This is a genomic window from Sporolactobacillus putidus, from assembly GCF_014647035.1.
Lineage (GTDB): Bacteria > Bacillota > Bacilli > Bacillales > Sporolactobacillaceae > Sporolactobacillus > Sporolactobacillus putidus.
Map to the genome: position 1 here is coordinate 57672 of NZ_BMOK01000007.1, position 57671 is coordinate 115342.

Below are 57671 nucleotides of genomic sequence, written 5' to 3' on the forward strand. Positions count from 1 at the left end.
CCTCCTCTTCCTGCTCGTAGCCGGATGCGGAATCTATCTGACAGTCAAAGTCATCTACCATCGTTACAGTTATATTAAACTGGGAAAAACGGCCGTTTTGCGTAAAAATTTAAAAGAAAGAACAATGGCCCTTCTCTCGCAAGTATTCGGCCAAAAGAAATTACTAAAAGACCGAAAAAGCGGAATCATGCACGTTGTCATGTTTTATGGATTTATTATTTTGCAGTTCGGGGCGCTGGACATTATTCTCAGGGGACTGACCGGCCGCCACTTGCCAATTCCCGGGTTTCGCTATTTTCAATTTTTACAGGAGCTGACGGTTTTCCTGGTACTGATTGCCGCAGCTTATGCCTTTTATCGGCGCTACGGAGAGAAACTGAAACGTCTGAAAAGAGGATGGAAACCAAGCCTTGTGATTTTTTTTATCTTTTTTCTGATGCTTGCGGTACTGTTTACTTTAGGATTTGACCATGTGCGGATGGGTGAAGAAGCGTCTCCGTACGCTCCAATATCTTCGCTGATTGTCCTGGCATTTTCCGGTATACCGGAAAATTCGGCAGCAGTGCTTTACTATGCCGCCTGGTGGGCTCACCTCTTGATCCTGCTTTCTTTCGCTCTATATATTCCGCAGTCCAAGCATTTTCACCTGATCACTGCGCCGATTAATATTTTCCTCCATCGTACGGATCCTGCAGGCAAACTGCGTTCGATCGATTTGGACGATGAAGAAGCAGAATCATTCGGAGTTGGAAGAATCGAGGACTTTGAGCGGACTCAGTTGCTCGATCTTTACGCCTGCGTCGAATGCGGACGGTGTACGAATATGTGTCCAGCTGCAGCGACCGGAAAGGTGCTGTCCCCAATGCACCTGATTACGAAGATGCGGGATCATCTGACGGAAAAAGGGTCGGCAGTGACTTCAAAATCGCCGTGGATTCCCAATTTAGATGCCGGCATAGGCGCGCATGTCCTGCGGAGTAAACCGGATCCGAACGGGACCTGGCCGATGGCAAAAATGTCTGAAGAAGCGGCTGCACAAGCAACACCGGGGACAGGGGGGGTATCGGAACCGGTGTCTGATACGGACCCGGCCGGTTTTCTGCATCGGCCGGTTACTGATATTGAACCGACGATCACGTGGCATAAATTTTCCTGGGGAAAAACAACCGACAAGGATATCAAGGATGTGAATCTGATTGGGGACGTGATCACAGAAGATGAAATCTGGTCCTGCACGACCTGCCGCAATTGTGAGGATCAGTGCCCGGTCGGTAATGAACATGTTGATAAGATCATTGACCTTCGCCGTTATCTGGTGCTGACGGAAGGGAAAGTGCCTCAGGAAGGGCAGCGGGCGATGCAGAATATAGAACGGCAAGGCAATCCGTGGGGAATGAGCCGCAACGACCGGTCGAAATGGATGGAAGGGCTGCGCGTCCCTACAGTCCGGGAGAATCCGGATTTTGACTATCTTTTTTTTATCGGCAGCATGGGCTCTTACGACAACCGCAGTATTAAAGTCACCCGTTCGTTTGTCCGTCTGCTGAATGAAGCCGGTGTGAATTTTGCTGTGCTCGGCAACGAAGAGAAAGGTTCTGGCGACACGCCGCGCCGTTTAGGCAACGAGTTTTTATTTCAGCAGCTCTGCAAGGAAAATATTGCGGTTTTTGAAAAGTATCATGTCAGAAAGATTGTCACGGCCTGCCCACACACATTCAATGCATTTAAAAATGAATACCCGGAATTCGGGCTGAAAGCGGAAGTGCTGCATCATACGCAATTGCTCGAACAGTTGGTGATGGAAGGCAGACTCAAGCCCAGACATTTCGTGAAAGAGCGGATCACCTACCATGACTCCTGTTATCTAGGCCGCTATAACGGTGTCTTTGATTCACCGCGAAATATCCTAAGGGCAATTCCGGGCGCGGAACTGGTCGAAATGAAACGTTCACGGGAGAACGCCATGTGCTGCGGAGCCGGCGGGGGGAGAATGTGGATGGAGGAAGGCGCCGGCAAGCGTGTGAATCTAGCGCGTACGGAACAAGCCCTTGAGGTTCGCCCAACCGTTATCAGCAGCGCCTGTCCCTATTGCCTGACCATGTTGTCCGATGGAACGAAGATGAAGGGCGTTGAGGAATCGGTCAAAACGAAAGACATCGCTGAGCTTTTAGCAGAATCGGTCTTTGGTCCGGTCTAATGGTTGCAGCAGTTCAGGGGGTCAGGCATTGTTTCAATTTGAACGTTTTTTAGAATCTGTTGCCCTGTTTCAAAAAAAGAGCCAAGGGTTATTTAGACCCTTTATTCATTGAATTGCAGAAGATCCAAGGCCGTAACCCATGAGATTGAAAAATAATGGCTGTATATAGCCGAAGAGGAGAGCGCTGCAATAGTGGCTCTCCTCTTCGGCTTTTCAGGAATTATAATAAATTAATTGCTTGCATCTGGAGTGAAGTACTGCTGAACAACGGATTGAAGCTGGCCGGAATCAAGGACAACCTGATCATTATTCGCCTGAAGCACATCATCGTACATGACAACATTGGTTCCTTTGACCTGACGGTAATGAATCTGCTGATTCGGATGAAAATCGCTCTTAATGCCAAGCCCCATGCTGATCATATCTTCCTGACTCATATTGGTTGCGACAAGAAAATTGGAAAGTGAATTCGACAGAGCTGGATATTTGGTCACATTAGCCGGCTGGACGATTTTTTTGGCAATGCCGATCAGCGCTTCTTCCTGCAATTGCTGACGGCCGTAATCGGTTCCGGGCAGTGAATAACGTTCATGAACGATTTCGGTAACCATCTTTCCATTGAGTGAATGGGTACCGGCTTTGAAGGTCAGGCCGTTATCTTCGGCATACCAAGGATGTGTCAATGTCACGTCAAAAGGAAGATTCATGTCAATGCCGCCGATCGCGTCGACCATGTACTGAAGCCCCCAATAGTTCGTTTCCGCGTAAAAATTGATCGGAACACCTGTCAGGTTTGAGATGGTTTTCACCGTATCAACAATACCCGCTTGAGTTCCATGTTTTATCTGAGAAATATACTGAACGGTTGTCAGCTTCGTATAGCCGTATCCTTGCATATAAACACGTGTGTCTCGAGGAATGCTAAGGAGATTATACGTATGCTTGTTCAGATCGGCATTAATGAGGACCATTGAATCCGTGTGCCCAGCGGGATCCCCTTTTCTTGCATCGGTCCCGATCAGAAGCACATTGAATACGCCGGACTTCGCTTTATAATTGCTTGTCGGGCTGCCACCGATAGCCTGCAGATTTTTGAAATGATTTTGCGGATTCAGTCTTTGATAGGCATAAGCTCCGAAGCCTGTCGCACTAAGAAGTAATATGGCGAGAATCAGAAGAGCATAGCGCAGACGTTTGTGACTCTTTTTAGGCTTTTGCTTGCGGTATTTCATATCTAATTCTTTTTGTAACATTTCCTGCTCCTTTTCCGGTTATCCATAGTGTTTTAGATTTTTTATTCTATGAAGAATTAAGCTGATTCAGTGTATAAAATTCAAACGATTTCACTTATAAGGAGATAGAACTATTCCGATTAAGAGATTTATAGGGTTTTGTGAATGGAACGCGGAATATCCAGAATCTGAATATGTCTCCTGAAAAATATTCCTTTCTAAATATTCGCCTGAAACTCAAGGATAAGAGAGGTCGCTTTCGATTTATTTTGACAGAAAGCAACCATTATCGCTGCCGGATAGTCGATAGACAATAGCGTAGAAGAACGGCGAGCGAAAATTGGTTCGCCGGAAACAGTTCAAAAAAGGAGCAGTATCGCTTCCATTACAGCCTGATCTTACAAATTTGTTAAATCGGGAATCAATCCTCTTTTTTTACACATTTACCATCTACTGTTCGTCCAAACTTAATTGCGTTTTTTGCATTTTATAGTATTAAGAGGGAGGTGAACGAAATGAGTGCGCAAAATGTGGTGGCAATCGGTGCAAATTGTGTCGTTCGGATCAGGAACATGTTCTTCCTTGTCGTTGAAATTGAGGTGGATGCGATCAATCTGTCGGAATTTGTGTTTATCCAAATCTCCGGGCGGGAGGCAAGTATCCTGCTGGCGGCAGGTGTCAAGCGCTGTCAGATCTCAAATCGTATTCCAACCGGCAATGCAGTCTTGACTTGTGTGCTGATTGTCGCCGGAGAAGCGTTTGCGGTTTTTGATGTTGAAGACACGACGGATGAAGCGGTGCTTGTACGAATTAGCCTCAGAGAAGCCGAGCGCCTGATCAGACGCGGCGTGAGACGATGCACCGTGATCAGCCGGTAATTTGATCTCTGGGAGGATAAGGATAAGAGACGGGATGTAAAGAGGCTGTCTATGGAACGGCCTCTTTTTGTTTAACAAGAGTTTGCGAGACTGGCTGCAGACGTTGAGTGGGAAGACTGATCGTTCAGGGGACACTCGGTGAAATTAGAAAACAGAGCGGGTTGAGCAATGCATCGCTGCTGGACTGTTTTGATGTCCTGACAGAGGCGTGAACGATGACGGGCAAAAAAATATTCATGATAAGATTCATTCGGGAATGGCATTTTCATTGGAACGTCATTCTGTCTTTGACTGGACGATAACCCTGTATGTTCTTGTCCCTGCCCTGATTATAGCGCCCTTTCTGTATGCGGACTTTTGGCGCAATATACTTATTTACTGGGACGGACAGCTTCCATTTTCTCTATTATTACTGGTGATTCTTTTTCTGTCGGCAGGGGGCAACATCAGAACGTATCTCTTCGATGCCGATTTGCTTTTTCTTATTCAGCGAAGAGATATCCTGGGCCAGTTAAAGAAGGGCGGATTCCTGTTTTCCATATTTCTTGCCTTTTCGGGCGTTGCCTTGATTTTTATTGTCATGTTGCCGGTGCTGGTAAACATCTATCATTTTTCTCTAATAGAAATTCTGTGTCTGTACTTGGCAGTCTGCGCGTTCAAACTATTCATTCTCACCATAAAGAAAACGATCGATCGCACCATATACAGGTGGATACTCTATCTAGTGCTCTTTATAGGATCGGTTCGTCTAATTGCGAGCCTGAGTTCCGTCCTGTACGGAATCTGCGGAGCTGTCTGTATTTTAGCGATTGTTTGCTTTCATATGGCGCAGCTGAAGAAAACAAACAGATGGTTCCGGGAACTGGAAATTGACGAAAGGGAAAGAAATAAATATATCAAATTTATATTACATTTCTCAGCTGAAGTGGAAAAACAGCCAGTCAGCAGACGGAAGAAACCGCTGCTCTTATTCAGGCATTCCGGACGGCTTTTTAAAAAGAGGGATAAGGAGCACGGTTTGCTGGAATTATTGCTCAAAACATTCCTAAGAAATAAAAGCTATGTCTTTTCCTATTATCAGATCATTGTGGTTACCTGTTTAGCCATCACAGTCCTGCCTCTCTGGTTGAAATGGATTGTCGCAATCATCTTTAATTTTTTTGTGAACGCGTGGCTGAAAATCCTGTTCAAGAAAATGCTGGCGAATGATTTTTTTACCGTTGTTCCTCTTAATGATCAAATAAAAGATTCAGTATGGGTTCGTTTCAGTAAATGGGTCTCGCTGCCTCCTGTGCTGGTTATTTTGGGGCTGACCGCAATCCTTACGTTTTTAAGACGATAAGTTGAGCTGGACAGGAAGCCTGAAGTATCAGGGAATACTTTTTCAGTTCATTCACACCGCCCGTGTTTTCCACATATAAAGGTTTAGCGGCGCGCTTTTGACTATTCGGGATAATGGGAGGGGAGTAAGCGGTGAAGCCCGGATTTGTTCCAGACAATACAAACATTAAGAAAACAAGCGGTACACCGAATCTGTTTTATGATCCAAGAGACAATCTTTTTTTTAAACGGGACGCGGGAAATGCGGCCTACGAAGTCAGCTCAACACAATTACCTGCTTTGGCAGGCGGGGCCTTCGTAGATCTCTACCTGACAGAAGGACACATCCGGGAACCTCATTGGCACCCGAATGCCTGGGAATTGGATGTTGTTGTTTCAGGCGAAGCGGTCATCTCAGTTATTGATCCGGATCATGACCGGATGCACAGCTACACAGCAAAACCCGGCCAGGTCGTTTTTATTCCCATGGCATGGTGGCACTGGATCAGACCGCGATCAGGAAAACTTCATCTCCATCTCTTTTTTAACAACGATCAGTTTGAAACGGCTGAAGGGTCCGATACACTCCGCCTGACACCGCCGGAAGTTTTCCAGCTTTCTTACGGCATTGATGCACGTAAAGCAGCAGAAATTTTATCTTGCATCAAAGAGTCGGTTGTCATCGGGCCTCCTGAAGGGAACAGATTGGAAACCGGAGAACGGCAGAGCCCAAAAGCCACCCGGCTAAAACAGGATAACCAATCTGGAAAGAATAAAAATATAGTGATCATCATAAATGACAAACCGATCCATTTCTGACGCGGATCGGTTTGTCATTAAATTGATTCTGGTTTTCTTTTTTTAAACACATAATATTTCATCAGATAAAAGCTTGCCAATGAAGAAAGCACCATGGACATCAACTTTGAGGTGTTCTGTGCGATCCAGGCATTGTTAAAAAGTCCTTCCGTAACGAAAACGCCGCCGATGAATACCACGTTGCTTACAAGAAAACAGATGACGACCTGGACAATGTAATGCAATTTTTGTTTAGCTGTCCGATCTGAATTTCTTTTGAAGGTAATTCGCGAATTCAGAATATAGCTGTTAATCATCGTCAGAATATAGGCGATAGAATTATATAAAAGCAGCAGAGCGTGCAATTTTGTGGGAAAAAAGACAAGCAAGAGATTCATCGAGCCAAGATCAACGACGGCATTGGTCATTCCGATGATCGAAAACTGAGTAAACTGGAACAAGGGAAGGGCCTCCTCTCCGGTGCGTTGGTCCGGACCGTAAGCTGTTCAAATAGAAAAGCGTACTGCCAATGCAGCAAATATTCAAATCATATGATTTTTCTTTTGTTCACAGAAAGCGGGACTCCTTTAGCTACTTCTTTGTAAAACCCAAGCAGCTGTTCAGATGCTTTATTCCAGCCCAAATGAATGCTTTCCTGCCTCGCCGTTATTCTCATTGTATCGAGATACCGGGGAGTGGTGACAATCGAGAGCACTTTTTGAAGAAAATCATCCGGACGGTCCGGATCATAGAGCGTACCGCTCCTTCCGTTTTCGATCTGTTCACGCGAGGGGCCGCTGTCCGCGGCAACGACCGGAAGACCGGACGCCATGGCTTCAAGAATGACCAGGCCAAGCGTTTCCGTAGTCGACGGGAACACAAATAGATCGGACGAAGCATACGCCTCGGCCAATGCTTCATCATACAGGAAACCGGTAAATGTCACGTTGGAATGGCTGAAATAAGTTTCCAGCTCTTTTCGATGCGGTCCGTCGCCGACGAGTGCCAGCCATAAATCGGGAGAGGCCTCCAAAACCTCTCTGATCTTTTCGATCTCCTTTTCAGCAGCCAGCCTTCCTACATAAAGAAGCAGCGTTTTATCCGGATGGCCATCGGTCAATCGATGGCGCATGTTCGTACTTCTCATTTCCGGACGGAATCTCTGAAGATCCACGCCCCGTTTCCACAGATGAACATTCCGGAACTTTCTCTTTTCCAGTTCTTCTTTCACAGTCTGAGACGTGCAGAGGTTCATTTCCGCCTGATTGTGCATGGAACGGAAATATCGCCAGATTAAAGGCTTAAACAGGGACAGGTGATAATAATTCATGTACTGAGCCACATTTGTGTGATAAGAGGCGATTAAAGGAAGTCTCAGCCGCTTCGCGTAGAAAACACCGGCCAGTCCGAGAAGCGCCGGATTCACGATGTGAACGATATCAGGCTGAAAAGATTCCAGGTATTTTTTAACGAGCGGATGCGGCAAGGCAAATTTTTTTGTTCGATAAAAGAACAGCCGGTGAGCAGGAATCCCTTTGACAGGTATTCCTTCATACTCGTTCACACCCAGGTCCGGGGCGATGATCAGAATCTGATGTCCCTGGGACTTAAGCCATCCGACACTTTCACATAACCGCGTCACAATTCCATCCGTAGAAGGGAGAAAGGTTTCCGTAACGATCGCTATTTTCATCCTGAAATCACCTCGCCGGTTATCGCCATGTAATGGTCGGCATGACATTCTCAGCGATCACGCGTTCTTTATACTGAACAACCGCATGCAAAATATTTCGAATAACGTCATCGGTCAGCAGATGAGGCTTCAGTCCCAGCTGCTGCAGTTTCGTATTCTTTGCGTGAAAGAAATGCTCTTCCAGCTCGACACGCGGGTCTTTAAGGTGATCGATTTTTACAGGCATGCCTTCTTCGTCGGCGACATTCTGTACTTTCCGGGCCAGATCCAGAACGGAGAATTCTTCAGTGAACTGATTAAAGACGCGGAATTCGCCGAGATCCGCAGGATTTTCCGCCGCGATTTCGATACAGCGGACGGTATCCATGATGTTGAGAAATCCCCTGGTCTGCCCGCCTTTTCCGTAAACGGTCAGCGGATGCCCGATTGCGGTTTGAATGATGAACCGGTTAAGAGCGGTTCCGAATACACCGTCATAGTCGAGCCGGTTAATCAGGGAAGGATCCATCAGTGTTTCGTCGGTGTACAGGCCATACACAATACCCTGGTTCAAATCGGTCGCCCTGATGCCAAAGGTTTTGCAGGCAAACATGATATTATGGCTGTCATGGACTTTGGACAGATGGTACATCGAACCCGGCTGTTTTGGGAAAGGCAGGACGTCTTCACGCCCTTCGTGTTCGATACGGATGAAGCCTTCTTCAATCGGGATATTCGGATTTCCATACTCGCCCATGGTTCCAAGCTTAATCAAATGGCATTCGGGAACAATCTCCTTGATACCGTAAAGAACATTCAGCGTGCCGACAACATTATTTACCTGCGTAAAAACAGCGTGTTCTCGATCGATCATCGAGTAAGGCGCCGAGCGCTGTTCAGCAAAATGAACAAAGGCATCCGGTCCGACTTGTCTGAGTACCTGACTCAGGAAATCGTAGTGATTCAAATCGCCTTCATATATGTCGATGGTTTTTCCGGTGAGCTCTTTCCATTTTGCGACTCTCTCTTTCAAAGTCAGAATCGGAGTCAGGGAATTGGAATGCAGCTCTTTGTCCCATTTTCTTCTCGAAAAATTATCAATAATTGACACTTCATGGCCCTTTTTCGAAAGATACAGAGCGGTCGGCCATCCGCAGAATCCATCTCCACCTGCAACAATAATCTTCATGTCATGGCACTCCTATTGGGTTAGTTTTAACGCTCGTGCTGCGGTTGCTGTCTGATACTTTATTCATAAAGCTAATGCGGACAAAAAACTTTCCGTGTCCATTCATTCCCGCTGATTTTCTGAAAGACAACAACAGGGAAAAGCAAAAAAGTTGAGAAAAGATCACTTGCCTTGTAAAAATCAGCAAATGGCCTCTTTTGACAAACACTACCATTATATCAGTCAAACATGAAAAATTACTGAAAAAAAGATTAAAACTAGCTTAAGATTTTTTTTCGTAACGCATAGATTGATTGAATCATGAAAGCAGCCAAAGACCGCTTAATATGCAGAACCGAAAAAAACCGGTTTTCATGCGTTCAAAGAAACGTGCAGTTCGAGCATCCGCTGTAAATTTAGGGACTATGGTTCGTAAGGAAAAAAGCATTTGCCGGGAAACTCGTTAAAATTTAGAAAGGGAAGGACAAAATGATTTGATGTCCGGCTGATTAACGATAAAATAAAAACAAGAAACTTAAAATTAAACGGTTTATTTGGGCCATCAAGTCCGGCCCTCTCTACATTTTCAGCCCTTTCCGAGGGGCGGAAGCGGGAGGCGAACGCTTGTGTCCGGTCGCAAAAACAGGCGAAGACAGGCAGCATTCGGATTCATGTCAGTTGCGTTGTTTTTCTTTGCGAAGGTTAAATACCTTTTAATAATTTTGAAATTCACAAAGCTGTCCACACTGATTACACTCTTCCTGTCGCTTGGCGTCTATGCAATTGCCTACGGCTGGGCATTTGCTATCGCCTTAATGTATTCTCTCGTTTTGCATGAATCCGGGCATATGCTCGCTGCCAAACAGCGAAAAATCGAAACATCGGCTATTTTTTTTATTCCTTTTATCGGCGCGGCAGCAGGGCTTAAAGGAGAGCCCAAGCATTCAAAGGATGAGAGCTTTGTCGCTTATGGCGGCCCCTTTCTGGGAGCCGTTGCCACAGTCTTCGCGCTCGGTCTGTACCTTGTGACGCGCGCCGATGTGTGGCTTCTGGCGGTCTACTTAGGATCCATTATCAATCTTTTTAATCTCATTCCGATCTCTCCGCTCGACGGCGGAAGGATTGTAACTGTGATTTCGCCGAAAATATGGTTTGCCGGTCTGCTGCTATTAGGCGCTTTTATGTTTATAGCGCCTAACCCAATCTTGCTTGTTATCCTGCTCATCGGGGTTACCCAAGTCATTATTCAAATTCGTGAACCTTATGCTGGCCGGCTGACTGAAGCCTATCTGAGAATGTTATACAGGAGAAAAGAGGATTTCGGCAAACTTCAGGAGAACGAGGATATTTATCAGCGTAATTTAACGATTTACAAAGATGAACGGCATCGGTCAAATCTCATGGAAAGAATCAGACGGCTGAAAGAGCGGAAAAGATCAGGAAAAATTTTTCAGAAAGCACGGCTTTATTTATTGAAAAAGCAGGCGGAAATTTATCATGAAACGTCATTAGAAGGTCCGGACGACAGCTTAAAGTGGCTTGAAGAAACAATCAAAAGTGAAGAAAAGAAATATAAGCGCGCCAAAAATTATTTTAAGACATCAATCAGAGAAAAAATAGTAGTCGGCATGGCCTATGTATGCCTGACAGTTTTTCTCGGCGCCCTGTATTTTGTGAGCCAGGGAATGCTTCCGCCCCCGTCAAATCTATAGGGTAGATTGAGTTTCGAATCACTGATATTTGCCGTTATGATGACTATGAATGTGCTGGTCGGAAAGAAAAGAGACATTGATTGTTCAAGAAGCAAGAACTTAAAGGCGGTGTTCCCCGGTGACTAAATGGAGAACGAGAGAACAACTGATAGAGCTGTTGTGCGATCTCGTGAAAATTCCGAGTATTTCGGAGTCGGAAGCTGAAAAAATGTTTCCGGATGTCGTTATCAACCAATTATCCGATTTGTCCTATTTTAAAAAAAATCCTGATCATCTGAAAAAAACACCGACGGGAGACGGCCGTTTTTATGCAACGGCTCTTGTGAAACACCGATCATCCGTCAAAGAAACTGTTATTCTCTTCAGCCACTTCGATGTTGTCGGTGTCCAGGATTATGGGAGATGGAAGGAGGCCGCCTTCCAACCGGAAGAACTGACACAGATGTTTTATCAAAACGGTATCAACTGTACTGAGCAGGTCCGCCGGGATATAGAAACGGGCAACTGGCTTTTTGGAAGGGGAACGATGGACATGAAGTGCGGACTCGCTTTGCACCTGTCCATGATCGAATGGGCCTGCGAAGGAGAGTTTGACGGGAATATACTGCTTGTTTCCGTACCGGATGAAGAAGCGAATTCCATCGGCATGAGAGCCGCTGTTCCGGGTCTGGTTGAAATTGCGGAAGAGTTTAATCTCAGCTATATTTTCGCACTCAACGCCGAACCGATGTTTACAGCGTATCCGGGAGATCGTAACAAGTATATTTATACCGGATCGATCGGGAAAATCATGCCCGGTTTTCTATGCTGCGGAAAAGCCACCCATGTCGGTGAACCATTTGCCGGACTAAACGGAAACTTTATGGCTTCCGTTCTAACTTCAGAGCTGGAGCTGGACACGGAACTATGCGATTCGGATGAAGGGAACGCTGCTCCTCCCCCGAGCAATTTAATGCAACGTGATCTGAAAGAGGGCTACTCCGTGCAAATTCCGCATCGTGCGGTGACTTTATTTAACTTTTTTCTGCTGGAAAGGACGGTCAAAGAGGCTGTCTCTTTGCTTCGCCAAAAAGCAGGACAGGCGGCCTTAAAGATTGAAAGAACTTTTAATGAGCGGGCCGAACGTTTCTCCGAACGCACATCTTCATCTCCGGCGAGTGTAAAGGTCAATGTGATGACTTATGAGGAACTGAGCGGTTACGCCTGCGAACGGCTTGGAAAGAAGCGGGTCCGTTCGGAACTGGAACAGGTGCTCAGCCGACGCGGTGAACTGGATGACCGCGGGATCACGATCAAATTGGCGGACCGGTTATCGAGCATGTGTAAGGAACTGGAGCCTCTCATCGTTATCTTCTTTGCCCCGCCCTTTTATCCGGCTGTCAGCTCGCACCAACTTCCTTTGGTACAGGAAGTTATTTCGAAAGTTGGAACATACGCTGGCGATTCTCATCATATTCAGATGATCTGGCGGCATTATTTCAACGGCATTTCCGATTTAAGCTACATCGGACTGGCCAATGAAAAGGCGACGATGGACACACTGATCACAAACATGCCATTATGGAACAAAGGTTATTCCATTCCCTTTAAAGAAATTGAAAAACTATCCGTACCTGTAATCAATCTCGGGCCGGTGGGAAGGGATGCCCATCAATGGACCGAACGTCTGGATACGGATTATGCATTTGGTCCGCTTCCGGACATGCTGCGTTTCTGTATCCATCAAATATTCTCATTAAGCAAGCAAACGGCCAAGTCTGCTAAATAGAGTAAGACGGAAAATTCGTGACTCAATTTCAATCCAAACAAAACAGGCGTGATCCACAACGGGTTTGTGCCTGTTTTATTATTTGCAGGGAGAAGCATGTGAATGTACCTGGATCGGTGCACTGATGGTACTGGCCGCCGCGTTCTTTGGCCGTTCTGGCAGGCGGCGCTTTGTTTGCTCTTGGACTGCTTACGCCACTCTCAGCGGTATTGATTACAGGCACAATGATTGTAGCCATTGCGACCGTTCATGCAAAAAACGGCTATTGGGTGACTGGAAATGGCTACGAATATAACCTGCTTATTACTGCTGTTGTCATCGGCGTCGCTCTGATTGGTGCAGGCAGTTACGGCCTTGATTCCATTATCTTCAGATAAATAATTAAAAACGGCGTATTGTTGAAAAGATGCAATAAAAATCAAAAAACACGTGCCGAACACCTTTCTGGCTCCTGTTTTAAGCAGGGTAACCGGAAAAGGTGTTCATATTTTTACAGAACAAAGTCATCTCAATAGAGGAAAAAGATGTTATTTGTGTACCTATGGAATTTAAAGGAAAAAAGGAAAACAGTCATTGCTGATCCTTGTGAAAGGGGGATCGGCATTTCTATTTTTTGTAAAATAAGAGCATCTAATAAACTGTTCCTTTTGTGTCGCGGTTTCTTGCTTTTTCCTGATTTGTTTTCTGAAATATCAAAACCAATAAATTTATGATAAGTTAAGTGTTAAAAAGATGTAATCGGTATAACCGGCTAAATGTGTTACTATTAATTTGTCGATGAAGTTCGGATCGACTACATAGAAGACTCGGATTGTAAACGATAACTTTGGAATGGGAAACAAAAAATCTGGAGGAGTGTTTTATGAAAAAATCAGTTTTACCTGTCGCGATCATCGGGGGTCTGGTTCTGACGGGAACGATAGGCGCTCAACACGCGCTGGCGGCAACTCCCGTCAGTGTTGCCATGCAGGGCATTGGACAGCAGTATGTGTGGGGAGGAAATGATTGCTCGGGCTTTACGATGAATGTGTTCAAACAGTTTGGAATCGATCTGCCGCATAACGCCGCAGCGCAGGCTAATTATGGAACCTATGTCAGCCAGAATAACCTTCAGCCAGGCGATCTTGTATTCTTCAGTACATATGCACCCGGCATTACTCACGTGGGGATATATGTAGGTAACAATATGATGATCAGTTCCGAAAACGAGCAGGTCGGCGTTCGCGAAACACAGATTTTCGGAGGCGGCGCTTCAAGCTATTGGGCTCCGAGATATGTGACTGCACGCCGCCTGATCAGCAATTCGTCCGATTCTGCGAGTGCTTCACCGGCACCTGTTGTAAAAGCCGTCAGCGCATCGCAGCCATCCGGTCAGCAACAAACTTCCGGCCCTCAAAAGCCGGCGGCTGCCCCGGTGACCCCGGCCACCCCGGCCGCTTCACAAACAGCAGGTTCTGCGATTAATGGAGCAACGTATACTATTCAAAAAGGTGATACGCTCTCATCGATCAGTTTGGCGGCGCATGTATCCGTATCCGAACTTAAAGCGCTGAACGGACTTTCTTCCGATCTGATTATCGCCGGACAAACGCTTAAACTGAGTGGACAAGCTCCCTCACCGGCAAAGCCTTCTGCGGATCAGACCTCGGCAAAACCGGTGAATCAGGTGCCTGCTTCAGCTCCTGCAGCCTCCGTTTCGAACCCGGCACAGAAGAACTTCTATATGGTCAGAACGGGCGACACGCTTTGGGCAATCTCCAGGCATGACGGGATCAGCATCAGCAAAATTCAGTTGATTAATCATCTGAAATCTACCACAATCTATCCTGGCCAAAAGTTGTACCTTCAGGAAACCACCCAAAAATATACAATCAAGAAAAATGACACACTTTGGGGGATCGCCACTTCCCACGGAACCACTGTCAGCCAGCTGATTAAAGCCAACAATCTGACTTCTACACTGATTTTTCCGAATCAGCAGCTTGTCATACCACAATAAAACCGTTTGTCTTGCAATCCAGAAGAGAGAGTGCCTGTTCATAAAGTCAGGCACTCTCTTTCTGCTTTTTCGACGATCCATGTTCAATTGCGAAATTTTTTTAAAAATAATGGTTGACACAGTTAACTTTTATCCGCTATGATAACCGATAGTTAATACAGTTATCTATTTTTCGGGAGGGAGCAGAACTTTGGAACTGGAATCGATCAAAGCTCTGATAAAAGACTACGAAGAACTGTCAATTTACACATCAAGCAAGATCCACGAAGTCGTTGAAGAAATCGTCAAAAAGCATTCGATCACTTTCGAACAGCTTTGCATCCTGAGAATGCTGGAACAAAGTCCGGGCCTCAGCCCCGTCCAGATTGCGGAAAGACTGGAGATCAATAAAAGCGGCGTCAGTATACGTGTCAACCGTCTGATGACCCGGGAGCTTATTGAAAAAAAGAAGATCGATAACCGGAGCTTCGGACTGTATAACACCGAAAGGGGCAGGGAGATTTTTCTGGAAGGGGAGCAGAAAATACAGCAACTTGTCGGTCGATGGATTCAGGAAGTGGGCGAAAAGGACAGCAAAGAATTCATTCGCATCTATAAGAAAATAAACGAAATCATAACAAAATCGGAGATTGAAAAATGAAGAAAATGATCACACTGCGCTGGGTGCTTTTAATCGTTTGGTTGGCCACACTAATCGTTCTGCTTATTACTGCACCGAATATGAACCAGCTCGTCCGGGATAAAGGGAGTTACGCACTGCCGAGTGATTACTCTTCGAGTATTGCTGCAACTTTGCAGAAAAAGCTGCAGGCAGCGAATGGCGGAACGACCTATATGGCAGTCTTTCATTCAGATACCGGATTGACAGCAGAAAATATGAAGGCGATTAAAAATACATTGCAGCGAATTAAAAATGAAAAAGCAAAGCTCCACATCATAAGTGTGACCGACAGTTTTGACAACGCGGGGCTGAAAAGCACATTGCTGTCGAAAAATAAGAAATCGCTGATGGCCGCTTTCCAAATTGAAAAAAATAAGAGTCTGACAACTCGGGAAGTCAGGTCGGCGATTGACGGCGAAGTGAAAACCAATGGAGTAACGACCTATTTGACCGGTGAAGCTCTGATCAATGACGACATGAGCACAGCAGCGGAAGAGGGGCTGAAAAAAACGGAGGGTATTACCGTTGCTTTTATACTGATTGTGCTCCTCCTCGTTTTCAGATCTGTCGTTGCCCCATTTGTTCCATTAGTCGCAGTCGGCATCAGCTATGTTGTCGCACAATCTGTCGTTTCCTTTCTCGTAAAATATTTTAATTTCCCAATTTCTAATTTCACACAAATTTTTATGGTTGCCATTATGTTCGGCATTGGAACGGATTACTGCATTTTGCTTTTAAGCCGTTTCAAAGAAGAACTGGCAAATGGAAGAGATAAAGTTCAGGCAACGTTGAACACCTATAAGACGGCGGGGCTTACCGTGCTTCACAGCGGCATCCCCGTACTGATCGCTTTTCTCGCCCTGGCTTTTGTTCAGTTCTCTTTATACCGAAGTGCCGTTGCGGTTGGGGTCGGTGTTGTCTTTCTAATGATGGCTTTATTTACGATTCTTCCGTTATTTACGGTCGGTCTTGGAAACAAGCTGTTCTGGCCGTTAAATCGAAACATGAAGCAGTCGAAAAGCAGAATCTGGGCGTGGGCGGGGAATCTCTCTTTTACCAAACCCGTTCTGGCGCTCCTCATCGTTGGCTTGTTCACCGTTCCGCCGATCATTTTTTATCACGGACAGCTTTCTTTCAACTCGCCCCAGGAAATACCGGACAAATATCCTTCGAAAACAGGTTTCAATATGATCTCCCGCGACTTCGGGGCGGGGAATATATCCCCGGCAACGATCTATTTTAAGAATGACGAGAACATGTGCAGCCCGGAATACGTTGCTCTGTTTGAGCGTATTTCCAATGAATTAAGCAAGAACGGGAATGTGGACAAGGTACTGAGTGTCTCCCGTCCGCTTGGCAGCAGGCTGAACGATATCTATGTGAAAAATCAGTCGCAGACGGTACATAAGGGATTGGCGAGTGCCTCGGGGGGAATCGGTCAAATCCAGGATAATTTGAAAAACACGAGTGATCAGATCAGCGCCTCGCAACCTTCGTTAAACGCTGCGAGATCCAATATCGATAAGCTGCAGGCGGGAACGCTTCAGACGAAAAACGGAATCGGTACTTTGCAGAATGCACTTGCGCAGATTTCCGGCGGTATCAAATCCGGTGCTTCAGGCACTTCGCAAATAAGAACGAACATTCAGATCGCAGAGACACAATTGGCTCAGCTGCAATCCGGTCAGACTCAACTCCAGAACGGCTACGGGCAGGTTGCAGCCAATCTGCAGAAAATCGCCGATCAGCTCCACGCTTTATCTGCTGCTTCCGGCCAGCCCGCGCCGATCGATACAGCGAAACTGACGGCGGCTTTCGCACATATCCAGAATGATTTATTAGCTTATATCAAAGCGAATCCGAATGTCACGAACGATCCGAAATTTGTGCAGTTAACTTCAGACCTTAAGCAGCTACCCGGAGTCACGCAGAATCTGATGCAATCGATTCAAGCGGAAATCGACAGACAAACAAAAACCGCTCAGGCTCAACTTAATGCGCTCAACGCGGGCATCCAGCAGCTGGCGGACGCGATGAATCAACTTAACAGCCAATCCTTACAGGTGGCGGATGGCCTCAGCCAGTTCCAGAGCGGCCTGTCGCAGATCGGCACCGGCCTCAGCCAGCTTGAGACCGGGCTGAATCAGGCGGCCGCCGGCCAGGATCAGGTGATCGCGCAGACACCTCAGTTATCCGGCGCATTGGCTCAGATCGCTTCAGGACAAAGTCAGATTCAATCGGGATTCGGACAGGTACAAAGTCAGATGGCCAGTCTGTCTTCCGGTCTTTCAAAGGGAGCGGCCGGTGCCCGGCAAATCAGAAACGGCATTGACTCGGCCAACAGTTTTATCAATAACTGGACCGAGGTTTCTTATGATGATTCCGGAATCTATGTACCGCAAGATATTTTCTCAAACCCTGATTTTAAAAAATCACTCGATCAATATATAAGCAAAGATGGAAAAGTCGCCAGCATCAGTATTATTTCAAAAGACGACCCGTATTCTAACCAAGGTATCAGCCATTTTCAGTCACTGGTTAAGCAGCTTCCTGACCTGCTGAAGGGTACTAAATTGGAAAATGCGCAGATTGGGATCGGCGGGGTCGCAAGTTCCAACAGCGATATTCAGAAAATGGCCAACTCGGATTATCAGCGCGCAGTATCTTTTGTCCTTATAGGCGTGTTCATCGCACTTGTTGTAGTATTAAGATCTCTGACCATGCCGGTCTATCTTATGGCTTCGTTACTGCTGACCTATTTTGCGGCGCTCGATTTAAGCGGGTTGATCTTTACGAAAATTTTCAGTTATTCGGGGCTGACCTGGACGACTCCGTTCTTTGGCTTTATCGTCCTGATAGCACTCGGTATTGATTACTCGATCTTTGTGATGACTCGATTTAACGAGTATGCCAGACTGGCGATTAAAGAGCGCATGCTGCTGACACTCTGGCATATGGGCGGTGTCATTTTTTCAGCTGTGATTATACTAGGCGGCACTTTTGCAGCCATGCTGCCGTCCGGTATGCTCTCACTTGTGGAGATTGCCGTGACCGTCATCATCGGGCTGCTGCTGTACGCGGTGATCGTCATTCCGCTGTTTGTCCCTGTTATGGTTAAACTTTTTGGGAGAGGCAATTGGTGGCCTTTTATATCTAGAAAAACGGATCGGATGTGGGCTTCAGCCAAACCTGAGGAACACCGGATTTCAGCAAAGTGAATCACAGATTCAGTGAAAGTCTGTGATTGGGCACAAGATCAGGAACCGTTTGGAAGAAGTTCGGGACGTGGAATTTCTTGTGGAAGGAGAAGAAGAGTCGTCCGGCCGAAATTTAGATAGAAAGTGACAAAAATCTTTGTATGCTGATTGACTCCATAAATGACATGAACGATAATGAAATGTAAATAAAGCTTTTTGGCACAAATGATCCGTTAAACCATTTGCACCGGTTTCGGGGACGGTTAAGACTTTTTGAATCCGCCAAAATGGATCAAAAAAAAGGAATAAAAATGAATCGATTTCTCAAACTAAGAAAAATAAGGATCATGAGTGACTTGAAAATGTTTTAGTATTTTTGTTCCATCTTCAAGCATATACACTAAAAAGCCGACTAAAACAAGTTGCTGTAGGCTGTACTGTTCACCAAAATCAGTCTAGGACAATAGAAAATATTTTATACACTTGTTTGATAAAAAAATAGGACAAATTGCTGAGATTTGACCGGCCAGGTCTTATTTACGGAGATCAGATTAGAGGAGGTCGACATCCCTTGCCAGCTATCAATACTTACATGGCGATACTAACAAACAGAGGGGTAAAAAAATTCATCCAGCTCATGCATCAGGGGCAGGGGAATACCATTTCCGGAGAATTGGCAAGAATGATTGACCCCCGCATTTTGAAGAAATTGTCAAAAACAATGAATGTTATTGCGGTTACCGGGACGAACGGAAAAACAACAACCTGCAATTTGATTTCCAATATTTTCAAGTCGGGGCATATCCCGTCTGTTCATAATTCATTGGGCAATAATCTGATGTCGGGCATCACGACAGCATTTATTGATGACGCCGGTCTTAATGGAAAGATGAAAGACAAATGGGCGATTGTTGAAGTGGATGAAGCGACAATGATCCCCTTCCTTAAGGAAATCACACCTAAAATCATTGTGATCAACAATTTCTTCCGGGATCAGCTGGATCGGTATGGAGAGATTGACTTATTGATTGAAAAGATTTATAAGGCGATCGAAAATGTCGACGCAAAGCTTGTTTTAAATGCCGATGATCCATTTGTTAACCGTTTCTCCGATCTCAAGAATGAGAAAATATACTTCGGTATCGGCCCTGACGCGATTCATTTTGAAAAAAACAGCATGGCGGACTCAAAATATTGCCCGCATTGCGGCAGACCGCTCCAATATTCACATACCTTTTATGGGCAGCTCGGCTACTACTCATGCGAATGCGGTTTTAAAAGACACGACCCGAAGTTCGAGCTGGAGAACGTACGAAAAGCAGATCACGGTTATGAAATGACGATTAATCAGTCGGACTATACGCTTAGCCTCTCAGGTGTGCACAACATTTATAATGCACTGGCAGCTTTTTCCGTCGCGCAGGAAATTCGGATTCCTGTCGAGGCCATCAGAGAGGGACTAGAGACGTATAGTGTAAAGAATGGCAGAATGACGACGTATATGATCAATCATGCCCGCCAGGTGCTGAACCTCGTGAAGAATCCGGCAGGTTATAATATAACAATTTCTGAAGTCAACGATGATCCTCAGAAAAAACAAATTGTGCTCTTTCTGAACGATTTCGAGGCAGACGGTGAAGATATTTCCTGGATCTGGGATGTGGATTTTGAAAAATTCAGAAACGAGAATGTATGGCAGATCATTTGCAGCGGTACGAGAGCTTATGATTTGGCCATCAGGATGAAATACGCAGAGATCGAGGAGGGAAAAGTCAGGATTATTCCCGACCTGAAAAAAGCAATCGATCAGGCCTTGGATTCAAAATCTCTAACTTATTACTTGCCGAATTACACACCGCTTGAGCATGTCAGAAGCTATCTGGAACAAAAGATGCAGTCCGATCATTCTTTTCCCGTTACGGAAAAGAGGATGGTCCGAAATTAGACTTGATTCAGGAGGAGCTTGCCAGGGACCGGAGTGCCGGTATCACTAATAAAAGGGGTTCTTAATGTGAAATCGTTGACTCTTTTTCATTTTTTTCCGGATAAATTAAACCTTTACGGCGACCGGGGAAATATTTTAACATTGAAGAAAAGATGTGAATGGCGTGAAATTTCATTAAACGTCGTTCCTATTAATAAAATTGATCAGGCGAGTGACGTTCCGCTCTCTCAGGCCGACATTCTTTTTATAGGCGGCGGGAGTGACAGAGAACAGGCTCTCTGTACGGAAGAATTAAAGAAAATCAAGGATAGCTTTAAATCCGCTGTAGAAGACGGGACACCCTGTCTGGCGGTATGCGGCGGATATCAGTTTCTCGGCAACTATTATCAGATGCTAAGCGGTGAGAAACTTGAGGGATTAAGCATCGTGGATTTTTACACGATTTCTAAAGAAAACCGATTAGTCGGAGACGTACTGATGGAGTCGGAAACATTCGGTAAACTCGTTGGATTTGAAAATCACGCGGGTCAGACCTTTCATCCTTACGAAACGCTTGGTACGGTTATTAAGGGCTACGGAAACAACAAGAAGGATAAGAAGGAAGGACTTGTTTATAAACACTTGATCGGCACCTATCTCCATGGCCCGGTTCTTCCGAAAAATCCCTCTATTGCTGATTTTCTCATTGGCAACGCGCTCGATCGCAAGTATGGCCAGGCAAAACTTGCGGATCTCGATGACTCGTGGGAACATGAAGCCGCCGAGAAAGTGTGGAGCAGATACGCCTGATTCCGCCTTTTCAATGTTCGCCGTGTTAATCATAAGAATCATCAGGTGGTGCCGGTATTTATCAAAATCGGTACCTTTTTTCTTGTCTTCGTTGCAGTGGGAGAGGCCTTGCTAAATGATTGACGCGAGACTATTGGCGTGTATTTTAAGACTCTGATTCGTGATGAAACGAATTGAAAAATCAGTGCCCCTGCTTGATTTCGATCATATTCATCCACCCGTTTTTGAGCGCAAGTTCCGTCGGTTTGCCGGTTTCATCAATCATATTAAATGCAACTAGTTCATGAAACAACTCTTCGTAGCTGAGACCATAATATGATCTGAGCTGTTCCGATCCGATCGGCAGCTTTTCTTTGTATTCCTGTTCTCCCATTTTAATTCTCTCCTTTATTGGGTTTGAGGACCTTTCGGGCTGAGACAAGATAGCGTCCGACAGGCTACTGCTGCGGACTCTCCGTTTCAAGCATTCATGGCAGATGACGATTAAGAGTGAAGATTTATTTCGCCTAACTTTACTTCAATAACTTTACGGCTGATCCCTTCTCTTTTGAGCGGTTGGTCGCGGAAACCGCTCGACAGGAAAATCTTATTTTTCAAAGTACTCGCTTCCCAGGGGACGAGGTTAAGCGTTTTGAATAAATCATCCTGCGGAAATCGGTTCTTTTTTTAAGTACTTTTTGTTGAATGGGAGAAAAAGAAGGGGAAATATTTTCGGGAGAACGATGGAAGGGTCAAGAAATGCGGAGATTCATGGTTTGGAACGATCGCATCGAGGCAGTTCACTGGAAAAATAAAAAAACACCTGGACAATTAATCCAAGTGTTTCGGAAAACCGGGTCAGGCCCGTACATCAATGAATTTTCCTGCCGTTCCGTTGCCATCATTATCCCGGCTGCCCGCTTTGTCAGTGTCGTTGTCGTGATCACGATCTGCAGAAACGGCCTGATTCTGTGCGGCAGCCTGCTGCGAATGCTGAGCCGGAGATTGCTGATAAACAGCAAAAGAAGAAGGACTTGAAACACCGCTTATTGGCATATTTTCACCTCCCTGTCAGATGGTATATCGTAAATTTTCAAGTTAAATTTCACAAAAACGGGCCAAATGTAACATCTATCAAAATAATTACACAATCGCGTGACAATGTACTTAAAAGTGATTTTTTTTTAAAAATACCAATCATAAAAGAGAAGAGTCGATGTCTGTTTTTTGACGGACTTCTTCGCAGATTGCTTCTTTCATTTTAAGCTGGTCAAGGGCCGAATTAACCTCAAGAGCTTTCTTGATGGCAGAGACACCCGGGTTCTTCTTATCCATATTGCATAAGGCTATACCCTTTCTTGCATAGGCAATGGAAATCAGATCATATCTTTTCTGAGTGTGGTCGAGGACATTAGATCCGCGTGCCGCGCCCAATTCCTTCTTTCTACAGAAAACGACTTTGAAAATGTTCATTCATATGCAATCAAAATCTGGGAACGGCTTTCTAATCTGGATAGCTGGTATTCAATCGAACTCAAACTGATCAATAATATTTTCTTTTTGTTTCCTCTTGATACAGGGACTGCAATCGTAGAAAGGGCTTTGCGGGAGATCAATAAATTTTCCTACATCAACGGCAATTATAGGCTGAAACCTGCCTATCTATTAAATATGACGCTCCTGCTCATCAATAATAGACAGTTTCCTGGTGCCTGCCGCTATGCGGATCAAGCGATACAGGAATGCGCCGGAGCTCTTTTTCGGCTGCGTTTTGCGGCTGTGAGGGCCTGTCCCGCTCATATCGATTGGATTTACATATTTTTTGGAGTAAGTGACAGGACAAGTTGAGAGCCGTGCTTCGAGCGCCCGAGTGTCAGCCGTTGTTGCGTCTCTCATTTTTTTGACGTTTGTTTGTGAAATATTTCTTATTCTGAAGCGACTAAGAAATAAAAAAATGTATAATGAAAGCCAGCAGTCGAGAGAAGATCATTCTTCTCTTTTATTGCCTTTCTCCGTTTTCGCAAAAGAAACAGCCGTGGAAATGGAACGTCTAATGCTGCAAGCTGAATGATTGCCGTTTGGAAGAGCCTTGTCGGTATGACTTGAGGGAAAATTTATTCTGGGTAGTAGATCAGATCAAAGAAAGACGCCTCCTGATCTGATTCGTTGCGATAGGTATGAGCGCTGCCGGCGGTGAAAAGAAGGGCGTCGCCGGCATGGAGTACAGAGGTTTGTTCATTGATCGTCAGGGCGACCGATCCTGTTGAGATCAGCATATATTCTTCTCCGGTGTGCCCTTCGGATGTGTGGGCGGCGTGCGGCTTCAGTTTAACGAGATAAATTTCATATTTTTTTTCAGGGTGGTAAGGAAAAAGTGAATACACACTGTATTTTTTCCTATCGTCCAAAGCGGGGGAGAGGTTCCGGCTGTCAATTTTTTTAATTTCCGCAGCCTCTTCTTTCATTAGAGAAGAAAAGGAAACTTGAAGGCCCGAAGCAATTTTCCATAGTGTGCTGACCGTAGGGCTGGATTTTCCCTTTTCGATTTGTGAGAGCATCGATTTGCTGACTCCGGTGAGCGAGGCAGCTCCGTCCAGGCTCAATCCCTTTTGATTTCGGACGGCTTGTAAATTTCGTGCGATGCAGTGCTGCAGATGATCCATGATCGAACCTCCAAAGTGATTTGTTGTTGACAATTATAACACATGATAATAGTATATAGCATACATATGTTCTTTATAACAAACATCATCTGAATGGTGGGATCGTGATGAGTGAGATGGTCAATGTACCGGCGGATGCCGCCCGGGAAGCACCGACCTTTTCTCAAGGTGTCAGGGACTGTCTGCCGACTCTTCTTGGCTATGTCGGGATTGCTTTTGCGGCTGGAATTGTCGGATCGGCGACGCATTTAAGTGTTCTTGAAAATGCGCTTCTAGCGGCGTGGATCTACGCCGGCGCGTCACAGTTTATCATTTGTGCCATGCTGGCGGCCGGAAGCCCGTATTCGGCGATCATTTTTACGACATTTATTGTGAACAGCAGGCATTTTCTCCTTTGCTCCACACTTGCCCCATCCTTCGTGAAGTATGGTCTCTTGAAGAACATCGGTATGGGTGTTCTTGTGACGGATGAAACCTTTGCGGTAGCAATTGGAAAAATTATAAAAAAACAAGGGATCAGCGCACGCTGGATGTACGGCCTCAATCTTTCGGCGTATGTTGTCTGGATCGTTTCATGCACGGCGGGTGCCCTGCTCGGAAAATGGGTGCCGTCTCCGGATTCGTTGGGCCTGGATTTTGCTTTGACAGCTATGTTCTGCGCCTTGCTTGTTCTGCACCTGGACGGGATAAAACGGAGCAGACTCGTGCATCAACTTTTTCTTGTTTTTTGCACCGTTTTCTTGATGGCAGTGTTATCTTTTTTCATGTCTTCATATCTTGCCGTGCTGACATCAACACTTATAGGCGCAACGATTGGGGTGCTGACGGAAAAATGACGGTTCAGATAAGTAATCTGCTGCTTTTCCTTGGATGCGCTCTGGTTACAGCGTTGCCGCGCGTTCTACCGTTTATTGTTATTCGCAGTATCCGCTTGCCGGCACCGGTTATTAAATGGCTGGCCTATATTCCCGTATGTATTATGACCGCACTCATTGTCAGCAGCCTTTTTATCCGATCTGGCGGCCGTGTACTGATCGATTGGCAAGCGGCAGTCGCAGTTTTACCTGCATTAATTGTTTCAATTCTGACTAAAAATCTGCTCTATGCGGTCATTGCCGGTGTTGCGGCGATGGCGCTACTTCGGTTCTTAAGCTGAAGAACTTTGTGCCTCATGGAGCCAAAAGAGAATAGTTATCGAAGCATGGAGAATATTAAAAATAGAAATGGAAATTTTTTTCTTTACAAATTTAAATTTTGGAAGTAAGCTATGTTACGGTTTGATTATAGTTTCAATCTTAAATCGCTTAATTCGTCACGAAGCGGGGGAACCAGTTGCGGCCGAAGCCGCATGGGGTGAATCCTGTCACAAGGTAGGGCAACTCTTTTGCCCGAATCCGTCAGCTAACCTCGCCAGCGTTCAAGGAGAAGGTTGCGGTAACTGTGCATTCTGAATGAAAACCGCAGAGCCTGCGCTCTGCGGTTTTTGCCTCTCTTCGAAAAAAAGGGTTGGACTAAAAGAAAGGTGAGGTTTCATGGGTGAGGTAGAGTGGTTAAATATTGCTGTAGTTATTGTTGTGGCTTTTTTGGGCTGGCTTGGCATCTCGCACTTTAATTCCGTCAAGCGCGTTCTGATCGGGCGGCCGATGAAAAGCGAGGCGTTAAGATCAAATCGCACGCTGCTTTTATGGTGGATCGCTCTGCCGATCTTGTCGGCGGACCTTTATTCCTCTGTTGCTTACGGTCCTGAAGCGGGCATGTCCGAACTGGTTCAGCTGGGCTCTGGTGCGAAATGGCTGATTTTGCCGTTGACCGTAGCGACTGTACTGCTGCTTGCAATCTTAATCAATTCTTATATTATGGGTGTTCTCGCTTATCCGAACGGTGGCGGGGCTTATGCGATTGCGAAAAACAATTTTAAGCAGCCCTGGGTGGCGGTTACGGCGTCAAGCGCGCTTCTTGTCGATTATGTGCTGACAGTGGCCGTGTCCGTCTCGGCTGCAATGGCAGCCATTGCCTCTGCCTATCCTATTGTTACTCCCTATCGGACAACGCTTGCTCTTGTCTGCATTCTCGTGATGGTCATTATCAATCTGCGCGGTGTTGCCGAAGCCGCCAATTTACTCGCCTGGCCGACTTTTTTATTCATGGCCTGTATGCTTGCCCTTATCTTTTTCGGCTTTGCCGATGAAGTGCGGCACGGTTTCGTCCAGGCAGCCACACCTGCTTTCGGAACAGTGCCGAAAGATCTGACCACACTTCTGATTTTGAAGGCTTTCAGTTCCACTTGTTCAGCTCTGACCGGTATCGAGACGATCTCCAACTCGGTGCCGATTTTTCGGGAGCCAAAGCAAAAAAATGCGATAAAGACGTATATAGCCCTGGGAATCCTTGAAGGTGTGACGCTGCTTGGATTTACCTACCATCTCTATGTTCGCGGGATAACTGTTAATTCAAGTAATACAATGCTGTCGCAATTGGCGGGGCTGACTTTCGGACATGGATGGATCTACCAGCTGATCACCTGGTCAACCTTTGTCGTTCTTATCTTAGCCGCAAATTCAACATTTAATGGTTTTTCACAACTCGCGGCTATTGTTGCCTCGGATGGCTATCTTCCCCGCAAGCTCGCACAGCGGGGCGACCGGTTGTCCTATTCCAATGGTATATTGATGGTGGCGGCTCTCGCCGGTCTGCTTGTCGCACTTTTTCATTCCAATACAAACAGCTTGATACCGCTCTATGCGATCGGTGTGTTTGTCTCTTTTACCATTGCCCAAGTGGGTCTTGTCCGTCGCTGGAACCGTGTGAAAGGGCGTCACTGGCGGATAAACCGGGCGATCAACGGCGTCGGTTCCATCGTGACAATGGTTGTCACAGTAATCTTTGCGGTTACGAAGTTTACAAGCGGTGCCTGGCTGATTATCGTCATTTTACCTCTCTTTGTCTCTTTTTCGTTGTCCATATCGCGGCACTATCAGGAGGTCGCCCGGCAGCTTCGCATTGATCTGGCGAAAGATCGTCCAACAGCCCATAAAGTGACGTCGATTGTCCTTGTTTCCGGCATTCACCGTGTGGTCGATAACACTTTGTCATTCGCAAAGAGTCTAGGAACGAACGTGATTGCCGTATATGTCGGCTTTGATGAGGCATCAATAGAGAAGATACAGAAGCGATGGGAGGAATGGGGCTCACCATGTGAACTTGTCGTGCTTAGAAGCCAGTACCGGTCTCTGCTCGCGCCGATTTCGTCTTTCATCCATGATCTAGAGGCTAAGAAGAGCGAAGGGGATTATATTCACATTCTGATGCCACAGTTCATTATGAGGAAGGGCTGGCACAACCTGTTGCATAACCAGAGTGCGCTGATTCTCCGCGCCTGGCTGTTCCTGCATAAAGACGTTGTAATCACAACGGTTCCTTTTCATTTGAAAAAATAAAAAATATTTTCGGATTGTTTTAAACTCCGTTTGCCAATACTCTTTTTTCCGGCGAGCTTTCTAAACACAAAACTGTAGTTTTTTTAAACGAATGGATGAAGCAAAGCTGCTGAAGGTGCAGGAACCGGGAATGAAAGAAAATCTAAAGAGGCCTGAATCAAGCGCTGCTTGTTGCTCAATAAATCAGGAATGAAAACAGCCGGCATGAATGTCTTGAGTCATGCCGGCTGTTTTTATTGATTTGAATGTTTCTTTCCGTATAAAGGATGTTTAATGAGCAAAATGATTTATTGATTCAGCACGAACTTTTCAACGGCGTAAGCGACACCGTCTTCCGTATTGGTTCGCGTGATAAACTGAGCCGCTGCTTTCACATCGTCGATCGCGTTTCCCATGGCTACACCCAAACCTGCGTAACGAATCATTGCCAAATCGTTTTCCTGGTCTCCGAGCGTCATCATTTCATCGGCGCGGATGCCAAGATGACGGCCAAGAGCCTGCAGTCCTTTTCCCTTATCGACTTCTTTATTCAGGATTTCTAGGAGAAACGGTCTTGATTTCATGATGGTGTACTTCTCCGTAATAAATTCAGGTATCTGCTCAATTGCCTGATCCAGGGCTTGCTGATCGGTACAGAAAATCGCTTTGTTGATTTTCAAATCGTCTGGAAGCGCAGCCATGGAAACACTGACGAACGGCAGCGCCTTCATGATATTCCCGTACAATGAAGGCTTTCCCGCGGGCGGAGCAGGGCTGTAGACCTTTTCCAGATCAATAAAATTCATCGGTACACCAAGCTCTTGGCTTAAAGCATAGAGCGAAACAACATCGCTCTTGGTCAGGATCTTCTCGGACAAAATCTTTCCCGTATCCGTTTTCTGCACCAGGCCGCCGTTGTAGGTAATCGCGAAGTCGCCGCTTTCCCTTAGTCCCAGTTCATCCAGATAATGCGCGATGCCGAGCAGCGGCCTGCCCGAACACAGAACCACCTTGACACCCTGTTCCTTTGCCCGCTTCAGCACTGTCTGTGTTTCTGTCGTAATTTTTTTCTCTTCGTTCAGCAATGTTCCGTCCAGATCGATAGCTACCAGCTTAATCATTCATTTTTCCTCCATGAAAGAACGCTTTTCATAATAATCTAAGTATACTGCTTCACAGTTAAAAGTGGGAATAATGGATCATGGTGATTTTAGGCTGTTTATCCATTGATTCATACAAAAATATTTTCTGAAATATGAGCTGAATTTGTCGCGTTTTACGAAATCTGCGGCCCTGTTAAGCTGTAATCCGCTTTCAGTTTACAAGATTGCCCGGCAATAGTATACTCAAGTCAAAGTTCGACTTACATAACCGACCACATTGGAGGAAATGCGACATGGATTGCAGGTTTGACGTGAGAAACGACAGAGATCTTACCATGCTGGTGGATTTCTACGAACTCACGATGGGGAACAGTTATCTGGAAGAAGGAGTGGGCGACCAGATCGTCTATTTTGATATGTATTTCCGCAGGGTGCCTGACGGCGGCGGCTATTGTATTATGGCCGGTGTTGACCAGCTGATTGACTATTTAAAGGATCTTCACTTCACGGAAGATGACATCAAGTATCTCAGATCGACCGGCCAGTTTTCCGAGAAATTTCTGGATTATCTGGCTCATTTCACGTTTACGTGCGACGTATGGGCCATTCCTGAAGGCTATCCTGTTTTTCCAAATGAACCGCTTGTGACAGTCAGAGGACCTGCGATTCAGGCGCAGCTTCTCGAGACGATGGTGCTTGTCACCATCAATCATCAGACGCTGATCGCAACGAAAGCGAACCGGATTTGCCGTGTTGCCGGGAAGAGGCCGGTGATGGAATTCGGTTCCAGGCGCGCACAGGGTTATGACGGAGCAATTTATGGAGCAAGAGCTGCAGTCATAGGAGGCTGTTCAGCCACGGCCAACACGCTGGCCGGAATGATGTTTGATATTCCCGTTTCGGGAACGATGGCGCATAGCTGGATTCAGTTGTTTGACAGTGAGCTTGAGTCTTTTCGCGCGTGGGCGAATGCTTACCCGGACCAGTGTCTGCTGCTGATTGATACGTACAATGTGCTGAAATCCGGACTTCCGAACGCCATCACGGTATTCCGCGAACTGAAGGAGAAAGGACACAAGCCGCTTGGCATCCGTATCGATTCCGGAGATATCACCTATCTGACGAAGAAAGTCAGAAAAGCTCTGGACGAAGCGGGATTTCCGGAAGCCGTCATCGTCATCTCCAACTCACTTGACGAGCATATCATCAAGGATGTCCTTGCCGAAGGCGCACAGATTAATTCCTTCGGTGTCGGCGAACGGCTGATCACGGCCAGGTCCGAACCGGTTTTCGGCGGTGTCTACAAAATGGTCGCTGTTGAAAAGGACGGGAAAATTATTCCCCGGATTAAAATTAGTGAAAATGAAGAGAAGATCACTAATCCAGGATTCAAAAAAATCTACCGGATTTATGAAAAAGATGCGGATAAGGCAATCGCCGATCTTATCTGCGACTATGATGAGTCATTGGACGACAGTCGGCCGCTGACCATCTTCGATCCGGTATACACCTGGAAAAAGAAGACCTTGGTAAACTATAAAGCGGAGCTGCTGCGCAAGCAGATTTTCAGCAGCGGCAAGCTCTGCTACGAGAGCCCGTCAGTGCGAGAAATTCAAAAGTTTGCGTCACAGCAGGTCGATCGCCAGTGGGCAGAGGTGCTTCGCTTTGAAAATCCGCATAATTATTACGTGGATCTCTCAAGAAAAGTTTGGGACAAGAAACACAATCTGCTGAACAATTATTCTGAAGAATTCAGCGGAAAATAACTGATTCTTTTATTAAATAACCAGATAAGGATGCGGCCGGAGACGGCCGCATTTTTTGTACTATAGGAAAGTATAGCGACCGAACAGATCGCCGCGTCCTGCGGCACGTTCGGCATTAGGCCGTCCTGGCCCCCGCAACTAAGGCTCAGCCTACGCCAAAGGCCCCGCTTCGCCAAGTTTTCCAATCTGGAAAATTATAATGTGTGAACTTAGGGATAATTGTCCGTAAAATTCTTAAGGGGCCCGGACCATTTTCGGATGAAGTTCCACAGAGCAGTTTTCGAAATTAGGAGCAGCTTTTCCTTGTTTTTCATCCGTTTCCTAAGCCTGTTCGATTGCCGAAATCACTTTTATGTAATAGAATCGTGACATACATAGATTGACAATCGGAGGAGAAAGAGATTTGAAGCTTATATCTTGGAATGTTAATGGTTTTCGCGCTTTGCAGAGAAAAATGGATGTTTCTCAGTGGCTGAATGAATTGGATGCAGATGCATTATGCATCCAGGAAACGAAATTACAGAAGGATCAGGTTGACGTTCAAATACCGGGCTATTATCAATTCTGGAATGACGCGGAGAAAAAAGGCTATTCCGGTACTGCAATATTTACCCGGAAAGAACCGCTGAATGTGACTTACGGAATAGGCATTGATAAGCATGATCACGAAGGCCGAGTGATCACCCTGGAGTATGACCCATTTTATCTGATGACCGTCTACACACCGAATGCACGGCGGGATTTGAAACGGCTTGAATACCGCCTTGAATGGGGAAAAGATTTTGTTCATTTCATCGGTGAGCTGGACAGCCGGAAACCGGTCATTTTTTGCGGGGATCTGAATGTCGCTCATCAGGAGATCGATCTGAAGAATCCGAAAAACAATATGAAAAATGCCGGATTCACGGCAGAAGAAAGAGAAGACTTCTCGCAGCTTCTTGCGGCAGGTTTTGCCGACAGCTTCAGATATCTTTATCCTGACCGCGAGGGTGCTTATTCGTGGTGGTCTTACATGGGCAACGCGCGAGGCCGGAACATCGGATGGCGGATTGACTACTTCGTTGTTTCCAATCGATTAACTGCAAAAGTTAAGGATTCGAAAATATTGAGCGATGTTTTCGGATCCGATCACTGTCCTGTAGAACTGGATATTGCCGAGTGAGCGGATGCCTGCCTTTCCACAAAATCAAAAAACGTACAGCGAAAGAGTAACGGCACCGACAAAAAAGCATATCGCTATAATCAGACTGCCGCTTCATTTATAATGGTTTTTGAGCAGTTTTTCAATTGATCATTTTCGGGAAGGAATGTTATTGATGTCATCTTATAGTGAATTGTTTCAGCCGCTTGATCTGCCCAATGGCGTGCGTCTTTCCAATCGAATTGCCATCGCACCGATGACGACTTGGTCAGGCAACCTTAACGGTACCGTGTCCGATCAGGAACTGGCCTACTATAAACGTCGCGCGGCGCTGGCTGCATTGTTTGTTTCGGCTTGTATTGCCGTATCGCCAACCGGGCTTGCTTTTGATCACCAGTTTATCGCCTATGACGATGCCGTGCTCCCGAGATTAAAAAAAATGGCGGAAGCGATGAAATCTGCGGGGAGCAAAGCCGTTCTGCAGATTCATCACGGCGGCAGCGAGGCAGATAAACGCTTTGTGATCTTTAATCAAACGGTCAGTGCGAGTGCCGTACCGTCATTTTCAAATCCGGAAGAAGTGCCGGCCGCTCTGTCTGAGGAACAAATCGAGACCATCATTAAGGAATTTGGCTTTGCAGCACGACAGGCAATTAAAGCCGGTTTTGACGGAATAGAGATCCATGGGGCGAACCATTATCTGATTCAGCAATTTGTGTCCGCACACTTCAATCAGCGAAGCGATGAATGGGGCGGGACACTGGATAAGCGGCTGCGGTTTCCTTTTGCGGTTCTTGAAGAAGTGCAGTCGGTTGTCAAAAAATATGCAGACGATTCGTTTATTATCGGCTATCGGTTTTCACCTGAGGAAATCCATCGTGAATACGGGTACAGCGTCGATGACACACTGCGTTTGGTCGACGGACTGATCGAACGGGGCATACACTATCTCCACGCGTCGCAGCAGAATATTAAAACCGCACCGCACGGCAGTGAACCGGGCAGTGAAACGATTGTCCATAAGCTGGCGGAGCATATTCATGGCCGCGTTCCGCTCATTGCCGTCGGGGGCATTCATCTGCCTGAAGAGGCTGTGAACGGCCTGAACGATGGTGCGGATATGATTGCTTTGGGCCGTGAAGTTATTATGGACCCGGACTGGACACAGAAAGTCCGTGATCAGCAGATTGATAAAATCAATGTGACGCTTTCTCCGTCCCGTCAGGAGGAACTTGTTGTTCCTGATCGGCTCTGGAAGATCATCACCCAGCCTACAGGCTGGTTCCCCCTTGACTGAGGGAATCGTCTTACGAAAAATGAATATCTACCGTGAGAAAACGCACCGGAAGAATCAGCTTTCCGGTGCGTTTTCCAGGTGTATATCCCCGGCGCATGTTAGATCTCAATTGTATTGATGATAAGTTCAAATAAAGTTATTTACTAGGAGCAGTGTAAAGTAGCATTTTCCCGGTGAACTAAACAGCCATTCAGGAAAACAGTTATTTACTCATGCTGGCATACCCGTAGTCAACCACAGATTTCACGAAAAAAAGTTCTTTACTGCTCTATAATTAGATAAATGGTCTGTTGCGTAGTAGACGGACAATGCGCAACAGTTCGATCGAATTTAGAAAGCTGAACCCAATCAGGAGAAAGTTGAACCGAAACGGGAAGAAATCGAACCGAACTATTGAAAAGTAGAACCGAATCCGGCAAATGTCGAACCGAAAATAAGAAGTTGAACCGAAACGCGAAAAAGTCGAACTGAACTATTGAAAAGTAGAACCGAATCCGGCAAAAGTTGAACCGAAAATAAGAAGTTGAACCGAAACAGGAAGAAGTCGAACCGAACTATTGAAAAGTAGAACCGAATCTGGCAAAAGTCGAGCCGAAAATGAGAAGTTGAACCGAAACGGGAAGAAGTCGAACTGAACTATTGAAAAGTAGAACCGAATCCGGCAAAAGTTGAACCGAAAATAAGAAGTCGAACCGAAACGGGAAGAAGTCGAACCGAACTATTGAAAAGTAGAACCGAATCCGGCAAAAGTCGAGCCGAAAATGAGAAGTTGAACCGAAACGGGAAGAAGTCGAACCGAAATTCAAATTGGACCAAGCTGAGTCAACATGACAAAAAAGTTCAGCCATATATTGTCAGCTCTTTACTTCACTCCTATCATTTTATGAACAGTTCGACATTGCCGCGCAACAAGACCGTTTTCAGTAAAGGACTTTTTGTGTCCAGTAAACAACTTTATTTGTAAGTAAAGAACTTTATTTCAATACGACAATTGAACAAACCGGTGAAAAACGGTGCGTTTTTTTCTTTATTCGGCGACATTTGAACGCGTATACCAATCCTCTCAACAGTCGGAAGCCTTTTTCACCAAACTGTGAAGAAGGGCCCGGCGGCGGAGCGGGACCATGATCTTTAGTTGTTGATTCGCTATCAAAAATTCAGGACGCATTTTGCCGGCTTAGATGAGCAAGATGGCTAATGAAACAATAAAAAAAATCGGGACGCGATGGTCTCGACTTTTAGCCGGACAGAGAGGTTCATTTTCCGGAAACCTGTTCATGGATTGGAAATGTCTTTGATTTTGTAGTGATTTTTTCCAGCCCAGTCCTCAAGCTTCAGTATGGCATTGACCACATCCTGAGCGCTGATGTTCAGCGGGTGAAGATGGATCAGGGCCTTCGGTCTGACCGTCTCGTCCGCAATCACTTGCAGCTCCTTTTGTGAAAGTGATGCTAAATTCAGATCAGCCAGCGATATCGGAAGGTTAAAGGACTTGTAAAAAGGGAGAAGACGTTTCATTTCATCCCATTTTTGTTCAATGACCAGCTGAACCATTATTCCGTAAGCGACTTTGATCCCATGAAGAAAATGATGGGTTTCCGGACGTGCCGTAATGGCGTCGTGAACAGAGTGAGCTGCAGTTGCACGGCCGTATTCATCGCCAAAACCCCCGACCAGTCCGCTTGCCATGATGTTCGTTTCCATTACATTAATCCATTCATCGGACAGTTTGCCGTTTCTCATGTCATCAATGGCTTTTTTTGCGTATTTCAGGGGGATGTCCCGGCACAGTCGGGCAGCCTCTCGAGAGAATCTCAGAGCAAGACGGTTTTCGGTCGTGTGTGTCAGCAAGAAATCCGACTCATACCATTTTGCGAGGGTATCAGCGACACCCGCAATGAAGTAATCAAGCGGCGAATCGAGAATCACTCTTGGTTCGACGAGCACAAGACTTGACGAATGGGGGTAAATTTCATGGCCGATCGAGGCTCCGCTGTCTGTGTAAAGGACGCTCAGGGGAGACCACGCTGCGCAATTGCTGGCCATGGTCGGCAACAGAATGACAGGATATGATCCGGCCTTATAACCCGCCGCCTTGGCCGTGTCCAAGACCTTCCCGCCGCCCAGCCCGATGATCCCGTCAACACGCTCTTCTTTCATAATTCGCATCACGCGGCCGATTTCACTGTTTGAACATTCCCCGTTGAACGACACATCCACCACTGCAATACCCGACTTTGACAGATCAGGCAAATAAGGAAGCGCCTTTTGGAGCGACTTTGTACCGTGCAGAAAGAGCACGCGTTTGATATAGCGCGCCTTCAAAGCATCAGCTAATCGGTCATAAGCATTTATTTCCGAGATATATTCCTGTGGGGCAATCCTTTGTACAAACTGTAATGGCATCTTGAACTCTCTCTCCCTTATCTATCTTGAAAACAATAGAATACCAAGTAAAAACAGATTATTAAATTAAATAAGCTAATTGTATACGCGTTCATTAGATCTGTCAATTTAGATAGATTTTGAAGGAGGGCACTTTTTAAGAAAGCACAGGACCATCGAGTCGTTCTTTTTGATAAAAAAGAAATTACGTCGTATAATTATGAAAGCGCTTAATGTGACAATTCTGTGACGATTATATCGACTGGAGGTATTTAGATGTTAGATCATTTTGTCTTACCGGCCGAACACGGAACACATGCCCTTGACGATGTTGAAAAAATACGGGAGACTTTTGATTGGCGCCAGGCGGAAGCATTTTTCAGCTGGCATAAAACAGGAAAAATCAACGCAGCCTATGAAGCTGTCGATCGGCACGTTGATCATGGCAAGGGTAATAAAATCGCGCTTTACTATTCAGATCAGAACAGGGATGAATCTTTTACTTTTTCAGAAATGAAGGTTCTGAGCGACAAAGCCGCCTGTGTTTTAAGAGAGGAGGCGGAAGTTAACAAGGGAGACCGTGTTTTTATCTTTATGCCAAGATCACCGGAACTTTATGAATTGTTTTTGGGAACGATTAAAACCGGCGCCATTGTCGGCCCATTGTTCGAGGCATTCATGGAAGCGGCGGTCAAAGACCGTCTTGAGGACAGTGAGGCAAAAGTGCTCTGCACAACACCGGAACTTCTGAGCCGGGTTCCCTACAAATCTCTGCCGCATCTCAAACACATTATTTTATTTGGCGACCACATCAAAGAGGATGGCTATTTTATTGATTTTCAAAAAGCGATGGCTCGTGCGAAAGAGAGTTTTCTTATTGAATGGATGGATAAGGAAGACGGTCTGATTCTGCATTACACGTCTGGATCAACCGGGAAACCCAAGGGTGTGCTTCACGTTCATCAGGCAATGGTTCAGCACGCGCAGACCGGGAGATGGGTACTCGATCTGAAGGAAGAAGATATTTACTGGTGTACCGCAGATCCCGGCTGGGTGACCGGAACATCTTATGGTGTGTTTGCTCCGTGGCTGAACGGAGCAACCAATGTGGTTCGCGGGGGGCGTTTCAGCCCGGAAGACTGGTATGAGACGATTGAAAAGTACAAAGTCACAGTGTGGTACAGTGCGCCGACGGCATTCCGTATGCTGATGAGCGCTGGAAAAGATTTGGCGGAAAAGCATGATCTCTCAAGTCTGCGCCATGTTCTCAGTGTGGGAGAACCGCTGAATCCGGAAGTTGTGAAATGGGGCTGGGAAGTTTATAAAAGACGGATCCATGACACATGGTGGATGACTGAGACAGGGGCTCATATGATCTGCAATTATCCGACGCTTGACATCAAAGCCGGATCGATGGGAAAGCCGATTCCCGGAGTCACCGCTGCAATTGTCGATGATAAAGGACGGGAGCTTCCCCCGAATACAATGGGTAATCTGGCGATCAAGAAAGGATGGCCGTCGATGATGCGGGCGATCTGGAATAATCCGGAAAAATATGATTCATATTTTACGCCTAATGGGTGGTACGTATCCGGGGATTCTGCATATATGGACGAGGACGGCTATTTTTGGTTCCAGGGAAGAGTGGATGATGTGATTATGACGAGCGGAGAGCGGATCGGTCCCTTTGAAGTCGAGAGCAAGCTGATTGAACATCCGGCCGTTTCCGAGGCGGGCGTGATCGGCATTCCTGATCCGATCCGCGGAGAAATTATTAAAGCCTTTATCTCTTTGAGAGAAGGATTTGAAGCGAGTGAAAGATTAAAAGAGGAGATCTACTACTTTGTAAAAAATGGTCTTGCTGCGCATGCTGCGCCAAGGCAGATTACATTCAAGGATAAACTGCCGAAAACGCGCAGCGGAAAAATTATGCGTCGGGTACTTAAAGCCTGGGAACTGAATTTACCGACAGGAGATCTGTCGACACTTGAAGACTGATTCATTGGAAAAGATGTTCATGGCGTGCGCCATCGAACATCTTTTTTTGATCCATTTTGAATCCTTTGGGACACTCATCCGAATTTTTCTGCTTATCATTGAAAATTCGTTTCGATAGAAAAGAAACACTAAAATATTCTATACTGAAATAGGAACGTTGATCGAAAAGATACCCCTGTGGCCGCTGAGCGATTCCAGTGAAACAGTGAATCTTTTCGATAGCTTTTAAGCCGGCATCAAAAAATGAGTGAAGGGAGAAAAGGACAGTGGCAAAGAAAAAGGTCGTATTTGGGTTTAACGAAGAATTTTATCTACCGGATTCTTTAAAAGAGAAAATGAAAAAAGATTTTCAGGATGCGTTTCAGTTCAGCGAAGTTAGCAGCGATAGTGAGTTGGACCGGCTAAACGATACGGATACGTTCATTGGCTGGCCGACCGACAAAATGATTCAGGCCATGTCCCATCTGCGCTGGCTGCAGCTGCCAAGCGCAGGAGCCAATGATTTTGTGAATCATCCTTTGCTCGCGGACGATGTTGTGATAACAAATGCCAGCGGTGTCTTCGGCGTGTCGGGTGCCGAACATATCCTTGCATTAATCCTCGCCTTTGCAAGAGGGCTACCTGTACATATGAGTCAGACGGCAAAACATATCTGGCAGCCAAATGAACACTCTCTCCTGATCGAAGGATCGACTGTGGGCATCATTGGACTTGGCGACATAGGCACGGAAGCTGCCGTCCGTCTGAAAGCCTTCGGGGCTCGTGTGATCGGAGTCAGGCGTCATGTTCACAACAAACCGGACTTTATCGACCGCCTTTACGGGATGGATCAGATCAACCAGGCGCTCGGCGAAAGTGATTTTGTTGTCAATGTTTTGCCGCTGACGGCTGAGACAGACGGACTCTTTGATTCCGACCGATTTACACGCATGAAACAGGACGCATTTTTTATTAACGTCGGCAGAGGACAGACGGTGGATGAGCGTGCCCTAATTCATGCGCTGACAACCGGAAAGCTTGGGGGCGCAGGGCTCGATGTAACTTCTGAAGAACCTTTGCCTAAAACGAGTGAATTATGGGATCTGCCCAATATAGTGATCACCTCCCATTCTCTCGGCATTGCCCCGGGGAAACCGGAAAGGCTTGCTGCTCTGATCAGGCGGAATCTAGGAAACTACAGAGACAAAAAGCCGCTTGTGAATAGAGTTAATCGAAAGCTCGGCTATTAATACAGGTAATTAATGGGAAAAAATCATTTGATTCTATGCTAAAAAGCCCAACGTGTCATACCTTTGGGCTTTTTAGCAAATATAAAATGCAGCAGGGTTGCCTTCATCAGATCGTTCACTTTTCAGGATGCGCGTCTGAAGGAGCCAGCTGATAAAGCAGGCCTGTTGTGCTTGTTCCAAGTCCCCTGGCACGAATCTTGTTCCTGGAAACTGCTGAGCTTTCCCATTTTTTTGTCGGGATCAGCTTGCCGTTTTTCTCAATCCATTTGATTATAGGCGTCTTCTGAGCCCGGTTGTTTGTTGGCAGATAAAAATAATGAATCTGTCCTTTTTTTATGAGCTCGCTCAGTTGGCCAGGGTTTAAGATTGGATCTGTTCCGTTGTAACCGCCGATTGCCATGACAGCCTTTCCTGTTCTTATTATATAGGGAGCGGCTGTCGGAGCGTCCGTTGTCCCAAACAGATATGTCGCTCCGGATTCATGCTTGTTCAGGTACTGGATTAAATCGGGGTTGATGTAGTTATTGGATAATCCGCTTGACGCCTTTTCCGTTGAAAGCTGAGGTCCCGCCTCAGGAAGTGCATTATTTCCGCCAAACAGAATGGGGGTCACCGCCCAGCAAAGCGGAAAGAAAACGAGAAACCCGATGATCGCCAGAATGCCGGAACGGCTGAGGCGGTTGCTCAGGCCGCGTTTTTTCTGCTTATACAAATGGTACGAAACAATGATTCCTGCAGCCGTCATGAGAATCCCCAGTAGTTTAAAATAATAGCCGACGAACATGCTCTGGAGGAGTGCGGTTGTCAGGATAGACAAAGGAAAGAACCAGGCCATGTAATTGTTTTTTTCTTCATAAAGTTGCCTCATGGTTCTCCATCCGATGCCGCATAAGGCAGAAATGGAAGGAGCGAGCATGATGAAATAGTAACGATGGAAAAATCCTGCGAGATTAAAAAATATAAAAGCCGTAATAAATGAGACCGCCCAAAAAATTGCTTCTCTGCCTTTTTCCCCTTTAAACCACATTCTGCGATCTTTTTCCTTAAGGATTATATAAAGTGCCAGCATACCAAAAAAGGTGAATGGAAGAAACCAGCTGATTTGGGTTCCGTAACCTACCCGCAAAAGCCGTGGAAAGCTAAGAAGGCGATTGACCGGAGTGGATGTCGTTTCCCCCTTCGCTGATCCGAGACCGGTTGACTGGCCTAAAAACCGTTCCGATCCGTTGTAGCCTAATGCCAGTTCCGCAACGGAATTGGACATACTGCTGCCAACGTATGGCCGGGCGTATTTTGATATATGGTCGACGGTGAAAGCCCAGGAAAAAGAGATAAGCAGCATAACTACTAGAGCGACGGTCAGCTTGCTCAGCCTTTTCCGCATATTTTCATCTGATGCGACGAGATAGAATAGAATAAAAGCCGGAAGTACAATATAGGCCTGCAGCATTTTCACATTGAAACCTAACCCGAGCATGGCAAAGGAAGCATAAAGCCAGATGTCTTTATGCGTTTTAATGGATTTGAACAAAAAAAATGTCCCGATAAGCAGCACAAAGATCAGGATGGGATCGAGATTGTTTGTTCTGGAGACGGCAACAGCAACAGGGGTTGTAGCGAGAAGAAGCGCCGCAACACGCGCGCTGAAACGGCCGAAAGAAGGTTTAATCAAAAAATAGATTAAAAGTACTGATCCTGCTTCAGCCAATGCCTGAGGGAGAATAACGCTCCATCCGTGAATACCGAAGACAAGGGCAAAGACAGTTTGAACCCAGAGTGCTAAAGGCGGCTTGTCCACTGACACAAATCCTGCCGGATCAAATGAGGCAAAGAAGAAATTGTGAAAGCTTTTGGTCATGCTGGTGATGGCAGCCATATAGTAAGGATTTGCAGTTTGTATTGTCCAGACGTCCCAAAAATTAAGCACCAAAGACAAACAAACGATCAGGACGAGCCAACCGTCCATCTTACGAATCACTTGCATCAGATCTGTTCCCCCGCTTTAAATATTTTCTTTTTCTTTAAAGATTGGTTAAATAATCCTGCTATTTTGAATAGATTAGCATGCTTCGAGGACGTGTGAAACAAGCTTCACACGCTGGATAATAAATCATTCGGATAAGTGCTGTTATTTTACATGGCCTTCTAAAAAGATGAAACCAATTTCTAATGTAATACGATCATTGTGAAATGAAAGAACACTAAAAACGTCTTCACAGCCAGCTTTTAAATACTTTCCTTTAATGACAGTTTAATGACAGTCGTCCTTTTAATAATGCACTGAATTCTATTTTATGGCAACAAAAAATATTAGATTTTTTTTAATATAATATTGTAAAATAATTTTATCTTTTTTTTTACAAAGTGTTGTTATAATTAGAAATAAGTCGATATATGAGAGATTATTAGTTTTTTTGATCTATAATATTTGTTAAATCGCTCATTTTCTACCAAAATTCGTGAGATCTCTAAAGCGGATACGGAAGCCGGGAAAAGGGAGTTCTAATTTCGTGAAACTGAAAGTTTTCGAGATTTACCCGCTTTATTAACGATTCTCTAATGGAGATAGGTGGTCGTGTTGAAAAAAGAATTTATTCGAAAACTCTTTGCTGCAGGTCTGGCATGTGCATTAACTGCGGGCTATAGCGGAAGCTATGTCTTGGCGGAGACGCAGTCACAGCTTATGAACAAACTTAATGATGTCGTACAGAAACAGGAGCAGAATCAAAAGGTTCTTGATTCCTCGCAGAAGCAGTTATCGGATAACAACCAGCAGCAGAACAGTGTTGTTACTCAGCTTAATGATTCAATGAAGAAGATTGAAACCATGAATGGACAGATCACAGCCAAGCAAGCCGAAATCAGCCGAAACCAGACTGAAATGAAGCAGCTGAAGAGTGAGATTAATAGAATTGTGAAACGTATTGATGATCGGAACAACATATTAAAAGGACGAATTCGTTCCATATACATAAATGGCGGTGCGATCAACTATCTGGATGTGCTGCTCGGATCAAAAAATTTCGGAAACTTCCTTGACAGACTTCTCGTTTTGAAAATGATTACGGATCAGGACAGTAAGATCATAAGTGCTCAGAAGGCAGATCAGCTGGCCCAGGAATCCAACCGGAAACTGCTGCAAAACAAAATTGAACAAACGACACAGGATCTAGGGAGCTTGCAGGCTATGAATGAAAGCCTGAATCAGGAAAAGCAAAATCAGCAGGGGCTACTGGCGAAGCTGAAAAACGATGCCGGCGAGCTTAATAAAACCGTGATGAGCAAGAGTGAAGAAGCGGGAATACTGCAGGCACAGGAAAACGTGATAAAAAATCAGCTTGCCGATTTAGCGAAAGAAGAAGCGAGCAAAAAAGCGGTAGCCGCTGCTTCGCAAGTCAAGACTGTGAATACAAATTCACCTGCATCGCCGAATTCGCAGACAGGCTCAGTACCATCGCTGCCGGTATCCGCGCCGGTAGCTTCCGCTGATTTCATCATGCCGGCAGCGGGCGTTATCTCATCAGGATTCGGGTACAGGAGTTTTGATAATAGTTTTCATCCAGGGATCGATATCGCTAATAGTTCAGGGACTCCGATCAGGGCTGCTGCGGATGGTGTTGTTTTCAGAGCGTACCAGTCATCAAGTTACGGAAATTGCGTCATGATCTCGCATAGTATCGGAGGACAGCTTTATACTACAGTTTATGCACATATGACCGCCTATTTCGTCTCTGACGGTCAGAAAGTATCGCAAGGGCAGGAAATCGGGACGATGGGCCAGACGGGCGAAGCATTTGGTTCTCATCTCCACTTTGAACTGTACATCGGGCCGTGGACTCCGCCGCCGCATCACGGCGCTGTGAATCCGATGAACTATATCCGATAAGCTCTGTTCTGAAACAATCAGATTACGCCTATAGTTAATTGTATTTTATAGGAAATCATGAGTCAGAGTGTTTCCAAGAGCGGACAGAGATACTTTTTATTACAGGATCCAGGCATAAAAAAACTGACAAATATCTGTTTTTTTTCAGTAACAAAAACGACCGGAGTGAAAATGCGTTAGAATTTTCACTCCGGTTTTCGTTGTTGAGACGGATCCAGAGATCTTGATTGGCCTTTCACTCTGGAACCTGAAACGCTTTCACATGATTCATATTCATGGAGATGTTTTTACCCTTGGCGTTAATCAGTTCGATTTGATCGTTCTCGATACCGACTAATTTTCCAACTTTATCCGGATGTGAGCCAAGGTCAAACACAACCAATTTTTCAATATGATCGTTGCATAATTGTTCAAAGTTTTTTTGTTTTACAGTCAAGGCCGGTGAGTGCATCACTTTTTCAGATGCATAGGGAGGCTGGTCACCTTTGACAGGGATCAGCCATTTTAGATGTTAGATGTTTTATCGGAATAAACAGGTGATGGAAGGCAGGAGAGTAGAATACAAAATAGTCGTTCAGGATCTGAGTGACGGTTCCATAATACTATGGTGATCAATAAAAATCTCTATCAGGACATTTTTGACATTATTTAAAATCATTTCCATCATAAATGCCGAGAATATCCGGTCCACTGTCGATCAGGATACCCTGAACCTCGGAATGCCCGTTGATAAAAATCCGGACATGCTCACCAATTTGAGTGTTAAAAGGTTTGATAGGTCCTCCTTCCCTTCACTGGTTCTCGTTGCTTCTCATTTAATTAACCTTGAAGTATGTTCCTAAAGGTCGATGCTTGAATGATTTATCAGAGGAAAGGGAAGAAAGGGTTTCTGAACCGTCTAGTGAATCGCCAGGTGTCGCGCTTGTTCCGGCCTTTGAAGTCTCGTCTGCTGCAAGCGACATATCTAAGTCCTGACCCGATAATTGGTCAGACGACTGGCCGAACGTTTCATCCGAACTTCTCCTCGTTCTCAAGATGCGGCTCACGCTTTTGATATGAAACACAGGAACAAGCAGAAGGTCGTCGTTCACGCTCAGAACCAGGCTGTCACTCGTTAAATCATTGAGAACCCCTTTGACACTTTCAGGACCGCCGCGGTTAACCTTTACTTTTTTATATTTTAAAGCTTCCAATACCCCTTCGAAATCAGGTTTGTCAAGAAATGAGACTTTGGAAAAAAGAAGCGGGTCATCTTCCGTAACCTTGATCGAAGCCCCTTTAATATGGGACAATTGATAGTAAACGACCCCTTCCTCCTCCGTATTAAGAACAAGATAATCTGATTTAACTGCCACGAGCTCGCCCGTTCTGGATTCAGGCCCGCCAAAATTTATTTTCACGTCGGACCCTACGTAGTCAGAAAGCATATCGATAGTCGCCTTGTTAAGCAATGCGCTTCCCCCTCATACATAAGTTTTTTGCTGATTATGGTATCATCATATGTCTCAGTGAGGGCGTTGCCATGGTCACTTGTATTAAAAAGAAAAAAATATTAGTGAGCAACAAGAACAGGATTATTTTTATCTTGGAAGGGCATGATCATCACTTGATTATTTGCCGTTTTCCAGTTCAAAAATTTTTTTGGAGTTATCGTCATCAGTGAGAAGTTCACATCGCCGTTTCTCTAAAGTAAAAGGTTCATCCGGCAAATGCTCTTTGCCGAAGATGATGATAAACGGATTTAAGTTTTATTCCCGAAAAGTATTCCGCTAATTTTCAAAAGTACATTTGAGCGGTGCCGGGTCTCTTTACACCAAAAACCTTCTTCAAACTTTTCTTGAATTCTCCGATTGAGCGGACATTCCGCAATTCGGCAGTTCTTTTTCGATTCCCATTCTCTTTGTCCTTATACTATTGATATACAGCGCTTTCCCTTCTTCGGTACGGTCGCTTCATTCTCTGGAGTCGTCAGTTGTCTATCCGCGCGTCTTTTGGTGCAGCCCTGTTCGGGAATTTGAAGCTGCGTTCTTACGGGGGGATTTACCGCATATATTATCGGTGATCGGGAGGGCAGCGGAATGTGAACCCGCCGTAAAACTTACATAGGGAAAGCCGGACGGAACAAAAGAAAGACTGCCCGTGATTGACAAGGCGGTCGGTTGCCGGTCTGATTCTTTAATAAATCTGAACAATTAAAGGGCTGCAAAGGTCAGTTTAGATGATCTGCACTGGGGAGGGAGGCACCCGATGAGTCGGCGGCAGGTTTATTTTAATTCCTGGTCGGAACACTTCAGGAGACCGTTTGGAGCGATCCAGACAGGTGAAAGTGTGCGTTTCAGAATTCATATAGAGCTGAAATACGTTTTAAGCGTGATCCTCATGATCCATAAAGACGGAGAAACATTCCACGAAATTGAAATGGTACGAAAAGCGGTACAAAACAAGGAATTTGAAGCGAGTTTTCAGACTTACGGTGCCAGTGGCCTCTACTTTTACCACTTCCGGATTGTGTACCGTGACCGTGATCAAACCGAGCGAACAATCTATTATGGCAAAGCGGATGACGATTGCGAAGGAAGAGGGAATATTACAGAAGATCGGTCTCTCCTGAAGCAGTATCAGCTGACAAGTTATGATCACCGGGATCCTGCGCCTGACTGGTACTGTCACGGAGTCATCTATCATATTTTTGTCGATCGATTCTTTAACGGGGATCCGCATCACAAAATTCAGAATCCGAAAAAGAATTCGTTCATCTACGCAACTGAAGGTGATACACCCTGCTATATAAAGGATGAAAACGGGGAGATCATTCGGTGGGATTTTTTTGGCGGCAACCTGAGCGGAATCATTGCCAAGCTGCCATATCTCCATGACTTGGGCGTGACGGCGCTTTATCTTAGTCCGATTTTTGAAGCGCGCAGCAATCACAAATATGATACGGGCGATTATCGAACGATCGATCCGATGTTCGGAGACACGGAGACGTTGCAAAAACTAATCACGAAAGCGGGCAGGCTGGGCATGCACATCATTCTCGACGGTGTATTCAGCCATGTCGGTGCAGACAGCCACTACTTTAACCAATTTAAAACTTACGGTGACGGGGGCGCTTATAACAACCCGAACTCGCCTTACTTTGATTGGTTTACTTTCAGCCGTTACCCGGACTGCTATGATGCATGGTGGAACGTTAGGGACTTGCCGTCCGTCAATAAATCAAATGTATTGTTTCAGGATTTCATTTATCGATCCCCTGAGAGTATTATTCATCGATGGACAAAAATGGGAATCGGAGGCTGGCGTCTCGATGTAGCGGATGAACTGCCCGACACTTTCATTGCCGGCATTCGTTCGGCGGTTGATCAGCATACAACGAAGGAAGAAGGAAAGGTTTTGATCGGGGAAGTCTGGGAAGATGCATCACACAAGGTTTCTTACGGTCTCAGGCGTCACTATCTTGAAGGCGGTATGCTTCACGGGGTGATGAACTATCCGTTCCGCCTGATGATCATTAATCTAATCAAGCAGAAAATTACAGCGGAGCAGGCTGTCAGGATCAGTATGACTCAGAAATCAAATTATCCCGATGAAGCTTTTCGCGCCAATATGAACAATATCGGCACCCATGATACAGAGAGAATTCTGACGGTGTTCAGGGGGGATAAAAGAAAACTTCGTCTCGCCGTACAGTTTTTGATGACGCTTCCGGGTGTGCCCTGTATTTATTATGGAGATGAAGCGGGACTTCCCGGCGGAAAGGATCCCGATAATCGCCGGTTTTTTCCGTGGGGACGCGAAGACATGGAGACTATGTCTTTCTATCGATCCGCGATCGGAGAACGAAGAAAAGACATTAATCTGCAAGTTGGCAATTTTTTTCCTTTTTCAATAGACCGCCTCTTCGGTTTCATTCGCTACAGTTCAGACGAAGCGTTCACAATCGCCGTTTTTAACCCGACACCCGTTGATCAGGCGATTGAATTTGCTCTTTTTAACGATCAGACAGACGAGGGTCGCACGGAGAGACGTGTGAGGGAACTTTTCAGTGACGGAATTCTTGTGGCCGCTTTTGATTTCATTATAAAAAGAAAATAGTGTCGGTCCATAATGGATCAAAAACGTTGTATCAATTGCACCTGATACGGAGGGCCGATAAAAAATAGCGCAAAAAAAGACGATGAATGAAGAATAAAGTGTTTGACTTCTGAAAAATCAGGGAATTCATAAAGCAAATCCACTCATAACAATTCGAGGAGGGAAGCTGATGAAAAAACTGATTTTCTATACTTATCCGAGCTGTACATCGTGCAGAAAAACGAAGGGCTGGTTAAAGGAGCATGCAATCAGTTACGAAGAAAGGCACCTTTTCCGCAACAGGCCGAATGTCACTGAACTGATGGAATTAATTAAATTGTCGAAATCAGGAGTGGAAGACATTCTTGCTACCCGAAGTACAACGTATAAGCAACTTGGTGTTGATCTGGATAATCTTCCCTTAAGCCGGGCACTTCAGCTTCTCTCTGAAGAACCCAAACTTTTAAGAAGGCCGATACTTACTGACGGGGAACGGCTGGTTGTCGGCTATCATCAAGATGATTTGATGCAAATGGCTTTCCGGAAAACAGAGGATAAGAAACAGACCGCAATTAAATCCTGAAAATCCCTGAGATGCCTGCCCAGCATCTCTTTTTTGACAATCCGAAAAAATTTTTTTGTGAAAAAGGAATTTGCTTTCTGAATATGGAAATCTTTATATGTACGCGCTTTGTCCCCGATTGATATCTAATACAGCAGAAAGAAGGTGGATTTTTGGAAGATTTGACAAATGATGTTGAAGAAAAGAGTCAGGCGCTGCTGAAACACGCTTACAGGGCCGATGCTTCAGACATCCATTTTATTCCTCGAAAAGGGGACATGCTGATTGAGCTGAGAATTCGCGGCTACCTGTATGAGCTGGCGATTCTTGCGAAGGAGGAAGCGGAGAGAATCATCAACCATTTTAAGTTTCTCTCCGGGATGGATATCGGAGAGCGCAGATTGCCCCAAAGCGGTGCCATGCTCTCTGTCATCGATCATGATCCCGTTTCCCTCCGCATGTCCACTTTACCAACCCCCAACCGTGAAAGTCTCGTCATCCGGCTTCTGCCGCAAAGAAAAGATCTCACCATTAATGATTTATCCTTGTTTGAAGAAGTAACAACAAGCCTGTCATCGCTCCTGAATTATGAAAATGGTCTGATGCTTATTTCCGGGCCAACAGGTTCCGGAAAAACGACAACGCTTTACACGATGCTTTCCGCTCTGCAAAAGCGCTACAACGCCCGCGTAATTACTCTCGAAGATCCTATTGAAAAAGAAAATGAAGCTTTCGTGCAGATGGAGGTTAATGAAAAAGCAAAATTCACATATGCAGACGGATTCAGAGCCATTCTCCGTCACGACCCGGACATTGTTATGATTGGTGAAATCCGTGACGAAGAAACCGCGAAAATTGCTATACGGGCGAGTTTAACGGGACATCTCGTTCTCTCGACCGTCCACGCGTCCAATGCCGCGGCGACAATTCAGCGGATGCTGGAACTTGGTATTCCGCGTTTTGATCTGAAAGAAACACTTGTCGGTGTTATTGCCGAACGCCTGGTTACTGTCCAGTGTCCGGTGTGCGGCTCCGTGTGCAGGCCGGGCTGTATGAACAGTAATCATCCAAAAAGAACTGGTGTTTTCGAGATTCTGGCCGGAATGCCGCTTCACGATTTGCTCACATCGCGTATACGAAACGTTCATCGTCCGGATTACAAGACAATTGAGGACTATCTTCAGGAAGGGATCGCCAGGGGCTGGATTCCGGAAGATCTTTCGAAAGGGCGTGAACATGAGCATGGCTTTCCGAAAAGGCTGGACTAAAAAAGAACAGGCTGATCTGCTGATTCATCTTGGTCAATGTCTGAGCGACGGCTATCCGCTGGCGCTGGCGATCAAACTGCTGCTCTTTCGGCAGCGGACTCGGGTGAGACGCGATCTTGATTCCATGACGAGAAAATTGGAAGGTGGCCATAGCCTGTTCGAAACGCTGCGTGACCTGAACTTTCCGGCGGAAATTTCCAGCTTCATATATTTTGCCGAAGAGAGCGGGAATCTTGCAAAAGGGCTGATTGAAAGCGGTGAGATGATGAGAAGACGGGAACAGTACAGGGAGACACTGCACCGACTGCTCCGTTATCCAATTCTGTTGCTTTGGATTTTCGGCCTTATGATGTTTGTCATCGGCCACTTTCTGCTCCCTAATTTCCTTAAGCTGTATCGTTCGCTCTCAATAGATCTTCCGCTCATTACGAAAATTATGCTATTCTCAGCAGGCCACTTCTATTACCTTCTTTTCGTTCTTCCCATCGTATTTTTATCAGGGATTGCCGGAGCCCTGTACATTCGCCGAATGACCATGGATCAAAAATTAAAACTCGTGACACGGATTCCTCTGGTCGGCAGTTACACCCGGCTTTACCTGACTCACATTTTCTCGTTTCATTTCGGCAGCCTGCTTCGCTCCGGACTCCCCATCCGCCAATCCGTCACCGCTTTAACACAGAAAGGAACAACCCCATTTCTGAAGTTTGAGGCGCAGCGCCTTCAGAAGGCATTGCTTGAGGGAAGGCACTTCGAACAAGTCATGTCGGAACCTCGTTACTATATGCCTGAACTCACCACGATCATTCATCAGGGTCAGCTTAACGGAATGCTCGGCGCCTCACTGTATCGATACAGCGGTCTTGTCATGGCGAAAATAGATGAAAAAACGCGGGTTCTTCTGTCCCTTTGCCAGCCGGCACTGCTTCTTTTTGTCGGGGGACTTGTGCTTTTTCTGTTCGCCTCGATACTGCTTCCGATTTTTCATATCGTCAATGGTCTCTGATTGAACCGGGAAGAAAAGTGGAAGATTTCAGATAAAATAAGCCGGCATTAATAAACTGCACAAGAATGCGCGGCTGATACTGCTCCCGGATTGCCTCTTTTTCCTGAAAATAAGTTTCGGGCTTCGGATCCTGCTGTTCATAAAAAGAATCAAGAAGTTCCTGATCGCGTGCCCATCTTTTTCCGGCGTCATCTGCCCAGCCGGTGGGTTCACTTTTCAGCACGGATTCCAAAAAAGTCTCAATCCTTTTGATCCCGCTTCCGATCCTGATCAACGGACTCAGCGTGTAGCAATAGTCGGGCATTTTAGGTAAAAGCGGTAGTTTATCAAGAATATCCTGAAATCCATCGATCAGTGTCCCGTTAATCAGCTGCAGACCGATGGAACAGATCCGGTCCTTTTTAAGGTCGCACTTGTAACTGATTTTTGCATTGATGGCAAGCCAAGGTTCAAGAGCGGAAGAGGACTGGGGCGGAAGATTCTGGTATAAACGTATATAAGGGGCGAGCTTAAGTGCAGCGTCAAAAATCTGATGAAGACGGGGCGAACCAAAATGGATCAGTTCCCCTTCCTCCGCTTTGTCGTCCGTTCGAAAGACGAGCGTTGCCGTTTCAGGAGTGCCGCCGGTCTGCTCAATATAATGCCAGTAAAAAGGCCGGTTCATAAGGAGCTTATCGATTTCTTTATTCAGTTTAACTTTCAGCACGTCGCTGTCCGGAACCGGCAGAAGAGTGCATCCGGACGCGGTGAAGAAATGAGTGAGAAAATCATGAATGGCCGCCTGCTGCATGGTGAACCTCCTCCCCGGCCAGCGCCTTCTCTGAATTAATCACACTGCTCAGGTTGTCCAGTTTGACACGCACTTCTCCTTCAGACTCGGACTCTTCAAAAATTTGCTGAACCTGTTTTTCGACATCGCGGAGTTCGATCCGGGCAAGAATCGCGTCAAGCTCGCCGATGACCTGTTCAAACAGATGGATCTTGTTGTAAAGAAGATTGAGAATGTGGCTCTCAACCGTTCCGCGGATAGCAAAATTGTAAATGTGCACGTCGCTTTCCTGACCGAGGCGGTGAATACGTCCGATCCGCTGTTCGATGCGCATCGGATTCCATGGAAGGTCGTAATTAATCAGATGACTGGCAAACTGCAGATTGATTCCTTCTCCGCCTGCTTCCGTTGCAATCAGTACCTGTACATGATTCTGGAAGAGGGTGCGCATCCAGTCTTTTTTCCCCCGTCTGAAACCGCCGCTGAAGGGGACAGACGTGATGCCGTGCTGTTTGAAAAACCATTGGAGATAGAGCTGGGTCGCCCGGTATTCTGTAAAAATGATCACCTTATCATTGATCTGATGGATCAGTTCAAGCGCTTTTTCCGCCTTGGCATTTTGCTTCACAGCATTAAGTTTCTCAAAAATAGATTGCCATATCGTTTCACAATCCGGAGCCGACCCGCTTCGGTAGATCTTATTGAGTGTCAAAAAAGCGGCCTCCCTGCTGCTGCAAGCTTCGCGCTGCAGAGTGAGCAGAGAAAAACCTCGAATGATCCCGTTATTTCGCAACATTGAAAGTGCCTGGTAGAAAATTTGCTCTTCTGCTGAGAACGGGATGTCAAAAGACTGAATGATCCTCTTCGGCCAATGCAAGCCGGTATCTTCGCGGCGGTTGCGTACCATCACCTGATTGACAAGAGCCTTCAATCTTTCTTCATTTCTTACAGCACGCTGGCCGGACTTGAACGTTTTCGCGAAACTATCCGCGTCTCCGAGATATCCCGGCTTTAATAATGAAACAAGATAGAAGATTTCATTCAGACGATTTTGAATGGGCGTTGCGGTGAGGAGCAGACAGAACTTCTTTTTAAGAAGCTGGATGAACTGGTAGTTTTTTGTTTTATGATTTTTCAATTTATGAGCTTCATCGATAATGACAAGGTCATAGTCCTGCTCCAGAACCAGACTGCGGTGGGGTTCGCGTTTTGCCGTATCGATTGAAGAGACAACAACATCGCACCGGCCCCAGACATAGGATTTCCGCTGGGGAACGGCGGGAATAGAAAATTTGGTATTCAGTTCCGAAACCCACTGAAGGACGAGGGAAGCAGGCACCAATACGAGCACTTTACTTGCAAGCCCGCGGATCATGTATTCTTTAATGATCAGTCCGGCTTCGATCGTTTTTCCCAGTCCGACTTCATCGGCGAGTATGGCTTTCCCATGCATCTCTTCAACTACAGTTCTGGCCGTCTCAATTTGGTGCGGATGAAGCGAGAGATGCGGCAGTCGGCCCGGGGCAATCAGTCCGTGAAATGAAGGAATAAGCCGCTCTTTTTCTGCCTGATAAGCAAGCGCGAACATGCCTGCTTTGGCCCATGGCCCGTCTTCAAGAATACGCTTTGAAAATTCGCCCTGCCACGATCGATCAAAATGGATGATAGGTTCCATCATTTACACCCGATATTTGTTAAAATTTTGTGAACGGAAGCATTGCTTTCATGCCGGTTAAAATGGTAGGATAATTAATGTTAGTATGGACAAAAAATCATGGGATAAACGGATAATAATTGAATGTCTTGCGGATGACAGCATGGGGAGAGAACGCGGAAAGCGACGCCGAAGGAGCAAACAACAGTGAATCTCTCAGGCAAAAAGACTCATGCAGGACGCATCTCTGGAGAGTGCATTAAAGCCACCAAAGGGGATACCGTTTGATCGGCAGGCTTGCTGCTCGGACGATAAACTTTCAGGTCTAAGGACAGAGGAAAATACAAGAGTGTTTTCCTCTGTCCTTTTTTGTTTTATCCCCAAAAAAAACAAAAAATGGGAGGGAAAAAAGAAATGTCTGAAAGCAAAACGACACCGCTCTATGAGACTTATCGAAAAATGGGGGCGAAACTGATCGATTTCGGAGGCTACCTCCTCCCTGTTCAGATTTCGGGAATTAAACAGGAGCATCAGGCAGTCAGAACGAGTGCAGGTTTGTTTGATGTCTCGCATATGGGCGAATTCCGGCTTGAAGGAATGGGCGCGGAGGCCTTCCTGCAGCGTATGGTCACAAACGATGTGTCCGTGACTGAACCGGAAGACGCGATGTACACGGCTTTGTGCTTTGAAGACGGGGGTACTGTAGACGATCTGATGATTTACCGTTTATCGGGGACGGCTTTTATGCTTGTTGTGAATGCGGCCAATATTGACAAAGATTTCGAATGGCTTTCGCGTCATCTGGAAGGCGATGTAAAACTTACGAATCAGTCGGCAGAGATTGCTCTACTGGCCATTCAGGGGCCTGCGGCCAAAAAAGTATTGCAGAAGACCACTTCTTTTGATCTGACCGAAATCCGGCATTTTAAATTCAGGGAAAATGTCGTGCTTGACGGTGTTTCAGTGCTGGTTTCAAGGACGGGTTATACCGGTGAAGACGGGTTTGAAATATACTGTCCTTGGGATCAGGCACAGATGCTGTGGAATAAACTGATTGAAATAGGCAAAGAGGACGGATTGCTGCCCTGCGGACTTGGCGCAAGGGACACACTGCGATTTGAAGCGCGCCTTCCTTTGTACGGACAGGAACTGAGCCCGACTATATCACCGCTTGAAGCCGGTATCGGTTTTGCAGTCAAACTGGGAAAGCATCCCGATTTTATTGGAAAAAAAGCATTGATTGAGCAAAAAGAAAAAGGAGTTCCGCGTAAAATTGTCGGCATTGAGATGATCGACCGGGCCATTCCGCGGACACATTATGCCGTATACGCGGGATCGGCGGAAATCGGAACCGTGACTACCGGGACACAGTCGCCGACTCTTGGAAAAAATCTGGGACTGGCATTAATCGATTCTCCTTATACATCAATCGGAACAGAAGTTGAGATCGATATTCGCGGCAAACGAAAAAAGGCAAAAATTGTAAAAACACCTTTTTATAAAAGAAGCTGAGGAGGCAATTTTGATGGCAGATTTCCGCTACCTGCCGATTACGGAAGATGACCGAAAGGCCATGCTGAAAACAATCGGCGCAGATTCTGAAGAAGTACTTTTTTCAGACGTTCCTGAGAATATCCGTTTTAAAGGAGAGCTTAAAACGGAGAAAGCCCTGTCAGAACTGGAACTCATCCGTTTTTTTTCTGAACTGGCAAAGAAGAACGTTTCAACGAGTGATATCCCTTCTTTCTTGGGGGCGGGTGTTTATGATCATTATATTCCTTCGGTCGTGGACAGCGTGATTTCGCGTGGGGAATTTTACACGGCTTATACACCTTACCAGCCGGAAGTGTCGCAGGGGGAACTTCAGGCAATTTTTGAGTTCCAGACACTTATCTGTGAACTGACAGGAATGGACGCGGCTAATTCGTCCATGTATGACGGCTCGACGACGCTTGCTGAAGCCGCTCTGCTCAGCAGCGGAGCAACCCACAATACGAAAGTGATCGTTTCAGAGGCGGTACATCCGGAATATCGTCAGGTGCTGAACACTTATGCACGCGGCAGGCATCTGGAAGTGGTTACCGTGCCTGTCAAACAAGGAACAACCGATCTTGAGTCGCTCAGTCAGGCAATAGACGGCAAAACGGCCTGTGTAATTGTCCAATATCCGAACTTTTTCGGGCAGATTGAACCCCTTAAAGAGATTGAATCATTGACTCACTCAGTAGGGAAAATCCATCTGATTGTTTCCAGTAATCCACTCGCGCTCGGACTGTTGACGCCTCCCGGAGCCCTTCAAGCGGATATTGTCGTCGGCGACTGTCAGCCGCTCGGTCTGTCCGAGTCTTTCGGCGGGCCGCACTGCGGTTTCTTTGCGGTGACGGAAAAGCTGATCCGCAAAGTTCCGGGAAGGCTTGTCGGTGAAACGGTTGATGAGGAAGGAAGGCGCGGTTATGTTCTCACCCTTCAGGCCCGCGAGCAGCATATTCGTCGTGATAAGGCGACATCAAATATCTGCTCCAACCAGGCGCTTAATGCACTGGCATCATCCGTGGCAATGGCCGCTTTCGGGAAAAAAGGTATTCGCGAAATCGCAGAACAAAACGTTCAGAAAGCGCACTATGCTTCCGATTTATTTAAAAGCCTCGGTATTCGAGTAGAAACAGCCGGATCATTTTTCAATGAATTTGTGATCGACTGCGGGAAATCGGTGCGCGAGATAAACAACAAGCTTTTGGAAAAAGGTTTTATTGGCGGATATGATCTTGGGCGCCAATCGGATAACCTTAATAACAAAATGCTGGTCGCGGTAACCGAGATGCGGACAAAAACAGAGATTGACGAATTTGCCAAAGTTCTGGAGGGGATTATTCATGGCTAATGAAAATCAGCCGCTTATATTTGAGCAGTCCAAAAAAGATCGCATTGCTTACAGCCTGCCCGAACTGGATGTTCCGGCAAAACCGGTTTATGAACTGATTGAAAAGGATTATCTTCGCAAAACGGAACCGGAGCTGCCGGAGGTTTCCGAGCTGCAGCTGATTCGGCATTACACGGCACTGTCCAAACGGAATTTTGGTGTGGATAACGGGTTTTATCCACTCGGATCGTGCACCATGAAATATAATCCGAAAGTCAATGAAGTGGTTGCCCGACTTGACGGACTGGCAAAAATTCATCCTTATCAGGACGAGAAAACAGTTCAGGGCGCTCTTGAACTGCTCTTTCGGCTGCAGGAGAACCTGAAAGAAATCACCGGCATGGACGAAATGACGCTGCAGCCTGCAGCGGGAGCGCATGGCGAATGGACGGGTCTGATGATTATCCGGGCTTTTCATGAAGCAAACCATGACAGCAAGCGGACTAAGGTGATTATACCGGATACGGCTCATGGGACGAATCCGGCGTCGGCTTCGGTTGCCGGATTTGAAGCGGTGACCGTCAAATCTGATGAGAACGGTCTGGTTGACCTGGAAGACCTGAAACGCGTAGCTGACGAAAATACGGCTGCGCTGATGCTGACGAATCCAAACACACTTGGCCTTTTTGAGACCCATATTCAGGAAATAGCGGAAATTGTGCATGCAGCGGGAGGAAAAGTCTATTATGATGGGGCGAACATGAATGCCATCATGGGTGTGACCCGTCCGGGCGACATGGGCTATGATGTCGTGCACCTGAATCTGCACAAGACATTCACCGGCCCTCATGGCGGCGGCGGACCGGGTTCGGGACCGGTAGGCGTAAAGAAAGAGCTGACTCCATTCCTTCCAAAGCCGCTTATTATTAAAAAAGAAGATGGAAGTTATGGTTTCGACAATGACCGGCCCTTGTCTATAGGCCGTGTGAAAGCTTTTTACGGCAATTTCGGAATTAATGTCCGGGCCTATGCCTACATCAGGACAATGGGCGGAAAGGGCCTCGGTCAGGTTTCAAAGGATGCCGTTCTGAATGCAAATTATTTATTAAAACGTCTTTCGGGAAACTTTGAGGTTCCTTTCAAACAATTCTGCAAACATGAATTTGTTCTCTCTGGCAGCCGTCAGAAGAAGTTGGGTGTACGGACTCTGGATATGGCGAAACGTCTCCTCGATTTCGGCTATTACCCGCCGACAATCTATTTCCCCTTGATTGTTGATGAGGCAATGATGATTGAACCGACGGAAACAGAATCGAAGGAAACACTTGACGCATTTGCTGATCATCTGATTGAGATCAGCCATGAAGCCGAGAGCCGCCCTCAGATTGTCCAGGAGGCCCCGCACAGCACGGTCTTAAGGAGACTGGATGAGACGCAGGCGGCAAGGCACCCGGTTTTACGCTACAAGAACCCTCTGGACACGGAATGATCCTGTGAGAAACAGGCTGGTACGATGGGATGGAAATGATGATGAAAAAGCGTCTGCTCTGAGGCAGACGCTTTTTTTCAGGAAACGGAAAATACGAACAGGGAAGATTCCAAGATGATACACGGAATCCCATTAGCTCTCTCCGAAAGGTTAGTCCATTTTTCAGTTATGATGCAAGAATCGAATTATAAAATTAATGATATCATTGCTTCTATACAGCTGAACGGCCTCCGGATAATAGGGATGAATCATCCGTTTTCAGTCTTTCTTTACTTTTCCATCCCACTTTTTAAAACCGCCCTGAAGCTGATAAAGATCTTTAAAGCCCAGTCTTTTCAGGATCGCCGCACCTCTTGCGCTCCGGACACCGTTCGCACAATAGAGGTAAATCGGCATGTCGCTGCGAATTTCCGATTTGCGCATCTTCAGCTGAGACAGCGGAATATTCCTGGCGCCAAGAATATGGCCGTTCTTGAATTCATCAGGTTCACGGACATCAATCAGCTGAGCTTTCCGATATCCGGCCCGAAAATCAACTTCGCTTAAAGTTGTAAGATATCTGCGCTGCAAGTATCTTGCCATAAAAGTGTAGGCTAAATAAGCAGCCACCATGACAATTAGTAAAATCCAACCCATATCTACTCTTCCCCCCAACCGATTTCAAGTTCATTATAGCTTTTTGAGACTTATTTTGAAAGCGGACAAAGCATACAAGCTGAGGCGGTGGTGTGTATTTCTCATGAAACTTTGATGTTCTTGTATTTTAAGCGCTGTTATAGTAACATGAAAAGAGCGATAATGGGTGTTTGTTAGGGGGAGACATGATGTCGCCTACTCCAAGTATGGAAGACTATATTGAACGGATTTATTGGCTGATACAAGATAAAGGTTACGCAAGGGTTTCCGATATTGCCGAGGCGCTTGATGTCCATTCTTCTTCGGTGACCAAGATGGTGCAGAAATTGGATAAGGATCAGTATCTTGTCTACGAAAAATATCGGGGATTCATTTTGACGCCGAAGGGCAAAAAGATGGGCAAGCGTCTTGTCTACAGGCATGAGCTTCTTGAAGATTTTCTGAAGCTGATCGGTGTTCATGATGAGAATGTTTATAAGGATGTCGAAGGAATTGAACATCACCTTAGCTGGGACTCGATTGACCGGATCGGTGATGTTGTTCAGTATTTTGAAGAGGATCCGAAACGGGTTGACCAACTGTTTGAAATTAAGGAAAGAAATGAAGAGCTCGACGAGTAAACAAAAAATAAACAGATTTTGAGCAAAAATGGCCGGAAGAACTTACACTTCCGGTCTCTTTTTTTTAATTCCGTCATTTAATGTAATATGGAAAAGGAGGCAAAATCCATGTGGATAGATATCGTATTTTCAGGTGGAGGTGTCAAAGGTTTTGCCTTCGTAGGAGCCCTGGATGTGCTTGAGCAGTCCGGATATCAATTTAAAAGAGCGGCTGGGACGAGTGCCGGAGCAATTGTGGCAGCACTGCTTGCGGCCGGATATTCTTCGGCGGAGATGAAAAGGGTCATGGAACAATTAAATCCGGATCGGCTGCTCGAGGCGCCCGACCGGATTGTTTTTCCATTCTACAAATGGTTCAAAATCTATTTTAAGATGGGACTTTATAGTGGCGATTCCCTCGAAAAGTGGCTGGTGAAACTGCTTTCCGCAAAAGGGATCGCAAATTTTTCAGATCTTCCCGAGGGATCGCTGAAAATTATCGTATCCGATGTGTCTAAGGGAAAAATGGTAGTTTTTCCAGACGATCTGAAG

46 protein-coding genes, 1 pseudogene and 2 riboswitches (2 of these 49 cut by a window edge) are annotated in these 57671 nt (G+C 45.9%); of the genes and pseudogenes, 31 read left to right on the forward strand and 16 right to left on the reverse strand.

The annotated features are described in order from the left end of the window. Positions 1–2197 carry the 3' portion of a heterodisulfide reductase-related iron-sulfur binding cluster gene (locus tag IEX81_RS09595; RefSeq protein ID WP_188802868.1) on the forward strand. The gene continues 20 nt to the left of window position 1, outside the view, so 2197 of the gene's 2217 nt are visible here — the last part of the coding sequence; its start codon lies beyond the left edge, outside the window; the stop codon is at positions 2195–2197. A gap of 230 nt (positions 2198–2427) precedes the next feature. On the opposite strand, the gene IEX81_RS09600 is transcribed toward IEX81_RS09595, so the two are convergent. After that, positions 2428–3450: an LCP family protein gene (locus IEX81_RS09600; protein WP_188802869.1), complete on the reverse strand. Its 1023-nt coding sequence runs from the start codon at positions 3448–3450 to the stop codon at positions 2428–2430. A gap of 494 nt (positions 3451–3944) precedes the next feature. Between IEX81_RS09600 and IEX81_RS09605 the strand changes: the two genes are divergently transcribed. The 3 genes from IEX81_RS09605 to IEX81_RS09620 all read left to right on the forward strand — a co-directional run bounded on the left by IEX81_RS09605 (position 3945) and on the right by IEX81_RS09620 (position 6446). After that, positions 3945–4307 carry a hypothetical protein gene (locus IEX81_RS09605; RefSeq protein ID WP_188802870.1) on the forward strand — a complete coding sequence of 121 codons (363 nt, stop codon included), beginning with the start codon at positions 3945–3947 and terminating at the stop codon, positions 4305–4307. A gap of 256 nt (positions 4308–4563) precedes the next feature. Beyond that, positions 4564–5649: an ABC transporter permease gene (locus IEX81_RS09615; RefSeq protein WP_188802871.1), complete on the forward strand. Its 1086-nt coding sequence runs from the start codon at positions 4564–4566 to the stop codon at positions 5647–5649. A 131-nt stretch (positions 5650–5780) separates the two neighbouring features. Beyond that, the gene (locus IEX81_RS09620) at positions 5781–6446 is read left to right on the forward strand and encodes a cupin domain-containing protein (RefSeq protein WP_188802872.1); all 666 of its coding nucleotides are present in this window, start codon (positions 5781–5783) and stop codon (positions 6444–6446) included. A gap of 17 nt (positions 6447–6463) precedes the next feature. Here IEX81_RS09620 and IEX81_RS09625 read toward each other — a convergent pair whose 3' ends face one another. The 3 genes from IEX81_RS09625 to IEX81_RS09635 form a co-directional block, all read right to left on the reverse strand. Beyond that, the gene (locus tag IEX81_RS09625) at positions 6464–6886 is read right to left on the reverse strand and encodes a GtrA family protein (RefSeq protein WP_229727552.1); all 423 of its coding nucleotides are present in this window, start codon (positions 6884–6886) and stop codon (positions 6464–6466) included. Positions 6887–6972: 86 nt separating this feature from the next. Continuing rightward, the gene (locus IEX81_RS09630; RefSeq protein WP_188802873.1) at positions 6973–8118 is read right to left on the reverse strand and encodes a glycosyltransferase family 4 protein; all 1146 of its coding nucleotides are present in this window, start codon (positions 8116–8118) and stop codon (positions 6973–6975) included. A 19-nt stretch (positions 8119–8137) separates the two neighbouring features. Further along, a complete protein-coding gene (locus IEX81_RS09635; protein ID WP_188802874.1) occupies positions 8138–9286 on the reverse strand; it encodes an NAD-dependent epimerase/dehydratase family protein in 1149 nt (382 codons plus the stop codon). 605 nt (positions 9287–9891) lie between these two features. Between IEX81_RS09635 and IEX81_RS09640 the strand changes: the two genes are divergently transcribed. The 8 genes and pseudogenes from IEX81_RS09640 (at position 9892) to IEX81_RS09675 (ending at position 21336) form a co-directional block, all read left to right on the forward strand. Then, the gene (locus IEX81_RS09640) at positions 9892–10977 is read left to right on the forward strand and encodes a site-2 protease family protein (RefSeq protein WP_188802875.1); all 1086 of its coding nucleotides are present in this window, start codon (positions 9892–9894) and stop codon (positions 10975–10977) included. Positions 10978–11095: 118 nt separating this feature from the next. Continuing rightward, positions 11096–12745: a M20/M25/M40 family metallo-hydrolase gene (locus IEX81_RS09645; RefSeq protein ID WP_188802876.1), complete on the forward strand. Its 1650-nt coding sequence runs from the start codon at positions 11096–11098 to the stop codon at positions 12743–12745. A 146-nt stretch (positions 12746–12891) separates the two neighbouring features. Beyond that, positions 12892–13122, forward strand: a pseudogene (locus IEX81_RS09650) (DoxX family protein); the annotation flags it as partial. A 485-nt stretch (positions 13123–13607) separates the two neighbouring features. After that, complete coding sequence (locus IEX81_RS09655) at positions 13608–14744, forward strand: LysM peptidoglycan-binding domain-containing protein (RefSeq protein WP_188802878.1); 1137 nt, start codon at positions 13608–13610, stop codon at positions 14742–14744. A gap of 190 nt (positions 14745–14934) precedes the next feature. Continuing rightward, complete coding sequence (locus IEX81_RS09660) at positions 14935–15384, forward strand: MarR family winged helix-turn-helix transcriptional regulator (protein WP_188802879.1); 450 nt, start codon at positions 14935–14937, stop codon at positions 15382–15384. Then, positions 15381–18623, forward strand: a complete 3243-nt coding sequence (locus tag IEX81_RS09665) for an MMPL family transporter (protein ID WP_188802880.1) — start codon at positions 15381–15383, stop codon at positions 18621–18623. The genes IEX81_RS09660 and IEX81_RS09665 overlap by 4 nt, the downstream gene beginning before the upstream one ends. Before the next feature lie 550 nt (positions 18624–19173). Beyond that, positions 19174–20547: a MurT ligase domain-containing protein gene (locus IEX81_RS09670; protein WP_188802881.1), complete on the forward strand. Its 1374-nt coding sequence runs from the start codon at positions 19174–19176 to the stop codon at positions 20545–20547. 66 nt (positions 20548–20613) lie between these two features. Further along, on the forward strand, positions 20614–21336 hold the full coding sequence (locus IEX81_RS09675) for a type 1 glutamine amidotransferase (RefSeq protein WP_188802882.1): 723 nt from the start codon (positions 20614–20616) through the stop codon (positions 21334–21336). Positions 21337–21517: 181 nt separating this feature from the next. On the opposite strand, the gene IEX81_RS09680 is transcribed toward IEX81_RS09675, so the two are convergent. From IEX81_RS09680 to IEX81_RS09690, 3 genes are all read right to left on the reverse strand, one after another. Then, the gene (locus IEX81_RS09680; protein WP_188802883.1) at positions 21518–21709 is read right to left on the reverse strand and encodes a hypothetical protein; all 192 of its coding nucleotides are present in this window, start codon (positions 21707–21709) and stop codon (positions 21518–21520) included. Positions 21710–22173: 464 nt separating this feature from the next. Then, on the reverse strand, positions 22174–22371 hold the full coding sequence (locus IEX81_RS09685) for a hypothetical protein (RefSeq protein ID WP_188802884.1): 198 nt from the start codon (positions 22369–22371) through the stop codon (positions 22174–22176). Between the two features lie 141 nt (positions 22372–22512). Next, positions 22513–22788, reverse strand: coding sequence for a hypothetical protein (locus IEX81_RS09690; RefSeq protein ID WP_188802885.1), 276 nt, complete (start codon positions 22786–22788; stop codon positions 22513–22515). Between IEX81_RS09690 and IEX81_RS16855 the strand changes: the two genes are divergently transcribed. Continuing rightward, the gene (locus tag IEX81_RS16855; protein ID WP_373292365.1) at positions 22714–23163 is read left to right on the forward strand and encodes an Rgg family transcriptional regulator; all 450 of its coding nucleotides are present in this window, start codon (positions 22714–22716) and stop codon (positions 23161–23163) included. The genes IEX81_RS09690 and IEX81_RS16855 overlap by 75 nt on opposite strands. A 266-nt stretch (positions 23164–23429) precedes the next feature. Here the strand turns inward: IEX81_RS16855 and IEX81_RS09695 are convergent, their stop codons facing one another. After that, positions 23430–23978, reverse strand: a complete 549-nt coding sequence (locus tag IEX81_RS09695; RefSeq protein ID WP_188802886.1) for a helix-turn-helix domain-containing protein — start codon at positions 23976–23978, stop codon at positions 23430–23432. A 107-nt stretch (positions 23979–24085) separates the two neighbouring features. On the opposite strand from IEX81_RS09695, the gene IEX81_RS09700 reads away from it, so the two are divergent. The 3 genes from IEX81_RS09700 to kimA all read left to right on the forward strand — a co-directional run bounded on the left by IEX81_RS09700 (position 24086) and on the right by kimA (position 27415). Then, entirely contained in the window at positions 24086–24814 is a 729-nt protein-coding gene (locus IEX81_RS09700; RefSeq protein WP_373292366.1) for an AzlC family ABC transporter permease, read from the forward strand. After that, on the forward strand, positions 24811–25134 hold the full coding sequence (locus tag IEX81_RS09705) for an AzlD domain-containing protein (protein ID WP_188802887.1): 324 nt from the start codon (positions 24811–24813) through the stop codon (positions 25132–25134). Before IEX81_RS09700 ends, IEX81_RS09705 begins: the two co-directional genes overlap by 4 nt. 135 nt (positions 25135–25269) lie before the next feature. Then, positions 25270–25408, forward strand: a riboswitch (cyclic di-AMP (ydaO/yuaA leader). Between the two features lie 102 nt (positions 25409–25510). Beyond that, positions 25511–27415, forward strand: coding sequence for a potassium transporter KimA (gene kimA, locus IEX81_RS09710; protein ID WP_188802888.1), 1905 nt, complete (start codon positions 25511–25513; stop codon positions 27413–27415). Positions 27416–27702: 287 nt separating this feature from the next. On the opposite strand, the gene yidA is transcribed toward kimA, so the two are convergent. After that, positions 27703–28515 carry a sugar-phosphatase gene (gene yidA, locus IEX81_RS09715; protein WP_188802889.1) on the reverse strand — a complete coding sequence of 271 codons (813 nt, stop codon included), beginning with the start codon at positions 28513–28515 and terminating at the stop codon, positions 27703–27705. A gap of 275 nt (positions 28516–28790) precedes the next feature. Between yidA and IEX81_RS09720 the strand changes: the two genes are divergently transcribed. From IEX81_RS09720 to IEX81_RS09730, 3 genes are all read left to right on the forward strand, one after another. Further along, entirely contained in the window at positions 28791–30263 is a 1473-nt protein-coding gene (locus tag IEX81_RS09720) for a nicotinate phosphoribosyltransferase (protein ID WP_188802890.1), read from the forward strand. A 403-nt stretch (positions 30264–30666) separates the two neighbouring features. Continuing rightward, the gene (locus tag IEX81_RS09725; RefSeq protein ID WP_188802891.1) at positions 30667–31425 is read left to right on the forward strand and encodes an exodeoxyribonuclease III; all 759 of its coding nucleotides are present in this window, start codon (positions 30667–30669) and stop codon (positions 31423–31425) included. Positions 31426–31579: 154 nt separating this feature from the next. Further along, complete coding sequence (locus IEX81_RS09730; protein ID WP_188802892.1) at positions 31580–32701, forward strand: NADH-dependent flavin oxidoreductase; 1122 nt, start codon at positions 31580–31582, stop codon at positions 32699–32701. 1275 nt (positions 32702–33976) lie between these two features. Here the strand turns inward: IEX81_RS09730 and IEX81_RS09735 are convergent. After that, positions 33977–35107, reverse strand: coding sequence for an iron-containing alcohol dehydrogenase family protein (locus IEX81_RS09735; RefSeq protein WP_188802893.1), 1131 nt, complete (start codon positions 35105–35107; stop codon positions 33977–33979). A 255-nt stretch (positions 35108–35362) separates the two neighbouring features. Between IEX81_RS09735 and acsA the strand changes: the two genes are divergently transcribed. Together acsA and IEX81_RS09745 are read left to right on the forward strand one after the other, a co-directional pair. Further along, positions 35363–37084 carry an acetate--CoA ligase gene (gene acsA / locus IEX81_RS09740; RefSeq protein WP_188802894.1) on the forward strand — a complete coding sequence of 574 codons (1722 nt, stop codon included), beginning with the start codon at positions 35363–35365 and terminating at the stop codon, positions 37082–37084. A gap of 266 nt (positions 37085–37350) precedes the next feature. Further along, positions 37351–38313, forward strand: a complete 963-nt coding sequence (locus IEX81_RS09745; protein WP_229727553.1) for a D-2-hydroxyacid dehydrogenase — start codon at positions 37351–37353, stop codon at positions 38311–38313. 115 nt (positions 38314–38428) lie between these two features. On the opposite strand, the gene IEX81_RS09750 is transcribed toward IEX81_RS09745, so the two are convergent. Next, positions 38429–40297, reverse strand: coding sequence for an ArnT family glycosyltransferase (locus IEX81_RS09750; RefSeq protein ID WP_188802895.1), 1869 nt, complete (start codon positions 40295–40297; stop codon positions 38429–38431). Between the two features lie 591 nt (positions 40298–40888). Between IEX81_RS09750 and IEX81_RS09755 the strand changes: the two genes are divergently transcribed. Further along, on the forward strand, positions 40889–42199 hold the full coding sequence (locus IEX81_RS09755) for a murein hydrolase activator EnvC family protein (RefSeq protein ID WP_229727554.1): 1311 nt from the start codon (positions 40889–40891) through the stop codon (positions 42197–42199). A gap of 235 nt (positions 42200–42434) precedes the next feature. On the opposite strand, the gene IEX81_RS09760 is transcribed toward IEX81_RS09755, so the two are convergent. Further along, positions 42435–42635 carry a YwrJ family protein gene (locus IEX81_RS09760; RefSeq protein WP_188802897.1) on the reverse strand — a complete coding sequence of 67 codons (201 nt, stop codon included), beginning with the start codon at positions 42633–42635 and terminating at the stop codon, positions 42435–42437. Positions 42636–43014: 379 nt separating this feature from the next. Further along, the gene (locus IEX81_RS09765) at positions 43015–43650 is read right to left on the reverse strand and encodes a spore coat protein (RefSeq protein WP_188802898.1); all 636 of its coding nucleotides are present in this window, start codon (positions 43648–43650) and stop codon (positions 43015–43017) included. Between the two features lie 796 nt (positions 43651–44446). On the opposite strand from IEX81_RS09765, the gene IEX81_RS09770 reads away from it, so the two are divergent. From IEX81_RS09770 to comGB, 4 genes are all read left to right on the forward strand, one after another. Continuing rightward, the gene (locus tag IEX81_RS09770; protein WP_188802899.1) at positions 44447–46297 is read left to right on the forward strand and encodes a glycoside hydrolase family 13 protein; all 1851 of its coding nucleotides are present in this window, start codon (positions 44447–44449) and stop codon (positions 46295–46297) included. Between the two features lie 169 nt (positions 46298–46466). Next, positions 46467–46859 (forward strand): Spx/MgsR family RNA polymerase-binding regulatory protein, encoded by a 393-nt coding sequence (locus IEX81_RS09775; RefSeq protein ID WP_308424078.1) that lies wholly within the window; start codon positions 46467–46469, stop codon positions 46857–46859. 152 nt (positions 46860–47011) lie between these two features. Further along, positions 47012–48106, forward strand: coding sequence for a competence type IV pilus ATPase ComGA (comGA, locus tag IEX81_RS09780; protein WP_268239344.1), 1095 nt, complete (start codon positions 47012–47014; stop codon positions 48104–48106). Further along, positions 48081–49112, forward strand: coding sequence for a competence type IV pilus assembly protein ComGB (gene comGB / locus IEX81_RS09785; RefSeq protein WP_188802900.1), 1032 nt, complete (start codon positions 48081–48083; stop codon positions 49110–49112). Before comGA ends, comGB begins: the two co-directional genes overlap by 26 nt. Here comGB and IEX81_RS09790 read toward each other — a convergent pair. Further along, positions 49099–49902 carry a YqhG family protein gene (locus IEX81_RS09790; RefSeq protein WP_188802901.1) on the reverse strand — a complete coding sequence of 268 codons (804 nt, stop codon included), beginning with the start codon at positions 49900–49902 and terminating at the stop codon, positions 49099–49101. The two genes, comGB and IEX81_RS09790, sit on opposite strands and share 14 nt — an antisense overlap. Next, on the reverse strand, positions 49880–51556 hold the full coding sequence (locus IEX81_RS09795) for a DEAD/DEAH box helicase (RefSeq protein WP_188802902.1): 1677 nt from the start codon (positions 51554–51556) through the stop codon (positions 49880–49882). Before IEX81_RS09795 ends, IEX81_RS09790 begins: the two co-directional genes overlap by 23 nt. Before the next feature lie 134 nt (positions 51557–51690). Beyond that, positions 51691–51777, forward strand: a riboswitch (glycine riboswitch). Between the two features lie 172 nt (positions 51778–51949). Between IEX81_RS09795 and gcvT the strand changes: the two genes are divergently transcribed. Genes gcvT through gcvPB form a run of 3 tightly spaced genes read left to right on the forward strand, consistent with a single transcriptional unit; the run spans position 51950 to position 55884 of the window. Beyond that, positions 51950–53047, forward strand: coding sequence for a glycine cleavage system aminomethyltransferase GcvT (gcvT, locus tag IEX81_RS09800; protein WP_188802903.1), 1098 nt, complete (start codon positions 51950–51952; stop codon positions 53045–53047). A 13-nt stretch (positions 53048–53060) separates the two neighbouring features. Next, positions 53061–54416: an aminomethyl-transferring glycine dehydrogenase subunit GcvPA gene (gcvPA, locus tag IEX81_RS09805; protein WP_188802904.1), complete on the forward strand. Its 1356-nt coding sequence runs from the start codon at positions 53061–53063 to the stop codon at positions 54414–54416. Continuing rightward, positions 54409–55884 carry an aminomethyl-transferring glycine dehydrogenase subunit GcvPB gene (gene gcvPB / locus IEX81_RS09810; RefSeq protein ID WP_188802905.1) on the forward strand — a complete coding sequence of 492 codons (1476 nt, stop codon included), beginning with the start codon at positions 54409–54411 and terminating at the stop codon, positions 55882–55884. Before gcvPA ends, gcvPB begins: the two co-directional genes overlap by 8 nt. A 258-nt stretch (positions 55885–56142) precedes the next feature. Here gcvPB and IEX81_RS09815 read toward each other — a convergent pair whose 3' ends face one another. Continuing rightward, positions 56143–56520: a rhodanese-like domain-containing protein gene (locus IEX81_RS09815; RefSeq protein ID WP_188802906.1), complete on the reverse strand. Its 378-nt coding sequence runs from the start codon at positions 56518–56520 to the stop codon at positions 56143–56145. A gap of 188 nt (positions 56521–56708) precedes the next feature. Here IEX81_RS09815 and mntR point away from each other — a divergent pair, with 188 nt between their 5' ends. After that, positions 56709–57140: a transcriptional regulator MntR gene (gene mntR, locus IEX81_RS09820; protein WP_188802907.1), complete on the forward strand. Its 432-nt coding sequence runs from the start codon at positions 56709–56711 to the stop codon at positions 57138–57140. 108 nt (positions 57141–57248) lie between these two features. Beyond that, a protein-coding gene (locus tag IEX81_RS09825) for a patatin-like phospholipase family protein (protein ID WP_188802908.1) crosses the window boundary here: on the forward strand, positions 57249–57671 show its beginning. It continues 465 nt past the right edge of the window; only the first 423 of its 888 coding nucleotides appear in the window; the start codon lies at positions 57249–57251; its stop codon lies off the right edge, out of view.

Excerpts from the sequence above, each read along its gene's own strand:
- comGB (WP_188802900.1), top strand. The coding sequence starts at position 48,081 with ATGGCTTTCCGAAAAGGCTGGACTAAAAAAGAACAGGCTGATCTGCTG.
- IEX81_RS09750 (WP_188802895.1), bottom strand. The coding sequence starts at position 40,297 with ATGCAAGTGATTCGTAAGATGGACGGTTGGCTCGTCCTGATCGTTTGT.
- IEX81_RS09770 (WP_188802899.1), top strand. The coding sequence starts at position 44,447 with ATGAGTCGGCGGCAGGTTTATTTTAATTCCTGGTCGGAACACTTCAGG.
- IEX81_RS09605 (WP_188802870.1), top strand. The coding sequence starts at position 3,945 with ATGAGTGCGCAAAATGTGGTGGCAATCGGTGCAAATTGTGTCGTTCGG.
- IEX81_RS09720 (WP_188802890.1), top strand. The coding sequence starts at position 28,791 with ATGGATTGCAGGTTTGACGTGAGAAACGACAGAGATCTTACCATGCTG.
- IEX81_RS09695 (WP_188802886.1), bottom strand. The coding sequence starts at position 23,978 with ATGGATCATCTGCAGCACTGCATCGCACGAAATTTACAAGCCGTCCGA.
- IEX81_RS09730 (WP_188802892.1), top strand. The coding sequence starts at position 31,580 with ATGTCATCTTATAGTGAATTGTTTCAGCCGCTTGATCTGCCCAATGGC.
- IEX81_RS09795 (WP_188802902.1), bottom strand. The coding sequence starts at position 51,556 with ATGGAACCTATCATCCATTTTGATCGATCGTGGCAGGGCGAATTTTCA.
- IEX81_RS09635 (WP_188802874.1), bottom strand. The coding sequence starts at position 9,286 with ATGAAGATTATTGTTGCAGGTGGAGATGGATTCTGCGGATGGCCGACC.
- IEX81_RS09735 (WP_188802893.1), bottom strand. The coding sequence starts at position 35,107 with ATGCCATTACAGTTTGTACAAAGGATTGCCCCACAGGAATATATCTCG.
- IEX81_RS09665 (WP_188802880.1), top strand. The coding sequence starts at position 15,381 with ATGAAGAAAATGATCACACTGCGCTGGGTGCTTTTAATCGTTTGGTTG.
- mntR (WP_188802907.1), top strand. The coding sequence starts at position 56,709 with ATGTCGCCTACTCCAAGTATGGAAGACTATATTGAACGGATTTATTGG.
- IEX81_RS09615 (WP_188802871.1), top strand. The coding sequence starts at position 4,564 with ATGGCATTTTCATTGGAACGTCATTCTGTCTTTGACTGGACGATAACC.
- kimA (WP_188802888.1), top strand. The coding sequence starts at position 25,511 with ATGGGTGAGGTAGAGTGGTTAAATATTGCTGTAGTTATTGTTGTGGCT.
- IEX81_RS09630 (WP_188802873.1), bottom strand. The coding sequence starts at position 8,118 with ATGAAAATAGCGATCGTTACGGAAACCTTTCTCCCTTCTACGGATGGA.
- IEX81_RS09790 (WP_188802901.1), bottom strand. The coding sequence starts at position 49,902 with ATGCAGCAGGCGGCCATTCATGATTTTCTCACTCATTTCTTCACCGCG.
- IEX81_RS09655 (WP_188802878.1), top strand. The coding sequence starts at position 13,608 with ATGAAAAAATCAGTTTTACCTGTCGCGATCATCGGGGGTCTGGTTCTG.
- gcvPA (WP_188802904.1), top strand. The coding sequence starts at position 53,061 with ATGGCAGATTTCCGCTACCTGCCGATTACGGAAGATGACCGAAAGGCC.
- IEX81_RS09685 (WP_188802884.1), bottom strand. The coding sequence starts at position 22,371 with ATGCCAATAAGCGGTGTTTCAAGTCCTTCTTCTTTTGCTGTTTATCAG.
- IEX81_RS09690 (WP_188802885.1), bottom strand. The coding sequence starts at position 22,788 with ATGAACATTTTCAAAGTCGTTTTCTGTAGAAAGAAGGAATTGGGCGCG.
- IEX81_RS09680 (WP_188802883.1), bottom strand. The coding sequence starts at position 21,709 with ATGGGAGAACAGGAATACAAAGAAAAGCTGCCGATCGGATCGGAACAG.
- IEX81_RS09600 (WP_188802869.1), bottom strand. The coding sequence starts at position 3,450 with ATGTTACAAAAAGAATTAGATATGAAATACCGCAAGCAAAAGCCTAAA.
- IEX81_RS09815 (WP_188802906.1), bottom strand. The coding sequence starts at position 56,520 with ATGGGTTGGATTTTACTAATTGTCATGGTGGCTGCTTATTTAGCCTAC.
- gcvT (WP_188802903.1), top strand. The coding sequence starts at position 51,950 with ATGTCTGAAAGCAAAACGACACCGCTCTATGAGACTTATCGAAAAATG.
- yidA (WP_188802889.1), bottom strand. The coding sequence starts at position 28,515 with ATGATTAAGCTGGTAGCTATCGATCTGGACGGAACATTGCTGAACGAA.
- IEX81_RS09700 (WP_373292366.1), top strand. The coding sequence starts at position 24,086 with ATGAGTGAGATGGTCAATGTACCGGCGGATGCCGCCCGGGAAGCACCG.
- acsA (WP_188802894.1), top strand. The coding sequence starts at position 35,363 with ATGTTAGATCATTTTGTCTTACCGGCCGAACACGGAACACATGCCCTT.
- IEX81_RS09775 (WP_308424078.1), top strand. The coding sequence starts at position 46,467 with ATGAAAAAACTGATTTTCTATACTTATCCGAGCTGTACATCGTGCAGA.
- gcvPB (WP_188802905.1), top strand. The coding sequence starts at position 54,409 with ATGGCTAATGAAAATCAGCCGCTTATATTTGAGCAGTCCAAAAAAGAT.
- IEX81_RS09705 (WP_188802887.1), top strand. The coding sequence starts at position 24,811 with ATGACGGTTCAGATAAGTAATCTGCTGCTTTTCCTTGGATGCGCTCTG.